Source organism: Streptomyces johnsoniae (genome assembly GCF_031845565.1).
Lineage (GTDB): Bacteria > Actinomycetota > Actinomycetes > Streptomycetales > Streptomycetaceae > Streptomyces > Streptomyces johnsoniae.
The window spans coordinates 1-53440 of sequence record NZ_JAVREV010000029.1; the positions used below are offsets into that span (position 1 = coordinate 1).

General features: G+C 73.2%; 47 protein-coding genes, 1 pseudogene and 1 riboswitch. Of the genes and pseudogenes, 17 read left to right on the forward strand and 31 right to left on the reverse strand.

Translation table 11 applies throughout. The annotated features are described in order from the left end of the window. Window positions 1–46 precede the first annotated feature (46 nt). On the forward strand, window positions 47–1546 hold the full coding sequence (locus RM779_RS32280) for a serine/threonine-protein kinase (protein WP_311621355.1): 1500 nt from the start codon (window positions 47–49) through the stop codon (window positions 1544–1546). 13 nt (window positions 1547–1559) lie between these two features. Here the strand turns inward: RM779_RS32280 and RM779_RS32285 are convergent, their stop codons facing one another. Then, complete coding sequence (locus RM779_RS32285; protein ID WP_311621356.1) at window positions 1560–2129, reverse strand: dienelactone hydrolase family protein; 570 nt, start codon at window positions 2127–2129, stop codon at window positions 1560–1562. A 141-nt stretch (window positions 2130–2270) separates the two neighbouring features. Between RM779_RS32285 and RM779_RS32290 the strand changes: the two genes are divergently transcribed. Next, window positions 2271–3332 (forward strand): mechanosensitive ion channel family protein, encoded by a 1062-nt coding sequence (locus RM779_RS32290; RefSeq protein WP_311621357.1) that lies wholly within the window; start codon window positions 2271–2273, stop codon window positions 3330–3332. 10 nt (window positions 3333–3342) lie between these two features. On the opposite strand, the gene RM779_RS32295 is transcribed toward RM779_RS32290, so the two are convergent. From RM779_RS32295 to RM779_RS32305, 3 genes are read right to left on the reverse strand one after another with little or no spacing between them, the layout of a single operon-like run. Beyond that, window positions 3343–4284 (reverse strand): RluA family pseudouridine synthase, encoded by a 942-nt coding sequence (locus RM779_RS32295; protein WP_311621358.1) that lies wholly within the window; start codon window positions 4282–4284, stop codon window positions 3343–3345. 24 nt (window positions 4285–4308) lie between these two features. After that, window positions 4309–4908, reverse strand: coding sequence for a signal peptidase II (lspA, locus tag RM779_RS32300; RefSeq protein WP_311621359.1), 600 nt, complete (start codon window positions 4906–4908; stop codon window positions 4309–4311). A gap of 42 nt (window positions 4909–4950) precedes the next feature. Beyond that, entirely contained in the window at window positions 4951–5649 is a 699-nt protein-coding gene (locus RM779_RS32305; RefSeq protein WP_311621360.1) for a TraR/DksA family transcriptional regulator, read from the reverse strand. A gap of 280 nt (window positions 5650–5929) precedes the next feature. On the opposite strand from RM779_RS32305, the gene ileS reads away from it, so the two are divergent. Then, complete coding sequence (ileS, locus tag RM779_RS32310) at window positions 5930–9070, forward strand: isoleucine--tRNA ligase (protein WP_311621361.1); 3141 nt, start codon at window positions 5930–5932, stop codon at window positions 9068–9070. Window positions 9071–9185: 115 nt separating this feature from the next. On the opposite strand, the gene RM779_RS32315 is transcribed toward ileS, so the two are convergent. The 16 genes from RM779_RS32315 to rsmH all read right to left on the reverse strand — a co-directional run bounded on the left by RM779_RS32315 (window position 9186) and on the right by rsmH (window position 27176). Continuing rightward, window positions 9186–10460 carry a DivIVA domain-containing protein gene (locus tag RM779_RS32315; protein ID WP_311621362.1) on the reverse strand — a complete coding sequence of 425 codons (1275 nt, stop codon included), beginning with the start codon at window positions 10458–10460 and terminating at the stop codon, window positions 9186–9188. 49 nt (window positions 10461–10509) lie between these two features. Continuing rightward, complete coding sequence (locus RM779_RS32320; RefSeq protein ID WP_077061984.1) at window positions 10510–10794, reverse strand: YggT family protein; 285 nt, start codon at window positions 10792–10794, stop codon at window positions 10510–10512. Between the two features lie 74 nt (window positions 10795–10868). After that, complete coding sequence (locus tag RM779_RS32325; RefSeq protein WP_077061983.1) at window positions 10869–11492, reverse strand: cell division protein SepF; 624 nt, start codon at window positions 11490–11492, stop codon at window positions 10869–10871. Between the two features lie 124 nt (window positions 11493–11616). Further along, window positions 11617–12366 (reverse strand): YggS family pyridoxal phosphate-dependent enzyme, encoded by a 750-nt coding sequence (locus RM779_RS32330; protein WP_311621363.1) that lies wholly within the window; start codon window positions 12364–12366, stop codon window positions 11617–11619. Next, the gene (pgeF, locus tag RM779_RS32335) at window positions 12363–13097 is read right to left on the reverse strand and encodes a peptidoglycan editing factor PgeF (RefSeq protein WP_311621364.1); all 735 of its coding nucleotides are present in this window, start codon (window positions 13095–13097) and stop codon (window positions 12363–12365) included. The genes RM779_RS32330 and pgeF overlap by 4 nt, the downstream gene beginning before the upstream one ends. Then, window positions 13094–14344, reverse strand: a complete 1251-nt coding sequence (ftsZ, locus tag RM779_RS32340; RefSeq protein ID WP_311621365.1) for a cell division protein FtsZ — start codon at window positions 14342–14344, stop codon at window positions 13094–13096. Before ftsZ ends, pgeF begins: the two co-directional genes overlap by 4 nt. A 284-nt stretch (window positions 14345–14628) precedes the next feature. Then, complete coding sequence (locus RM779_RS32345) at window positions 14629–15450, reverse strand: cell division protein FtsQ/DivIB (protein ID WP_311621366.1); 822 nt, start codon at window positions 15448–15450, stop codon at window positions 14629–14631. A 25-nt stretch (window positions 15451–15475) separates the two neighbouring features. Next, a complete protein-coding gene (gene murG / locus RM779_RS32350) occupies window positions 15476–16567 on the reverse strand; it encodes an undecaprenyldiphospho-muramoylpentapeptide beta-N-acetylglucosaminyltransferase (protein WP_077061978.1) in 1092 nt (363 codons plus the stop codon). 6 nt (window positions 16568–16573) lie between these two features. Beyond that, window positions 16574–17944: a putative lipid II flippase FtsW gene (gene ftsW, locus RM779_RS32355; protein WP_311621367.1), complete on the reverse strand. Its 1371-nt coding sequence runs from the start codon at window positions 17942–17944 to the stop codon at window positions 16574–16576. A 38-nt stretch (window positions 17945–17982) separates the two neighbouring features. Beyond that, entirely contained in the window at window positions 17983–19407 is a 1425-nt protein-coding gene (gene murD, locus RM779_RS32360) for a UDP-N-acetylmuramoyl-L-alanine--D-glutamate ligase (protein ID WP_311621368.1), read from the reverse strand. Continuing rightward, window positions 19404–20468 (reverse strand): phospho-N-acetylmuramoyl-pentapeptide-transferase, encoded by a 1065-nt coding sequence (gene mraY / locus RM779_RS32365; protein ID WP_311621370.1) that lies wholly within the window; start codon window positions 20466–20468, stop codon window positions 19404–19406. Before mraY ends, murD begins: the two co-directional genes overlap by 4 nt. Further along, entirely contained in the window at window positions 20465–21901 is a 1437-nt protein-coding gene (locus tag RM779_RS32370; protein ID WP_311621371.1) for a UDP-N-acetylmuramoyl-tripeptide--D-alanyl-D-alanine ligase, read from the reverse strand. The genes mraY and RM779_RS32370 overlap by 4 nt, the downstream gene beginning before the upstream one ends. Beyond that, window positions 21898–23607, reverse strand: a complete 1710-nt coding sequence (locus tag RM779_RS32375) for a UDP-N-acetylmuramoyl-L-alanyl-D-glutamate--2,6-diaminopimelate ligase (protein WP_394813443.1) — start codon at window positions 23605–23607, stop codon at window positions 21898–21900. The genes RM779_RS32370 and RM779_RS32375 overlap by 4 nt, the downstream gene beginning before the upstream one ends. A gap of 46 nt (window positions 23608–23653) precedes the next feature. Then, window positions 23654–25525, reverse strand: a complete 1872-nt coding sequence (locus RM779_RS32380) for a peptidoglycan D,D-transpeptidase FtsI family protein (RefSeq protein ID WP_311621373.1) — start codon at window positions 25523–25525, stop codon at window positions 23654–23656. Next, window positions 25522–26199, reverse strand: a complete 678-nt coding sequence (locus tag RM779_RS32385; protein ID WP_311621374.1) for an FtsB family cell division protein — start codon at window positions 26197–26199, stop codon at window positions 25522–25524. Before RM779_RS32385 ends, RM779_RS32380 begins: the two co-directional genes overlap by 4 nt. Beyond that, complete coding sequence (gene rsmH, locus RM779_RS32390) at window positions 26196–27176, reverse strand: 16S rRNA (cytosine(1402)-N(4))-methyltransferase RsmH (RefSeq protein ID WP_311621375.1); 981 nt, start codon at window positions 27174–27176, stop codon at window positions 26196–26198. The genes RM779_RS32385 and rsmH overlap by 4 nt, the downstream gene beginning before the upstream one ends. 220 nt (window positions 27177–27396) lie before the next feature. Here rsmH and RM779_RS32395 point away from each other — a divergent pair, with 220 nt between their 5' ends. The 4 genes from RM779_RS32395 to RM779_RS32410 all read left to right on the forward strand — a co-directional run bounded on the left by RM779_RS32395 (window position 27397) and on the right by RM779_RS32410 (window position 32756). After that, entirely contained in the window at window positions 27397–27912 is a 516-nt protein-coding gene (locus tag RM779_RS32395) for a beta-class carbonic anhydrase (RefSeq protein ID WP_077061970.1), read from the forward strand. A gap of 130 nt (window positions 27913–28042) precedes the next feature. Next, on the forward strand, window positions 28043–29035 hold the full coding sequence (locus tag RM779_RS32400; protein WP_311621376.1) for an AAA family ATPase: 993 nt from the start codon (window positions 28043–28045) through the stop codon (window positions 29033–29035). Next, a complete protein-coding gene (locus tag RM779_RS32405; RefSeq protein ID WP_311621377.1) occupies window positions 29035–30333 on the forward strand; it encodes a DUF58 domain-containing protein in 1299 nt (432 codons plus the stop codon). The genes RM779_RS32400 and RM779_RS32405 overlap by 1 nt, the downstream gene beginning before the upstream one ends. A gap of 47 nt (window positions 30334–30380) precedes the next feature. Then, the gene (locus RM779_RS32410) at window positions 30381–32756 is read left to right on the forward strand and encodes a transglutaminaseTgpA domain-containing protein (RefSeq protein ID WP_311621378.1); all 2376 of its coding nucleotides are present in this window, start codon (window positions 30381–30383) and stop codon (window positions 32754–32756) included. Between the two features lie 138 nt (window positions 32757–32894). Here the strand turns inward: RM779_RS32410 and RM779_RS32415 are convergent, their stop codons facing one another. From RM779_RS32415 to RM779_RS32425, 3 genes are all read right to left on the reverse strand, one after another. Continuing rightward, window positions 32895–33299 (reverse strand): DUF3040 domain-containing protein, encoded by a 405-nt coding sequence (locus tag RM779_RS32415; protein ID WP_077061967.1) that lies wholly within the window; start codon window positions 33297–33299, stop codon window positions 32895–32897. A 204-nt stretch (window positions 33300–33503) separates the two neighbouring features. Further along, window positions 33504–34301, reverse strand: a complete 798-nt coding sequence (locus RM779_RS32420) for a class I SAM-dependent methyltransferase (protein ID WP_311621379.1) — start codon at window positions 34299–34301, stop codon at window positions 33504–33506. A 43-nt stretch (window positions 34302–34344) separates the two neighbouring features. Next, window positions 34345–34815 (reverse strand): SAV_6107 family HEPN domain-containing protein, encoded by a 471-nt coding sequence (locus RM779_RS32425; RefSeq protein WP_311621380.1) that lies wholly within the window; start codon window positions 34813–34815, stop codon window positions 34345–34347. Between the two features lie 250 nt (window positions 34816–35065). On the opposite strand from RM779_RS32425, the gene RM779_RS32430 reads away from it, so the two are divergent. Together RM779_RS32430 and RM779_RS32435 are read left to right on the forward strand one after the other, a co-directional pair. Then, complete coding sequence (locus RM779_RS32430; protein ID WP_311621381.1) at window positions 35066–35689, forward strand: TetR/AcrR family transcriptional regulator; 624 nt, start codon at window positions 35066–35068, stop codon at window positions 35687–35689. A 194-nt stretch (window positions 35690–35883) separates the two neighbouring features. Next, entirely contained in the window at window positions 35884–37290 is a 1407-nt protein-coding gene (locus RM779_RS32435) for a phytoene desaturase family protein (RefSeq protein ID WP_311621382.1), read from the forward strand. A 73-nt stretch (window positions 37291–37363) separates the two neighbouring features. Here RM779_RS32435 and RM779_RS32440 read toward each other — a convergent pair whose 3' ends face one another. From RM779_RS32440 to RM779_RS32460, 5 genes are read right to left on the reverse strand one after another with little or no spacing between them, the layout of a single operon-like run. Beyond that, a complete protein-coding gene (locus RM779_RS32440) occupies window positions 37364–38290 on the reverse strand; it encodes a hypothetical protein (RefSeq protein ID WP_311621383.1) in 927 nt (308 codons plus the stop codon). Between the two features lie 28 nt (window positions 38291–38318). Next, window positions 38319–39245, reverse strand: coding sequence for a methylenetetrahydrofolate reductase [NAD(P)H] (gene metF, locus RM779_RS32445; RefSeq protein ID WP_311621384.1), 927 nt, complete (start codon window positions 39243–39245; stop codon window positions 38319–38321). Window positions 39246–39275: 30 nt separating this feature from the next. Next, window positions 39276–39923 carry a thiamine phosphate synthase gene (gene thiE / locus RM779_RS32450; protein WP_311621385.1) on the reverse strand — a complete coding sequence of 216 codons (648 nt, stop codon included), beginning with the start codon at window positions 39921–39923 and terminating at the stop codon, window positions 39276–39278. 47 nt (window positions 39924–39970) lie between these two features. Then, window positions 39971–40336: an Rv2175c family DNA-binding protein gene (locus tag RM779_RS32455; RefSeq protein ID WP_077061959.1), complete on the reverse strand. Its 366-nt coding sequence runs from the start codon at window positions 40334–40336 to the stop codon at window positions 39971–39973. 32 nt (window positions 40337–40368) lie between these two features. Then, window positions 40369–41580: an NAD(P)/FAD-dependent oxidoreductase gene (locus RM779_RS32460; RefSeq protein ID WP_311621386.1), complete on the reverse strand. Its 1212-nt coding sequence runs from the start codon at window positions 41578–41580 to the stop codon at window positions 40369–40371. Between the two features lie 31 nt (window positions 41581–41611). On the opposite strand from RM779_RS32460, the gene RM779_RS32465 reads away from it, so the two are divergent. After that, window positions 41612–42664 carry a LacI family DNA-binding transcriptional regulator gene (locus tag RM779_RS32465; protein WP_311621387.1) on the forward strand — a complete coding sequence of 351 codons (1053 nt, stop codon included), beginning with the start codon at window positions 41612–41614 and terminating at the stop codon, window positions 42662–42664. A 70-nt stretch (window positions 42665–42734) separates the two neighbouring features. On the opposite strand, the pseudogene RM779_RS32470 reads toward RM779_RS32465, so the two are convergent. From RM779_RS32470 to RM779_RS32480, 3 genes and pseudogenes are all read right to left on the reverse strand, one after another. Continuing rightward, window positions 42735–43949, reverse strand: a pseudogene (locus tag RM779_RS32470) (family 16 glycosylhydrolase); the annotation flags it as partial. Between the two features lie 184 nt (window positions 43950–44133). After that, window positions 44134–44763, reverse strand: a complete 630-nt coding sequence (locus RM779_RS32475; protein ID WP_311621388.1) for a DUF305 domain-containing protein — start codon at window positions 44761–44763, stop codon at window positions 44134–44136. 65 nt (window positions 44764–44828) lie between these two features. Beyond that, entirely contained in the window at window positions 44829–45740 is a 912-nt protein-coding gene (locus RM779_RS32480; protein ID WP_394813444.1) for a DUF1996 domain-containing protein, read from the reverse strand. Window positions 45741–45945: 205 nt separating this feature from the next. Continuing rightward, a riboswitch (TPP riboswitch) is annotated at window positions 45946–46058 on the forward strand. Between the two features lie 118 nt (window positions 46059–46176). On the opposite strand from RM779_RS32480, the gene thiO reads away from it, so the two are divergent. From thiO to RM779_RS32515, 7 genes are all read left to right on the forward strand, one after another. Beyond that, a complete protein-coding gene (thiO, locus tag RM779_RS32485) occupies window positions 46177–47289 on the forward strand; it encodes a glycine oxidase ThiO (protein ID WP_394813445.1) in 1113 nt (370 codons plus the stop codon). Then, window positions 47286–47498: a sulfur carrier protein ThiS gene (gene thiS / locus RM779_RS32490; protein WP_311621390.1), complete on the forward strand. Its 213-nt coding sequence runs from the start codon at window positions 47286–47288 to the stop codon at window positions 47496–47498. The genes thiO and thiS overlap by 4 nt, the downstream gene beginning before the upstream one ends. A gap of 3 nt (window positions 47499–47501) precedes the next feature. After that, on the forward strand, window positions 47502–48335 hold the full coding sequence (locus RM779_RS32495) for a thiazole synthase (protein ID WP_311621391.1): 834 nt from the start codon (window positions 47502–47504) through the stop codon (window positions 48333–48335). A gap of 91 nt (window positions 48336–48426) precedes the next feature. Next, window positions 48427–49584 carry a DUF4190 domain-containing protein gene (locus RM779_RS32500; protein ID WP_311621392.1) on the forward strand — a complete coding sequence of 386 codons (1158 nt, stop codon included), beginning with the start codon at window positions 48427–48429 and terminating at the stop codon, window positions 49582–49584. Between the two features lie 90 nt (window positions 49585–49674). Further along, a complete protein-coding gene (pknB, locus tag RM779_RS32505) occupies window positions 49675–51642 on the forward strand; it encodes a Stk1 family PASTA domain-containing Ser/Thr kinase (RefSeq protein ID WP_311621393.1) in 1968 nt (655 codons plus the stop codon). 264 nt (window positions 51643–51906) lie between these two features. Continuing rightward, complete coding sequence (locus tag RM779_RS32510; RefSeq protein ID WP_311621394.1) at window positions 51907–52737, forward strand: transglycosylase SLT domain-containing protein; 831 nt, start codon at window positions 51907–51909, stop codon at window positions 52735–52737. A 116-nt stretch (window positions 52738–52853) separates the two neighbouring features. Continuing rightward, window positions 52854–53318 (forward strand): DUF4396 domain-containing protein, encoded by a 465-nt coding sequence (locus RM779_RS32515; protein ID WP_311621395.1) that lies wholly within the window; start codon window positions 52854–52856, stop codon window positions 53316–53318. The last annotated feature ends 122 nt before the right edge of the window (window positions 53319–53440 follow it).

A 53440-nucleotide genomic window follows, 5' to 3' on the forward strand; every position in this document is an offset into this window, starting at 1 on the left:
CCCCCCCCCCCGCCCCCCCCCGCCGCTCGTTCCGTAGGCTGTGGCCGTGGCAGGGGCGCAGCCGGGACAGATCATCGACGACCGCTTCGAGTTGCTCGCGCGGCTCGGGGCCGGCGGCATGGGCACCGTGTGGCGGGCCCGCGACCTCGCGCTGCACCGCGAGGTCGCCCTCAAGGAGGTGCGGCCCGCCGATCAGATGGCCCGTTCGGGCCCGGACGCGGAACGCACCCTGCGGGAGCGCGTGCTGCGCGAGGCGCGCGCCCTCGCGCGCATCGACCACCCGAACGTGGTGCGGATCTACCACATCGTCGATATCGAGCCGCATCCCTGGCTGGTCATGGAGCTGCTGCCGGGCAACAGCCTGGAAGCCCTGGCGCGCCGCGGGCCGCTGCCGCCCGCCGAGGCCATCCGCCTGGGCCGCGACGTGCTCGCCGGACTGCGCGCCGCGCACGCCGCCGGAATCCACCACCGCGACGTCAAACCGGCGAATGTGCTGCTGCGCGACGGCGGCTCCTCCGCGGTGCTGACCGACTTCGGGATCGCCGCGGTCGCCGGCTCGACCTCGCTGACCGTCACCGGCGGCATCGTCGGCTCCCCCGAGTACATCGCCCCGGAACGTATCCGCGGCGCCCCCGACCACCCCGCGGCCGACCTGTGGTCCCTGGGCGTCATGCTGTACGTCCTCACCGAGGGCTACAGCCCGCTGCGCCGCGGGACCACCCTGGCCACCCTGTCCGCGGTGCTGGAGGACCCGGTGCCACCGCCGGTCAGGTCAGGGCCGCTCGGGGACGTGCTCAGAATCCTGCTCGTCAAGGACCCCGCCGCCCGCCCGGACGCCGCCCGGCTCGACGCGATGCTGGCCCACGCCCAGGCCCCGTCGCAGACCCCGCAGACCCCGCAGGCGGCGTGGGCCTATGCGCCGACCGGGACGAACGCGGTCCCGCCGGCGCGCGGCCGCTCCCGTTCCGCGCTGGTCGCCGGCATCGCCGCGGGCGCGGTGCTGCTGGCCGGCGGCATCACCGCCGCGCTCGTGCTGCCGGGCGGCGGCACCGAGGCCAACGGCTCCGACGACCCCACCACCACGCCCTCGGACACCGCCGAGCCACCGCCGTCCGATGAGCCCACCGCGGACCCCACCGGGGACCCCACCGGGGACGCGAGCGAGGAGCCCACCGCGGAGCCGCCGCGCGAGACCGACCCCGCGCCGGGCGACATCGCCCCCGGCACGTGGATCGCCCAGCTGTTCTCCGAGCCGGTCGCCACCGGCACCGAGGTCCGTGACCAGCGGCTGACCGCGATCCGCGCCTCGGTGCCCGAGGCAGACGTCCTGCTCAGCGACGACTACGCCTCGCTGAACCCGGGCTACTGGGTGATCTACGTCTCCGACGACTTCGACGACGGCACCGATGCGGTGGAGTTCTGCGCCGAACACGGCCTGACCGACGGCAACGCCTGCGTGGGCCGCTACCTCAGCGACTCCGCCAACGACGCCGATCTGATCTGCCACCCCATGGACGGCGGCAGCGGGCGCTGCGAGGAGGACTGACGCGGCACCACACCTAGCCCGCGTCGAGCGAGGTGAGGAAGCCCAGCGCCGTCCGCCAGGTGCGTTCGGCGGCCTCCTCGTCCCAGTCCGCGAGCTCCGGGTCGGTGTACACGTGGCCGGCGCCCTGGTACCGGAACACCTCGACGTCCGTCCCGGCCCGCCGCATCCGCAGGTACCACGCGTTCAGCCAGTCGCTGGGCTCGAACGGGTCGGGGTCGGCCACGTGCAGCTGCACCGGCAGCCCGTCCGCCGAGGCGTCGTCCGCCACGTCCCCCGTGCCGTGGAACAGCAGCAGCCCGCCGGCCCTCGCGTCGCCGAGCGCGACGGTCTGGGCGAGGGAGGCGCCCAGCGAGAAGCCCGCGTACACCAGGCCGGCGTCCGAGTGCGGCGCGGCGGCGGCGATGGCCCGCCGCAGCAGCTCCTCGGTGCCGATCTCGTCCTTGACGGCCATTCCCTCTTCGACGGTCCCGGTGGTCCGCCCGTCGTAGAGGTCGGGGGTGAACACCTGGTGCCCGGCCGCCCGGAGCCGGTCCGCGGCGGCGAGCACGGCGGGACGCAGCCCGTACGCGGAGTGCAGAAGCATGACATGGCTCACGGTCTCGACCGGCCTTCCGGTGGTACGCAGGGGTTCGCGGGGTTCGCAAGGTCCTCGGCCGCCCATCCTGCCAGCCGGGCTGGCTAACCTTGCGGTCGGAAGCAGGCAACCGAGGAGCTGAGAGATCCCATGGACGACGTGCTGCGGCCACTCCTGGTCATCGGCGGCACCATCGCGCTCACGCTGGTCATAGGTTGGATGATCGACCGCGCGCTGCGCGCCGCGGACCGGCGCCACCCGGACACCAGGGTGTGGGGGCTCATGCGCCGGTGCCAGCTCCCGATGCAGGTGCTGCTCGCCTCGGCGGCCGTGCAGATCGCGTACAGCGCCTTCGACCTGCATCTGAAGCGGGACGACATCATCCAGAGCCTCCTCGCGACGGTCACCATCTTCTCCGCGGCCTGGCTGACGATACGGGCGGCGAACGCCGTCGCGGAGAACTCGCTGGCCAGTTACGCGGCCCGCACCACCGACCTGGCCCGGGTGCGGCAGTTCAGGACGCAGCTGGCGATGATCCGCCGCGTGGTGACCGGCATCCTGGCCGTCGTGGCCACCGCCGTGGCCATCCTGTTCCTGTTCCCCGGGCTGCGCGCCCTCGGCGCCTCGATGCTGGCCTCCGCCGGCGTCATCGGCATCATCGCCGGTGTCGCCGCCCAGTCGATGCTGAGCAACCTGTTCGCCGGCCTCCAGGTCGCGTTCGGCGACTCGGTGCGCATCGGTGACACCGTCGTCGTCGACGGTGAGTGGGGCACCGTCGAGGAGATGTCGCTGGCGTTCCTCACCGTGCGGATCTGGGACGACAGGCGGCTGACGATGCCGGTGTCCTACTTCAACAGCAAGCCGTACGAGAACTGGTCCCGCGGCGGGAACGAGATCACCGGCACCGTCTTCCTGCACCTCGACCACACGACCCCGATCGCCGACCTGCGCAAGCGCCTCCAGGAGTACCTGCTGGGCCGCAAGGACTGGGACGGCCGCACGTGGAGCCTGGTCGTCACCGACACCACCCCGACGACGATCGAGGTGCGCGCCGCGATGTCCGCGAGGAACGCGGACGACGTCTGGACGCTGCGCTGCGCGGTCCGCGAGGAGCTGGTCACGTGGCTGCGTGACCAGCATCCGTACGCGCTGCCCCGCGTCGCCACCTCACCCGCCGCACTCCCCCCGGCGGCGCCCGGCGCGGAGACCTGAGGGGCCGCCCCTACGCGCTCTCCGCGCGCAGCGTCTCCAGCGCGGAGTCCAGGTCGGCCGGGTAGCCGGAGGAGAATTCGGTCCACTGCCCGTCCGCCGGGTGTGCGAACCCCAGCCGCACCGCGTGCAGCCACTGCCTGGTCAGGCCCAGCCGCTTGGCCAGCGTCGGGTCGGCCCCGTAGGTGAGGTCGCCGACGCAGGGGTGCCGGTGCGCGGCCATGTGCACCCGGATCTGGTGGGTGCGGCCGGTCTCCAGCTTGACGTCCAGGAGGCTGCTGCCGCGGAACGCCTCGATCAGGTCGTAGTGGGTGACGGCGGGCTTGCCGTCGGCGGTGACCGCCCACTTGTAGTCGGCCTGCGGATGCCGCCCGACCGGGGCGTCGATGGTGCCGCTGAGCGGGTCGGGGTGGCCCTGCACGAGGGTGTGGTAGTGCTTGTCGACGGTCCGGTCGCGGAACTGCTGCTTCAGCCGCGAGTACGCCGTCTCGGACTTGGCCACGACCATCAGCCCCGAGGTGCCGACGTCGAGGCGGTGGACGATGCCCTGCCGCTCGGCGGCGCCTGAGGTGGCGACGCGGAAGCCGGCGGCGGCGAGGCCGCCGATGACGGTGCGCCCGCTCCAGCCGGGGCTCGGGTGCGCGGCGACGCCGACCGGCTTGTCGACGACGACGAGGTCCTGGTCGTCGTGGACGATCTCCATGCCCTCGACGGGCTCCGCCACGACCCGCACCGGAGCCGGGGGCGGCGGCATCTCCACCTCGATCCACGAACCACCGGTGACCCGCTCCGACTTGCCCACCTCCGCGCCGTCGAGCCTGACCTTGCCCGCGGCGGCCAGCTCCGCGGCCTTGGTGCGGGAAAAGCCGAGCATGCGGGCGAGGGCGGCGTCGACACGCTCCCCCTCAAGTCCCTCCGGTACGGGCAGTGCGCGGGTCTCGGGAAGGGTGTTCACCCGACGAGTATGCCGGACGGCCGGTCAGTCCCGGTGCACGGTGCCGTCGGGGTCGAGGCCACGGAAGGAGAGCAGAACGATCAGAATGCCGCCGCATACGATCGCGGAGTCCGCAAGGTTGAACACCGCGAAGTGCTTCGGCGCGATGAAGTCCACCACGTGGCCCTCCAGCGCGCCGGGCGCGCGCAGCAGCCGGTCGGTGAGGTTGCCGAGGGCGCCGCCGAGCAGCAGCCCGAGGGCGATGGCCCACGGCGTGCTGTACAGCTTTCTGGCCAGCCGGATGATCACGACGATGACGGCGGCGGCGATGCAGGTGAAGACGACGGTCAGCGCCTCGCCGATGCCGAACGCCGCCCCGCCGTTGCGCACGGCCCTGAACTGGAGCCATTCACCGAAAACCTCGACGGGCGGCTCGTTCTCCAGCCACTCCACCGTCATGATCTTGGTGATGAGGTCCAGCGCATAGGCGAACGCGGCGACCCCGGCCAGCACCATGACCCGCCGCGGCCCGCGGTCCGCGGTCCCGTCCTCGTCGGCCACCCGCGCCGGCTCGCCGGTCCCCGCCGCCCCGGCCGCCTTCTCGGGGTCGTCAGGTGTCTCGATGGTCCTCTCCGCCTCGCTCACGTGATGAGGGTACGCCACGCCAGTGCGATCACCGGAAATCCGTCAGAACCGCCGTTCCTGCTTCTGCTTGCAGTCCACACACAGCGTGGCCCGCGGGAAGACCTGCATCCGCGCCTTGCCGATCGGCTGCCCGCAGTTCTCGCACAGGCCGTAGGTGCCGGCTTCGAGCCGACGGAGCGCGCGCTCCGTCTGGTACAGCATCTCGCGCGCGTTGGAGGCCAGGGCCATCTCGTGCTCGCGGGTCACGTTCTTCGTGCCGGTGTCGGCCTGGTCGTCCCCGGCACCGTCGCCCGAGTCGCGCATGAGCCCGGTCAGGGCCTCCTCGGAGGCGGTGATCTCGGCGCGCAGCCGGTCGGCCTCGGCCGTCAGCGCGTCCCTGGCCTCCTCGGCCTCCTCCGCGGTCCACGGGTCCTCGCCGGTGCGGACGGCCAGGTCACCGGGGTCGGCCGGGGCCGCCGTGCGGGCGGTCGAAACAGGGGTGGACGGCTCGTCCGCGGTGCTCTTGTTCGCTGCCACCTTCTTGGCTCCTGTCTGCCCGTCCTGCGACGTCTTCCTGGCCGACTTCTTCGCTGCCACCATGGCGGCGGCCCCTTCACATAGTGTGATCTTGCTCGCGAATCGTGACCGGAACGATAAATCGACTGGGGAGGCGCGGCAACGGGGGCGCGCCGGTCTCCCTGCGTTGTGCCCCGCCCGGCGGCCGGATAACCGGTCACCACCGCTCCGCGGCGGCCCGTACACTGGTCGAAGCGGAAGGCAGCGATGGGGACGAGTAGCGTCGTCCGCAGCCGCGAGCGACCCGGGGGCGGTGTGAGCCCGGGGGCGAGCGCGACGTGAAGATCACCCCGGAGCCGCCGGCAGAAAGCTCACCGCGAGCGAGTAGACCCGGCACCGCGGCCCAATGAGGGGGCAGGGGCACGGCCGACGGCCGGCGCACCCGGCCAAGGAGGGTGGTACCGCGGGAGCGCGCTCTCGTCCCTCCGACGGAGAACGCCATGTGTGTCCGCCGGAGGACGATCCGATGACGCAATACCGCCCCGTACCAGCCCAGGTCGACCTGCCCGCCCTGGAGCACGGCGTGCTCGACCTGTGGCAGGAGAACAAGACGTTCACCCGCAGCCTCGCGCAGTCGGAGGGACGCCCGGAATGGGTGTTCTACGAGGGGCCGCCCACGGCGAACGGGATGCCCGGCGCGCACCACATCGAGGCGCGGGTGTTCAAGGACGTCTTCCCCCGCTACCGGACGATGCGCGGCTTCCACGTCACGCGCAAGGCCGGCTGGGACTGCCACGGCCTGCCCGTTGAGCTGGCGGTGGAGAAGGAGCTGGGCTTCACCGGCAAACAGGACATCGAGGCGTACGGCATCGCCGAGTTCAACGCCAGGTGCCGCGAGTCCGTGACCCGCCACACCGACGCGTTCGCCGAGCTGACCCGGCGCATGGGCTACTGGGTGGACCTGGACGCCGCGTACCGCACCATGGACCCGTCCTATGTCGAGTCGGTGTGGTGGTCGCTGAAGGAGATCTTCGGCAAGGGCCTGCTGGTCCAGGACCACCGCGTGGCGCCCTGGTGCCCGCGCTGCGAGACCGGTCTTTCCGACCACGAGCTGGCGCAGGGCTACGAGACGGTCGTCGACCCCTCGGTGTACGTCCGGCTGCCGCTGCTCTCCGGCCCGCTCGCGGGCGAGGCGGACCTGCTGGTGTGGACCACCACCCCCTGGACGCTGGTGTCCAACACCGCCGTCGCCGTGCACCCCGACGTCACCTACGCCGTCGCCACCGACGGCGCGCGCCGTCTCGTGGTGGCGCGGCCGCTGCTCGCCGCGGCGCTCGGCGAGGAGTGGCGCGAGACCGGGCAGACGTTCACCGGCGCCGAGATGGAACGGTGGGCCTACCGCCGCCCGTTCGATCTGGTCGACTTCGGCGGCGCCGAGGCGCACTTCGTGGTGACCGCCGACTACGTCACCACCGAGGACGGCACCGGCCTGGTGCACCAGGCGCCCGCGTTCGGCGAGGACGACCTGCTGACCTGCCGCAGGTACGGGCTGCCCGTGGTGCGCCCGGTACGCGCGGACGGCACCTTCGAGGAGGCCCTGCCGCTGGTGGGCGGCCAGTTCTTCAAGAAGGCCGACGAGGCGCTGGTCGCCGACCTGCGCGAACGGGGGCTGCTGTTCCGCCACCTCGCCTACGAGCACAGCTACCCGCACTGCTGGCGTTGCCACACCCCGCTGCTGTACTACGCACAGCCGGCCTGGTACATCCGCACCACCCAGGTCAAGGACGCCCTGCTCCGGGAGAACGAGAAGACCGCCTGGTACCCGGACTCGGTCAAGCACGGCCGGTTCGGCGACTGGCTGACCAACAATGTGGACTGGGCGCTGTCCCGCAACCGCTACTGGGGCACGCCGCTGCCCATCTGGCGCTGCGACGACGGCCACCTGACCTGCGTCGGTTCGCTGGCCGAGCTGAGCGAGCTGACCGGCGCAGACCAGTCCGGGCTCGACCCGCACCGGCCGTTCATCGACGAGGTCACGTTCGCGTGCACCGCGGACGGCTGCGCGCGGAGTGCCCGGCGGGTCCCCGAGGTCATCGACGCCTGGTACGACTCGGGCTCGATGCCGTTCGCGCAGTGGGGGTACCCGTACCGCAACCGCGAGGAGTTCGAGCGCCACTACCCGGCCCAGTACATCTGCGAGGCCATCGACCAGACCCGCGGCTGGTTCTACACGCTCATGGCGATCGGCACCCTCGTCTTCGACCGCTCCTCGTACGAGTCGGTGGTCTGCCTGGGCCACATCCTCGCCGAGGACGGCAGGAAGATGTCCAAGCACCTGGGCAACATCCTGGAGCCCATCCCGCTGATGGAGCGGCACGGCGCGGACGCCGTGCGCTGGTTCATGGCGGCCGGCGGCTCGCCCTGGGCGGCGCGCCGGGTGGGGCACGGCACCATCCAGGAGGTCGTCCGCAAGACGCTCCTCACCTACTGGAACACGGTCGCCTTCCAGGCGCTGTACGCGCGCACCACCGGCTGGTCCCCGGGCGAGGCCGATCCGCCGCCGGCCGACCGGCCGCTGCTCGACCGCTGGCTGCTCAGCGAGCTGAACGCGCTGGTCGACATGGTCACCAAGGCCATGGACGACTTCGACACCCAGCGCGCCGGCAAGCTGATCTCCACGTTCGTCGACGACCTGTCCAACTGGTACGTCCGCCGTTCCCGCCGCCGTTTCTGGCAGGGCGACCCGGCCGCGCTGCGCACGCTGCACGAGGTGCTGGAGACGGTCACCCGGCTGATGGCCCCGCTGGTCCCGTTCATCACAGAACGGGTCTGGCAGGACCTGATCGTGCCGGTGGCGCCGGGCGCGCCCGACTCGGTGCACCTGGCCTCCTGGCCCGAGGCCGATCTCGGCCTGGTCGACCCGGACCTCTCCAGGGACATGCTGCTGGCGCGGCGGCTCGTCGAGCTGGGCCGGGCCACGCGCGCCGAGTCCGGCGTGAAGACGCGCCAGCCGCTGTCCCGGGCGCTGGTGGCCGCGCAGGGCTTCGAGCTGCTGGGCGACGACCTGCGGGAGCAGATCGCCGACGAGCTGAACGTGGCCTCGCTCGCGGCGCTCTCCGAGATGGGCGGCTCGCTGGTCGACACCTCGGCCAAGGGCAACTTCCGGGCGCTGGGCCGCCGTTTCGGCAAGCAGACCCAGCCGGTCGCCCGCGCCATCGCGGAGGCGGACGCCGCCGAGTTGTCGGCCGCGCTGCGCGCGGGCACGGCCGCGGTCGAGGTGAACGGCGAGCTGGTGCCGCTGTCGGCCGAGGAGGTCATCATCACCGAAACGCCCCGCGAGGGCTGGTCGGTGGCCTCCGACCCGGGCGCGACGGTGGCGCTCGACCTGGAGATCACGCCGGAGTTGCGCCGCGCCGGGCTCGCCCGCGAGGTGATCCGGCTGATCCAGGACGCCAGGAAGAACAGCGGCCTCGAAGTGGCCGACCGCATCGTGGTGCGCTGGCAGGCCACCGACCCAGAGAGCGAACGCGCGCTCGTCGACCACCAGGCGCTGATCGCCGGGGAGGTGCTGGCGACCGACTTCGCCGAGGGAGCGGGCGACGACACACTCGGCGAGCCGTTCGGCGACACCCCCCTGGGCGCCACCTTCCGGCTACGCCGGGCTTAGGCCCTGTCCTGCCGAAGCAGGTCCACGCACGAACGGGCCGGCCTGGACCTTGAGGTCCCGGCCGGCCCGTTGCGATATGCCGGTGGTTTCGGACGTCAGACGACGCCCGGGCCCGTCAGTTGTCGTCCTCGTCGATGAGGAAGCCGCGCATCGGCGAAGGCGCCTGCTGCATCGGCTGCGGCCCCTGCGGCCGCACCGGCGCCATCGGCTGGGTCATCGCCGGCGACATCTGCTGCTGGCCGCCGTACGAGGGCGGGCCGCCGGGGCCGCCGTGGCCACCGCCATGGCCGCCGTGCGAGCCGTGCCCGCCCATCGACTGGTTGCCGCCGAGCGAGCCGTGCCCGCCCATGCCGGCCCCGGGGCCGGTCGGCGCGCCCGCCGAGGCGAGCGAGGGAGCCGGGGACGGCGGCAGGGAGGCGGCGGCGGGCGAACGCGGCGGCGCGAGCGAGTCGTCGGACTGGCTCTCCAACTGACGGAGCTGGCTCTCCAGGTACGACTTCAGACGCGTGCGGTACTCGCGCTCGAAGCCACGCAGATCCTCGACCTTGCGCTCAAGCGTGGCGCGCGCGGACTCCAGGGAGCCCATCGCCACGCGGTGCTTCTCCTGCGCGTCCCGCTCAAGCGCGTCGGCCTTGGCGCGGGCGTCCCGCTCCAGGCCCTCGGCGCGGCTGCGCGCCTCACCCACGATCTTGTTGGCCTCCGAACGGGCCTCCGCGATCGCCTGGTCCGCGGTCTGCTGCGCGAGCGAAAGCACGCGGGCCGCGCTCTCGTTGCCGCCCGCGGGCTGCGGCATCTGCTGCGGGCCGCCGGGGCCACCGAGACCGGGGCCGCCGAGGCCGGGCCCGAGGCCCTGACCGCCGTGGGTGCCGTGGGTACCCATCGGAACCGGAGCGCCGGGGTGACCCTGCGGGCCGCCGGGGCCACCGGGACCGCCAGGACCACCGGGGCCCATCGGTCCGCCGGGGCCGCCGTGGCCCATGGGGCCCGGGCCGCCGGGGTGACCCTGCGGGCCGCCGGGGCCACCGGGACCGCCGGGGCCGCCAGGCCCACCGGGACCGCCAGGACCACCGGGTCCGGCGGGAAGTTGCGGAGGGCCGCCCATCGGCTGCTGCTGCTGATGCTGCTGCTGGGGGCCCGGACCTGATATGGCCGGCATGGGGCCACCCGGCCGGTCCTGCGGCTCGGGCTTCCGCATGTTCTGCTGGTTCTGCGCGGCGGCCCTGGTGGCCGCGGCCAGCTTCGCGCGCAGGTCCTCGTTCTCCCTGAGCAGCCGGGTCAGCTCTGCCTCGACCTCGTCGAGGAAGGCATCGACCTCGTCCTCGTCATAGCCTTCTCGCAGACGGACGGTTGTGAACTGCTTGTTCCGCACGTCCTCGGGGGTCAGCGGCATCTCTTCACCTCAACGTAATTCGTCGGCATATCGGCAAGACCGTACTCGTTCACAGCCTGGCCACGACGTTGATCAGGATGTAGACGATGATCATGAGTACGAAGAAGGACAGATCAAGCGCCACACCCCCGAAGCGCAGCGGCGGGATGACCTTCCGCAGCGCCTTCAGTGGCGGATCGGTGACAGTGTAGGTGGCCTCCAGGGCAACAACCATCGCCTTGCCGGGGCTCCAGGAGCGGGCGAACATGAACACGTAGTCCATCACCAATCGGAAGAGCAGCAAGCCGAGCAGACAGTACAAGGCAACCAGGATCACCTGTTGAACGATGCCCATTCCTGCCTGTCCCTCTCCCCTTGTCCGAGTGTCCCGGCCCCTCGGCCGGAACGTGACCTTCCGGTGTCCTGTCGTCAGCTCTGGTTGAAGAACCCGCCCTCGGCGATCCGGGCCTTGTCCTCCGCCGTTACATCGACGTTAGCAGGCGACAGCAGGAACACCTTCTGCGTCACGCGCTCGATGCTGCCATGGAGACCGAAGACGAGACCAGCGGCAAAGTCGACAAGTCGCTTTGCATCTGTGTCATCCATCTCCGTCAGATTCATGATCACCGGGGTGCCCTCGCGGAAGTGTTCCCCGATGGTACGGGCCTCGTTGTACGTCCTCGGGTGGAGCGTGGTGATCCGGTACGGCTCCCGCTCTGACACGACCTTGGGCATGATCACCGGCGCGCTCTTCTCCACGTTCTGTCGTTCGGGTGTGATGGAAGACACGGGAGCGATCCTCCCGGGCCGTCTGCTTTCGGTCAGGAGTGGAGCGGGGGTTGGCTCCGTCTCCCGCTGCGCCGGCGGGTGCACGACCCGCACCGGCTCCTCGGTCCGCTCCCGCGCCGGCGGCTCGTGCGCCTGCTGACGCCGGCCCCGATCCGGCTCCGGCTCCGGCTCGAATTCGTCGTCGGGGCCATACCCCGGGCGGTCGTACCCGTCGTCCTCCACGAGGCCGAGGTAGACCGCCATCTTGCGCATCGCGCCAGCCATCGACTGCGTCCTCCGCTCTGTGGTGGATCGGCTCCGATCTGCCCGGGCCGCGCATCCACGTAACCTGCCCCCGACCGAATCGGGATTGACCATATTTTCGGCTGTAGCCCCTCGTTTGGCGACGTTACCCGAGGGCGGGGCGGACGCCGAGCACCGCGCTCCCGACGCGTACGTGTGTCGCTCCCGCGGCGATCGCCTCCTCCAAGTCCGCGCTCATGCCTGCCGAGACCATGTTCGCAGCCGGATGGACCGAGCGCAGTCGCCTTGAGATTTCCTGCAACCGCTCGAACGCCGCGGCGGGCGCCCCGGCGTACGCGCCCGTGAGCGGAGCAACCGTCATGAGCCCCGCCAATCGGAGCCCCGGCGCCTCGTCGAGTGCCGCCGCCAACTCCCCGACCGCGTCCGGCGCCACACCTCCGCGGTCACCGCCCTGCCCCGGCGCCTTTTCCAGTGCAACCTGCACGAGGCAATCCAGGGGCGCACGTTCCAGACTCACAACCGCCGCGGAGAGCGCACGAGCCAGTCGCACCCTGTCCACAGAATGCACACATTGCGCGTACTTGGCAACAGAACGCGTCTTGTTTGTTTGCAGCTGTCCCACGAAGTGCCAGTTCAGCGCGAGATCCGCGCACGCCGCCGCCTTGGCCGCGGCCTCCTGGTCCCGGTTCTCCGCAACGTCCCGCACACCGAGTACGGCGAGCCGCCTGACGTCCTCGGCCGGGTACGTCTTGGTGACGACGATCAGAGTCACGTCCGTCCGCGCGCGCCCCGCCGCGTCACATGCGCGGGTGATGCGCTCCTCCACCCGGGCGAGATTGGCGGCGAGTTCGGCCTCGCGGGAGCCCGGCGTACCAGGCTCGTCCCATGCGCTCACGATGTGGCCACCCAGACATAACTGGCCTGCCGGCCCGTGAGCCGGTCCCGCCGGTAGGAGAAATGGGCATCCGATTCGAGGGTGCAGACCGTGGAGAGCCGGATGTCGCGGACCCCGCAGCCGACCAGCTGCCGCCGCACCCCGGCGGGAATGTCGACGGCCGGGGTCCCCCACCGCGTCGTGCCCGCACTGCCGGGCACCAGGCGTTCCGCCTCCTGCCGCATGTCCTCCGGCACTTCATAACACTGCCCGCACACGGCGGGCCCGGTGCGGGCGGTGATCCTGGCCGGCTCCGCGCCGAGCGCGCACATCGCCTCGACCGTCGCGGGCACCACCCCGGCCAGCAGCCCGGGCCGTCCGGCGTGCGCGGCGCCGGCGACTCCCGCCACCGGGTCGGCGAGGAGCACGGGAGTGCAGTCGGCGGTGAGCACCGCGAGCGCGAGCCCCCTCCGCGCGGTGACCACGCCATCGGCCTCCGGCGGCTCGCCGCCCGGCCACGGACCGTCGGCCACCGCCACACTCCTGCCGTGCACCTGGTTCATCCAGCGGACGTCCGCCGGGTCGAGCCCGAGGGCCTTCGCGGCCAGCTCCCGGTTCTGCGCAACGGCCGACGGGTCGTCGCCGACCGCGCCGCCGAGATTGAGGGTTCCGTACGGAACGGCGCTCGCCCCGCCCCACCGATCGGTGAAGGCGAAGCGGGCGCCGTCGTCCGTGCTCTGCTGCGCTATCACTTCAAGAAGTCGGGCACATCGAGCTCCTCGACCTGACCACCGTCATACGGCCGGGCGGAAGGAACCTGGGGCGTGCCCTTGACCGGCTCGCGCGACTGATCGGCCGAAGGCTCCGGAACGGGCGGGGCGCTCTCGCGCTCCGGAACGGCACCGGTGTCGCGCGACGGCAGGGTGCCGAGGCCGCCGAACGAGGGGCGCTCCGGCTCGGGGTCCATCGACTGCCTGTCCTGGCCGACGGCGGACTGCTCCTCCTTGGTGCCGTACCCGCCGAGTGCCTTGTCCCTGCTGCGGGAAGGCGGCTGGCCGCCGTCGAACCCGGCGGCGATCACGGTGACCCGTACCTCGTCGCCGAGCGCGTCGTCGATGACGGCACCGAAGATGATGTTGGCCTCGGGGTGGGCGGCCTCGCTCACGAGCTGCGCGGCCTCGTTGATCTCGAACAGGCCGAGGTCGGAACCGCCGGAGATGGACAGCAGGACTCCGCGGGCGCCGTCGATGGACGCTTCGAGAAGAGGGGAGGAGATCGCCATTTCCGCGGCGGCGACCGCGCGGTCGTCCCCACGCGCGGAGCCGATGCCCATGAGGGCGGAACCGGCTTCCGACATCACGGACTTGACGTCGGCGAAGTCGAGGTTGATCAGCCCTGGGGTGGTGATGAGGTCGGTGATGCCCTGGACACCGGACAGCAGCACCTGGTCGGCGGACTTGAAGGCGTCCAGCACGCTGACCTGGCGGTCCGAGATGGACAGCAGCCGGTCGTTCGGGATGACGATGAGGGTGTCGACCTCGTCGCGGAGCTGCGCGATGCCGTCCTCCGCCTGGTTTGCCCTGCGGCGGCCCTCGAAGGTGAACGGCCGGGTCACCACGCCGATGGTCAGGGCCCCGAGGGAACGCGCGATGTTCGCCACGACCGGGGCGCCGCCCGTGCCGGTGCCGCCGCCCTCGCCCGCGGTGACGAAAACCATGTCGGCCCCCTTGAGGACCTCCTCGATCTCCTCGCGGTGGTCCTCGGCAGCCTTGCGACCCACGTCGGGGTTGGCGCCCGCGCCAAGCCCTCGGGTGAGCTCCCGGCCGACGTCCAACTTGACGTCGGCGTCGCTCATCAGCAGCGCCTGCGCATCGGTGTTGATCGCGATGAACTCGACGCCCTTGAGACCGACCTCGATCATCCGGTTGATGGCGTTGACGCCACCGCCGCCGATACCGACGACCTTGATGACTGCGAGGTAGTTCTGCGGTGCTGCCACGTCGAAGGCCTCTCGCCTCGATTTACGTGTCGCCGCTCCGCGTGAGCCGCAGTGCGCCGACTGATGCCGATGGGGCGGTTGGATAAGCCACCCCGAACCCTAACGCTCAAGTTTAGGGTTACCTGTGCTCGCCGTTCCTTGGATTCCTCGGAACGGACACTAAGTCGACAAGTGGTACGCGTTCAACGAACACGCCGAACCTCCTGTTTTTCTTTTCACCCTATGTGATCGCGCTCGGTCCCCGTCAACCTGGGTGCTCGTCCGGCACCGGGCCGACCGGGCCGTCAACCTCCGGAAGCGGCCGGGGCGCTGGGCGCGCTGACGTCGAAGTACGTGGCGTCTTCTGCCGCGTTCATCACCGCCTCCAGTGCGTCGGCCTTCGCCGCCGACTCCTCCGCGCTCCCCCACCGCACCACGCGGTCGCCCGACAACTCCAGGGTGATGGAGTCGAAGGAGGTGACGCGGATGACCCGCGTGCTCCCGCGCAGTGCGTCCGGCAGGGCGGCGGCCACGGAGACCGCCTCCTGGCGAATGCGGTCCTCGCCGAATCGGCGGAGGCTCGCGCTCTCTTCCAGTTCCAGTTCGAGCAACGGTACCCCCGCGTCCGCCTCCTCGGTCCTGCCGAACGGCACGCCGTCCCCGTCGACCTCCGTGAAACCACCGTCCTCGGGCATCAGGACCTCGGCCCTGCGCTCCGTCAGCTTCAGGGTGACGCCGTGCGGCCAGCCCCTGACGACCTCCGCCGAGGCCAGCCGCGGCAGCCGTTCCAGGAGCCGCGCGCGCACCGCGTCCTTGTCGAGCGAAGCCATCGGGGAGCCCTCCGGAACGGCGGCGGCCCGCAGAACCTGTTCCTCCGTCAGCCGGTGCTGTCCGCCCGACCAGTGGACGGACACGCGCTCGATGCGCAGCCAGTCCGAGCCGTACAGGGCCCAGGTGCCGAAGCCGCCGAGCAGGACGGCGAGCACCAGCACGACGATCGTGCGCGGCCGGGGGCGCCGCGGCCGGAGGCGCGCGAGCGGCGAGCGCCGCTCGGGCGGACGCGGGCGCGGGCCGGAGTCCGGCCGACGGCGGCCGCCGTCCCGTTCCGCGGTCGTCGCTCCGGCCACGCTCGTGTCAACTCCCCAGGTCGCGCTACGCCCTGCGCGCAGCGATCGCCTCGTGCACCATGCCGACCAGCAGCTCGTCGGCGTCCCTGCGGCCGAACTCGGCGGCGGCGCGGGACATCGCCAGCAGCCGGCCGGGGTCGGTCAGCACCGGCAGCACGGCGCTCCTGACCCACTCCGGCGTCAGCTCGGCGTCGTCGATCAGCAGTCCGCCGCCGGCCTTGACCAGCGGCTGGGCGTTCAGCCGCTGTTCGCCGTTGCCGATCGGCAGCGGAACGTAGGCGGCCGGCAGCCCGACGGCGGACAGTTCGGCGACGGTCATCGCGCCCGCGCGGCAGAGCATCATGTCCGCGGCCGCGTACGCGAGGTCCATGCGGTCCACATACGATAGCGGGATGTAAGGCGGCATACCGGGCATCGTGTCGACCTGCGGCAGTTCGTTCTTGGGGCCGACCGCGTGCAGCACCTGGACCCCGGAGCGCTGGAGCTGCGGAACGACGGCCGCGATGACCTCGTTCAGCCGCCGCGCGCCCTGCGAGCCGCCGGAGACCAGCAGCGTCGGCAGATTGGCGTCGAGCCCGAAGAACGCGCGGGCCTCCTGGCGCCGCGCGGCCCGGTCCAGGGTCGCGATGGCCCGGCGCAGCGGGATGCCCAGGTACCTCGCGTGGCGCAGCTTGCTGTCCGGCGTGGAGACGGCGACGAAGCGTGTGTAACGGGCGCCGATCCGATTGGCGAGCCCCGGGCGGGCGTTGGCCTCGTGTACCACGATCGGCACCCGCTGGCGCTTCGCGGCGAGGTAGCCGGGGAGCGCGACGTAGCCGCCGAAGCCGATCACGCAGTCCGCCTTGGTGCGCTCGATGATCTCCTCGGTGGCCTTGATGGTGCCGCGCAGCCGGCCCGGCACCGTGATCAGCTCGGGCGTCGGCTTGCGCGGCAGCGGCACCGCCGGAATCAGCCCGAGGTCGTAACCGCGCTCGGGCACCAGTCGGGTTTCCAGGCCACGTTCCGTGCCGAGGGCCGTGATGCCCACGGTCGGGTCCTGCCTGCGCAGCGCGTCCGCGAGGGCGAGCGCGGGCTCGATGTGGCCGGCGGTCCCCCCGCCGGCGAGGACAACATGCACCGAATTTCACCGCTCTCCGGACGGCGCCGACTTGCCGCGCCGTCTCATCGTCTTCCACTTGAGCCCAGGTCCCCGCATGGCCAGGGCAGCCCTGGCCGCCGGATCGCTGCGCGCGAAGGCGATCAGCAGCCCGATGGCGAACATGGTGGGCAGCAGGGCGGAGCCTCCGTAGGAGAACAGCGGCAGGGGCACCCCGGCGATGGGCAGCAGGCCCAGCACCGCACCGATGTTGATGACGGTCTGGACCATGAGCCAGGCCGTTACCCCTCCCGCGGCATACCTCACGAAGGGGTCCTCCGTGCGTCCGGCCACGCGGATACCCGCATAGCCTAGAGCCGCGAAGAGGGCGAGGACCGACAGCGTCCCCGCAAGACCCAGCTCCTCGCCCGTGATGGCGAAAATGAAGTCCGTGTGAGGCTCCGGGAGTTCACCCCATTTTTCGACGCTTGCCCCCAGTCCCGAGCCGAACCACCCACCCGAGGCAAGGGCGTAGATCCCGTGCACCGCCTGCCAGCAGCGGTCGCCCTCGCCCGGATCGGTGGCGCCCATGCAGGCCAGCCGGTCCATGCGGTGCGGGGCGGTCGCGATGAACAGCGCGCCGAGCGCCGCCGAGGCGACCAGCACCCCGGCGAACAGCCGGGTGGGCGCCCCGGCCAGCCACAGCAGCGCGAAGAGGATGGCCGCCAGGATCATCACGGTGCCCATGTCGCCGCCGACCATCACCAGGCCGCACACCAGGAGCGCGCCGGGGACCAGCGGGACCAGGAGGTGCCGCCACTGGGTCAGCAGCCGCTTGTCGCCCTTGCGCGCGAGCAGGTCGGCGCCCCACAGCACCAGTGCCAGCTTCGCGAACTCGCTCGGCTGGAGCTGAAACGATCCCCCGACCGCGATCCAGTTGGTGCTGCCGTTGACCTCGACGCCGATGCCCGGCACCTGGACGGCGACGAGCAGGACCGTGGAGCAGACGAGGAACGGGTACGTGAGCGCGCGCAGGAGGCGGACGGGGATTCGGGAGGCGAGGAACAGCAGCACGGTGCCGAGCACCGCCGCGAGCAGCTGCTTCCTGAAGTAGAACGTGGCGGGCAGATCGTAACGGAGCGCCTGGATCTGGGAGGCGGAGAAGACCATCACCAGCCCGAGAAGCGTGATCAGCAGACCGGTGCCCATGACGATGTAGTAGGCCGTCAGCGGCCGGTCCCACGCGCGGCGCAGACGGACGACGAACCGCGGCGCGCGCGGCCTGCGCGGGCGCGGAGCCGCGGCGCGCGGCGCCGGGCGCCCGCGGGGTACGCGCGGGCGCGCGGGCCGGGCACGCGGGGTTTCGCGCGCCCGGCCCGCGGGCGAAGGCTGTCGCGGCGCGCGGTGGTCAGCCCTCATCCTGGCCCCTCCTTCGTCCCGCGCCTGCGGTCCGCGGGCTACTGCTCGTTTCCTGCCCGGCCGTCGGCCAGGTCGCGAACGGCGGCGGCGAACGCGTCACCGCGCTCGTTGTAGTTGGTGAACATGTCCATCGAGGCGCACGCCGGCGCCATCAGGACGGTGTCCCCCGCCCGGGCCAGCCGGGCCGCCTCGCGGACGGCCTCCGCCATCGCCCCAGTGTCCGTCCGGGCGAGGTCGACCACCGGCACATCCGGGGCGTGTCGCGCCAGTGCCTCGGCGATGAGCTGCCGGTCGGCGCCGATGAGAACGGCCCCGCGCAGCCGCGGCGCGGCGCCGCGCACCAGGTCGTCGAACGTGGCGCCCTTCGCGAGGCCGCCCGCGATCCACACCACGGACGGGTAGGCGGCGAGGGACGCCTCGGCGGCGTGGGTGTTCGTCGCCTTGGAGTCGTCCACGTACCGCACGCCCGCCACGTCGCCCGCGTGCTGGATGCGGTGCGCGTCCGGACGGAAGTCCCGCAGCCCGTCGCGCACCGCGTGCGCCGGGACGCCGTAGGCGCGGGCCAGGGCGGCGGCGGCCAGCGCGTTGGCGATGTTGTGCGGGGCGGGCGGGTCGACGTCCGCGACCCCGGCCAGCTCCTGCGCCTGGGTCTGCCGGTCCTCGACGAAGGCCCGGTCGACCAGGATGCCGTCCACGACGCCGAGTTGGGAGACCGCGGGCGGGCCGAGCGTGAAGCCGACCGCCCGGCAGCCCTCCGTCACGTCGGCCTTGCGGACCAGCGTCTCGGTCGCGGGATCGGCCACGTTGTAGACGCAGGCGACCTCGTTGCCCTGGTAGATCCGGCCCTTGTCGGCTGCGTAGGACTCCATCGACCCGTGCCAGTCCAGGTGGTCGGGCGCCAGGTTCAGCACCGCCGCGGAATGCGGGCGCAGCGAGGGCGCCCAGTGCAGCTGGTAGCTGGACAGTTCGACGGCGAGCACGTCGTGGGGCGGCTCGGCCGTGACCTCGTCGATCAGCGGGGTACCGATATTGCCGACCGCCGCGGTGCGCAGGCCCGCCGCCGAGAGGATGGCGGCGAGCATGCGCACGGTGGTGGTCTTCCCGTTGGTGCCGGTGACGGCCAGCCAGGGCGGCCCGGCGGCACCGCGCAGCCGCCAGGCCACCTCGACGTCGCCCACGACCTCGACGCCCGCCGCGTCGGCGGCGGCGAACAGCGGGTGGTCCGGCCGCCAGCCGGGCGAGGTGACGACGAGTTCGGTGCGGGCGGGGAGGATCGTTCCGTCGCCGAGCCTGACGTCGACGCCGTCCCCGGCCAGCTCGGCGGCGTGCGCCTGCTGCCGCTCCCCCGAGCCGCCGTCGACGACGGTGACGTGGGCGCCGAGCCGGGCCAGGGCGCGCGCGGTACTGATGCCGCTCACGCCCAGGCCCGCCACGGTCACGTGCTGCCCCGCGAAGGTGCTCACCAGTCCGCCACCCAGGTGCCGTAGAAGATGCCGATACCGACGATCACGCACATGCCCTGGATGATCCAGAATCTGACCACGACCAGGACTTCGCTCCACCCCTTCAGCTCGAAGTGGTGCTGGAGCGGCGCCATTTTGAACACGCGCCGTCCGGTGAGCCGGAACGAGCCGACCTGGATGACCACGGACATGGTGATCAGGACGAACAGGCCGCCGAGGACCGCCATGAGCAGTTCGGTGCGCGAGACGATGGCCAGGCCGGCCAGCGCGCCGCCGAGGGCGAGCGAGCCGGTGTCGCCCATGAAGATCTTGGCCGGCGAGGTGTTCCACCACAGGAAGCCGAAGAGGGCGCCCATCAGCGCGGCGGCCACGACCGCCCCGTCGAGCGGATCTCGCACCTCGTAGCAGGACGCGCCCGCGGTGAGTTCGTCGGCGCAGGTCTGGCCGTACTGCCACACGCCGATGAAGACGTAGGCGCCGAAGACCATGACGGAGGCGCCGGTGGCCAGGCCGTCCAGACCGTCCGTCAGGTTCACGCCGTTGGACATCGCCAGGATCATGAACAGCGCCCACAGCACGAACAGCACGGGCCCGATGGACCAGCTGAAGTCCTGGGTGAACGACAGGTGCGTCGAGGCGGGCGTGAGTTCGCGGGCGTCCGCGAAGTTGAGCGAGAGGATCGCGAACGTGACGCCGACGATGAACTGGCCGAGCATCTTGGCGCCGGCGCGCAGACCGAGGCTGCGGCGCCGCACGATCTTGATGTAGTCGTCCAGGAAGCCGACCAGGCCCATACCGGCCATCAGGAAAAGCACCAGCAGGCCCGAGATGGACGGCTGCGAGCCGGTCACGATCTTGGTGACCGCATAGGCGATGAGCGTCGCCAGGATGAACGCGATGCCGCCCATCGTGGGCGTGCCCCGCTTGCTGGCGTGGTCGCGGGGACCGTCGTCGCGGATGTACTGGCCGTATCCCTTGCGGGCCAGCAGCTTGATCAGGAGGGGGGTGCCGATCAGGGTCAGGAAGAGTCCGATCGCACCGGAGAAGAGGATCTGCCTCATCGGGCGGCGACCTCGCCATCGGCGCCGTCGGCGTCGCCCGTCAGCCGGAGGGCCACGTCCTCCAGGCCGACCGACCTGGACGCCTTGACCAGCACGACGTCTCCCGGCCGCAGCTCATCGCGCAGCAGCCGCACCGCTGCCCCAGCGTCGGACACGTGCACCGACTCCTCACCCCACGAACCCTCGTTCTTGGCGCCCATGTCCAGCCAGGCGGCCTCCTGGCCGCCCACGGACACGAGCCTGCTGACGTTGAGCCGGACGGCGAGCCGCCCGACCGCGTCGTGTTCGGCGAACGCATCGTCACCCAGCTCCGCCATCTGGCCGAGCACCGCCCACGTGCGCCCCCCCTTCGCCCTGGTGGACTCGCCCATGGCGGCGAGTGCCCGCAGGGCGGCCTTCATGGAATCCGGGTTGGCGTTGTAGGCGTCGTTGACGATGGTCACGCCGTCCGCTCGCTCGGTGACCTCCATCCGCCACTTCGAGAGCGGGTCCGCGGTGGTCAGTGTTTCGGCGATGGCCTCCGCGGACATGCCTACCTCATGCGCAACAGCCGCAGCGGCAAGCGCGTTCGACACGTGGTGCTCACCGTACAGCCGCATGGTCACGTCGGCGCACCCGGTGGGGGTGCTCAGACTGAACGCGGGCCGTCCTTCGGGCGTCAGCCGAATCCGCTCCGCGCGGACCGCGGCCTCCTCGGACTCGCCGAAGAGGACGACGCGGGCGCGGGTGCGGGCAGCCATGGCGCGCACCAGCGGGTCGTCGGCGTTCAGCACCGCGACGCCGCCCTCGTCGGCCGGCGGCAGGGCCTCGACCAGCTCGCCCTTGGCCGCCGCGATGGCCTCCCTGTCGCCGAACTCACCGATGTGCGCGGTGCCGATGTTCAGCACGGCGCCGATGCGCGGCGGCGTCAGCGAGGTCAGGTAGCGGATGTGGCCGATGCCCCGCGCGCCCATTTCGAGGACCAGGTAGCGGGTGTCCTCCGCGGCGCGCAGCGCCGTCAGCGGCAGGCCGATCTCGTTGTTGAACGAGCCGGCGGGCCAGACGGTGGGTCCGGCCCGCTGGAGCAGCTGGGCGATGAGGTCCTTGGTGCTCGTCTTGCCGGCCGAGCCGGTGAGCGCCACGACCGTGGCGCCGAGACTGCGCACGGTGTGCCGCGCGAGCGCGCCGAGGGCGGCGGTCACGTCGTCGACGACGACCGCGGGGACGCCCACCGGGCGCGTCGCCAGCACGACGGCGGCGCCCGCGGCGACGGCCGTGGCGGCGTAGTCGTGTCCGTCGACGCGTGCACCGGGCAGTGCGGCGAAGAGGGAGCCGGGCTCTGCCAGCCTGGAGTCGATGACCACGGGCCCGGTGATGCGGGGTGGCGACTCCGGTATGTCGTGCGGCTCTCCCCGCACGACCGTGATGAGCTCAGCAACGGAAAGGGGGATCACTGCAACGGGCCTCGCCTGGCGTCGGGGTCTTGATCGGGTGGGGCAGTGGGGGACACAGCGCAGGTAGCGGTGGGGGCATGCGCTGCCGTCGGGGAGAACGGGCAGCGCCCGATGGCGGCGCGCAGCTCGTCCCTGTCGTCGAAGGGCCGGATGACTCCGGCGATGTCCTGACCCAGCTCGTGGCCCTTGCCGGCCACCAGGACGGTGTCGCCCGCCTCGGCGCGGGCCACCGCGGCGGCGATGGCGGCGGCCCTGTCCTCCTCGACGAGCACGGTGCCGCGTTCGTGCGCGGGCACCTCGGCCGCGCCGGCGAGCATGGCGGCCAGGATGGCGAGGGGGTCCTCCGAACGCGGGTTGTCGGAGGTGAGCACCGCGGTGTCCGCGAGCCGGGCCAGGGCGGCGCCCATGCGCGGGCGTTTGTGCGGGTCCCGGTCGCCGCCGCAGCCGAGCACGGCGTGCACGCGGCCCCTGGTGACCTTGCGCAGGGCGTACAGCACGGATTCGACGGCGTCGGGCTTGTGTGCGTAGTCGACGACGGCGAGGTAGGGCTGGCCCGCGTCGACGCGCTCCAGGCGGCCGGGGACGCCGGGTACGGCGGCGATGCCCTCCGCTGCGGTCCGCGGGTCGAGGCCCGCCACGGCCAGGGCGGTGATCGCGGCCAGCGCGTTGGACACGTTGAACGGCCCCGGCAGGGGGGCCGCGGCGCGGAAGCGGGTGCCGTCGGGGCCGAGCGCGGTGAAGGTGGAGCCGAGCGGCCCGATCTCGACGTCCGCGGCGCGCCAGTCGGCGTCCGGGTGGCCCTCCGCGGAGAAGGTGGTGACGGGGACGCCGGCCTCGGCGGCCAGCCGCCTGCCGTACTCGTCGTCGATGTTGACCACGCCCACCCCGGCCCGCGCCGGCGTGAACAGCTGCGCCTTCGTCCGGAAGTAGTCCTCCATGTCCGGGTGGAAGTCGAGGTGTTCCGGGCTCAGGTTGGTGAAGACCGCCACGTCGAACACGCAGCCGTCGACCCGGCCGAGGGCCAGGGCGTGGCTGGAGACCTCCATGGCGACGGACCGCACCCCGCGTTCGCGCATGACCGCGAAGAGGGCCTGGAGCTCGGTGGCCTCCGGGGTGGTGCGTTCGGACTTGATGCGCTCCCCGGCGATGCGGGTCTCGACCGTGCCGATCAGCCCGGTCTCCTCGCCGTCCTTTGCGGCATGGCGCAGACCGCCCTCGATGAGGTAGGCGGTGGTGGTCTTGCCCGAGGTGCCGGTGACGCCGATCTGGAGCAGGTCGCGGCCGGGGTCGCCGTGGATCGCGACGGCCGCCGCGCCCATGCGGGCGCGGACGTCTGGCACGGTCAGCACGGGCAGCCCCGTGGCGGCGGCGCGTTCGGTGCCCGAGGGGTCGGTGAGGACGGCGACGGCGCCGAGACCGGCCGCCTGGACGGCGAAGTCGGCGCCGTGGAACCTGGCTCCCGGCAGGGCCGCGTAGATGTCGCCCGGCTGGACGGCGCGCGAGTCGTGGGTGATGCCGGTGACCGGGTGTTCGCCCTCGGGGACCGCGGTGCCGAGCAGCTCGGCCAGCGTCGCCAGGGGCACGGGGCTCACGTGCCGCGGGCGGGGCGCCGGGCGGGAGTGATCAGCGTGTGGCACGGCGGTGAGCGTACCGGGCGCGGCGGGGGTGGAGCGAAACGAGGCCGACCCGTCGGTGATGGTTCTCACGTGCTGATGCTCCGCTTTCCTCGTGCGTCGGGGTGCGTCGGGACGGTCATGCGTCGGGGTCGAACGTGACCGGGAGCCCGGCGAACTCCTCGCCCGTCGGGGGGATCTCCAGGGCGGCCAGCGAGAAGCGCATGACCTCGTTGAACACCGGCCCGCAGACCTCGCTGCCGGTATAGGCGCCCTCGGTGGGGTTCTGGACGGCGCAGTACACGGTGAGGCGGGGCTCGTCGGCGGGGGCGAAGCCGGCGAAGGACGAGGTGTAGCCGTCGTAGACGCCGGTCTCCGGGTCCACCCGGTTGGAGGTCCCGGTCTTGCCCGCGACGCGGTAGCCGGGGATGCGGGCGGCGCTGCCGGTGCCCTCCTCGTCGACGACGACGGTCTCCAGCATGCGGGTGACGTCCTCGGCCGTCTCCTCGCTCACCACCCGTTCGCGCTCCGGCGCGGGCGCCGGCTCGTACTGGCCGTCGGCCCCGGTGGCGCCGCGGACCAGGCTGGGGGTGACGCGTTCGCCGCCGTTCGCGATGGTGGAGTAGACGGAGGCGGCCTGGACGGCGTTGACGGACAGGCCCTGGCCGAAGGGGATCGTGTACTGCTGGCTGGAGTTCCAGTCCTCCGGGTCGGCCAGGATGCCGGCGGTCTCGCCGGGGAAGCCGAGCCCGGTGGGCCGGCCGAAGCCGAAGGCGCCGAGGTAGGAGTGCAGGATCTCGTTGGCCTCGGCCTGGGTGTCGCCCAGCTCCTCGGCGGCGAGGATGGTGCCGATGTTGCTGGAGTGGGCCAGGACGCCCGCGAGGGTCAGGTACAGCGTCTCGTGGTTCACGTGGTCGGCGAAGCTGCGGTCGGCGCGCGGCAGCCGGTTGGGCACGGTCACGTGGGTGCCCGTGGTGGCGGCCTGTTCCTCCAGGACGGCGGCCATGGTGATGACCTTGCTGGTGGAGCCGAGCTCGTAGGCGTCTTCGAGCGCCGGGTTGCCGAGGCCGGAGGCGTCGGCGGAGGCGATGTCGTTGGGGTCGTAGCCGGGGGCGCTGGCCAGGGCCAGGATCTCGCCGGTGACGGTGTCCTGCACGACCACGTAGCCGCTGTCGGCCTCGGACGCCTCGACCTGCTCGGCGATGGCGTTCTGGGCGGCCCACTGCACGTCGCGGTCCAGGGTCAGCTCGATGTCGAGGCCGGGGACGGCCGGCTGCTCCTCCTCGCCCGCCGTCGGCACGCGCCGCCCGCCGGACTGGGCGTACCTGATCTCGCCGTCCTCGCCGCGCAGTTGCTCCTCAAGCTGCGCCTCAAGGCCGCCGCCGCCCTGCCCCTCGGCGTTGACGAAGCCGAGGACGGAGGCGGCCAGCTCGTCGTTGGGGTAGCTGCGCTTGGGGTTCTCCACGGCGAAGACACCGGAGAGCACCTGCTGCCCGGTGCCCTTGGCGGCCTGCTCGGCCAGGTTGGCGCGGACGTCCTGGATCTGCCGCCAGGTCTGCGGGGTCTGCTGGCGGGCGAGGAGGGCATAGCGGGACTCGGGGTCGTCCAGGAGGGCGGCCAGCTCCGCCTCGTCGCGGCCGAGGATAGGGGCGAGCAGCGCGGCGGCCCGCTCGGGGGCGTCGGGAATGCCGGACTCCTCCTCGCTGAAGAGGAGGGGATCGGCGGTGATGTCGTAGGCGTCGACGGTGGTGGCGAGCGCCTGGCCGTTGCGGTCGGTGATGTCGCCGCGCTCGGCGGACAGTTCGACGGTGACGTAACGGTTGATGGCCGCCTGCTCGGTGTACGAGTCGGCGCCGACGGCCTGGACCTGGAGCAGGCGGATACCGAAGGCCAGCATGACCAGGGTGAGGGCGAGGCCGACCAGGCGCAGGCGGGGCCGGGGGCTGCCGAGGCGCAGCGGGCCGCCGTCGGGCTTGGGGCGCCGGGGGCGCGGGGGCTTCTGGCTGCTCATGGGGTCTCCCCTGGGCCCGGCACGGGCGGCGCGGGCGGCGTCATGGGCTCGTCGGTGCTGTCCGCCGGAGCGGTGGGCGCGGGCGTGGGCTCCGGCGCGTGCCCCGGCTCGGGTGCGACGTTCGCGCCCGGCGCCTGGGGGGCGCCCGTGCCGGAGGGAGCGCCGGGCTCCTCCGGGGTGGGCGCGGGCTCCGGGGTGGGCGCGGGGCCGTCCGCGGGTCCCGACTGGGGGGCGACGGGCCCCTCGGGGATCTCGGTGCCCCCGTCCTCGGTCTCCTCGGCCTCGGGGCTGGGCGCGGGCGCCGGCTCGGCGTCGCCGAGCACCGAGCCGTCGGGGCCGATGAACGCGGGCGGGCCGCCGGGCACGAGGCCGAGTTCACGGGCACGTTCCGCGAGCGCGTCGGGGGCGGAGTAGCCGTCGACCTCGGCCTGGAGCTGCTGTTGCTGGTCGGTCAGCTCCTTCTGCTCGCGGCGCAGCTCACTCAGCTCGAAGGAGCCCTGGTTCAGGGAGGCGTTGAGGAACAGCAGGCCGAGCATCCCGGCGCCGAGGAGCACGACGACCAGCAGCACGAACGGGGTGCGGGCGGCCGAGGAGCCGCGGGCGGGGCCCAGGCCGGTCAGCCGGGCCAGGCGGCCGGGCGCGCCGGCCGCCGAAGGGCGCTGCGAGCGGCTCATGTGACGGCCTCCTCCCGGATGCGCTCCGCCGCGCGCAGCCGGGCGGGGGCGGCGCGCTTGTTGTCGGCGACCTCCTGCTCGTCCGGCACTTCCGCACCGCGGGTCAGCAGCCGCAGGCGCGGCTGGTACTCCTCGGGCACGACCGGCAGGCCGGGCGGCGCGGTGGTCGCCGCGCCCTCGGCCAGGGTGCGCTTGACGAGCCGGTCCTCCAGGGAGTGGTAGGAGAGGACGGCGATGCGCCCGCCGACCGCGAGGGCGGCGACGGCGGCGGGCAGGGCGCGCCCGAGGACGGCGAGTTCGCCGTTGACCTCGATGCGCAGGGCCTGGAACGTGCGCTTGGCGGGGTTGCCGCCGGTCCGCATGGCCGCCTGCGGCAGGGCTTCGCGGATCAGGGCGACCAGGCGGGCGCTGGAGGTGATGGGCTGCCGGGCGCGTTCGGCGACGACCGCTTCGACGATGCGACGGGCGAACCGTTCCTCTCCGTAGGTCCGCAGTACCCGGACCAGCTCGCCCGGCGCGTAGGTGTTGAGGACGTCGGCGGCGCTCGGCCCGGTGGTCTGGTCCATCCGCATGTCGAGGGGGGCGTCCCTGGCGTAGGCGAATCCACGGCCGGACTCGTCCAGCTGCATCGAGGAGACGCCCAGGTCGAACAGCACGGCGGCCACGCGGGTGAGGCCGAGGTCCGTGAGCACGGACGGGAGTTCGTCGTAGACGGCGTGCACCAGCGTGGCCCGGTCGCCGTGCGGTGCCAGGCGCTCCCCCGCCAGCCGCAGCGCCTCCGGGTCGCGGTCGAGCCCGATCAGGCGGGCCGAGGGGAAGGCGGCGAGCAGCGCCTCGCCGTGCCCGCCGAGGCCGAGGGTGCAGTCGACCACGACCGGCTCCGGCCCGCGCAGCGCCGGGCCCAGCACGTCCAGGCAGCGCTGGAGCATCACGGGGCGGTGCCGGACTTCCGGCGGCCGGTCGTTGCTGGTCGTCATGTGCCTTCCGGGGGGAGGTGAGACAGGTGACGGGCGAAGACGGCGGCCTGGTGCACGCCTCCCAGTGCGCGTCACACTAGCCCACCTGTTTCCGCGGTCAATCACTGAGGTTCGTCGGGTGCGGCGTTTCGGGCTAACGCGGCAGCCCGCCGCTTTACTGTGACCCGCATCACCCAACTCGGCGAGACGGGCGCACAGGGGCCGTATTAACGTCGCAGATATGACGGACGCGGTCACTGACCAGCTCATCGAGGCCAACAAGCGCTACGCCGGCGGATTCACCGACCCGGGAATGGACGCCAGGCCGGTACGCAAGGTTGCCGTAGTGGCGTGCATGGACGCGAGGCTCGACCTGCACGCGGCCCTCGGACTCTCCCTGGGCGACTGCCACACCATACGCAATGCGGGAGGTGTGGTCACCGACGACGTCATCCGGTCCCTGACGATCAGTCAGCGCCAGCTTGGCACGAGGACGGTCGTCCTGATACACCACACGGGCTGCGGGCTGCTCGGTCTCACCGAGAACTTCCGGCACGAGCTGGAGCTCGAAGTCGGCCAGAAACCGAACTGGGCGGTCGAGTCGTTCACGGATCTGGACCAGGATGTGCGGCAGTCCATGGCCCGCGTGCGCACCTCGCCTTTCCTCCCGCACACTGAGGACGTACGCGGCTTTGTGTTCGATGTAACGACCGGTCTGCTCCGTGAGATCCACCTGGCGGACTCCCCGGCCCCGTGACGCGCGTCCCCCGGGTGTGAAGAATGCTCGGGGGGAGCAACCGTCCGGGGCGGATTCGGTGTCCCGGTTATCTGTGCAGCCCGTGCCACACGTCGGACCGGGCATGGGATGAGGGGCCGAGGAGGGCCGGGTGACGACCTATGAGGAGCAGTCCAAGCTCACCGATCTGAGCGCCACCGCGGAGCAGGTGCGCCGCGCGGTGGAGAGCGTGATCGAGGGCAAGCCGGAGGTCGTGCGGCTCTCGCTGACAGTTCTGCTGGCCGGGGGGCACCTGCTGCTCGAGGATGTTCCCGGCGTGGGAAAGACGATGCTGGCGAAGGCGCTGGCGAGGTCCGTCGACTGCTCGGTGCAGCGCATCCAGTTCACGCCGGATCTGCTGCCTTCCGACATCACCGGGATCAGCATCTACGACCAGGAGCGCAAGGAGTTCGAGTTCAAGCCGGGCGCGGTGTTCGCCCAGATCGTCATCGGCGACGAGATCAACCGCGCCTCGCCCAAGACGCAGTCGGCGCTGCTTGAGGCCATGGAGGAGCGGCAGGTTTCGGCCGATGGCCGCACGTACGAGCTGCCCAACCCGTTCATGGTGATCGCCACGCAGAACCCGGTGGAGATGGAGGGGACCTACCCGTTGCCGGAGGCGCAGCGGGACCGGTTCATGGCGCGGGTGTCCGTCGGGTACCCGAGCCCCGACGCGGAGCTGCGGATGCTCCAGGCGCACGGCGGCTTCTCGCCGCTGGAGTCGCTCCAGCCCGCGGCCCACGCGCACGACATCGTCAAGCTGATCGAGGCGGTGCGCGAGATCCACGTGTCGGACTCGGTGCGGCGCTACGCCGTGGACGTGACCGCCGCCACGCGCACCCACCCGGAGCTGCGGCTCGGGGCCTCGCCGCGCGCCACGCTGCACCTGGTGCGCGCGGCGAAGGCCGCCGCGGCGCTGGCCGGGCGGGGCTTCGTGCTGCCGGACGACGTCCAGCAGCTCGCGGTGCCCGTCCTCGCCCACCGGCTGCTGCCCAGCGCGCAGGCCCAGCTGAACCGGCACACCACCGAGCAGTTCGTCGCCGAGATCCTGCGCCGCACGTCGGTGCCCGACCCGTACGCGGCACAGCGTCTGCGGGGCGCTTGATGGCGGCGGCCGGCCCCGCGCCGGGCGGCGAGGACGACCGCGGACCGCTGCGGGCGGCGTTCAGCGGGCTGACCACCCGGGGCCGGTCGTTCCTGGCCGCGGGCGCCGCCGCCGCGGTGTGCGCCTACGTGCTCGGACAGCCCGACCTGCTGCGGGTGGGCATACTGCTGGCCGCGCTGCCGGTGCTGTGCGTGCTGGTGCTGCACCGCACCCGCAGCCGGGTCGCCGCGGCGCGGCGGCTGACGCCGGCCCGGGTGCCGGCCGGGTCCGAGGCGCGGGTCCACCTGCGCGTGGAGAACGTGGCGCGCATCCCCAGCGGGCTGCTGCTCCTCCAGGACCGGGTGCCGTACGTGCTGGGCCCGCGGCCGCGGTTCGTGCTGGACCGCATCGAGCCGGGCGGGCGCCGGGAGGTCACCTACCGGGTGCGCTCCGACCAGCGCGGGAGCTATCCGCTGGGGCCGCTCCAGCTGCGGCTGGCGGACCCGTTCGGGATGGTGGAGCTGAGCCGGTCGTTCAACGCGTACGACGTGATGACGGTCCTGCCGCGGATCGAGGCGCTGCCGCCGATACGTCTGGGCGGTGACAGCAAGGGGCACGGCGAGGGTTCGCAGCGCACGATCGCGGTGGCGGGCGACGACGACATCATTCCCCGCGACTACCGGCACGGCGACGATCTGCGGCGCGTGCACTGGCGGTCGACCGCGCACCGCGGCGCGCTGATGGTGCGGCGCGAGGAGCAGCCGCTGCGGGCGCGCTGCACCGTGCTGCTGGACACCAGGCGCGGCGGGTACGTCGGCGGCGGCCCGGATTCCCCGTTCGAACGCGCGGTCTCGGGCGCGGCCTCGGTGGTGTCGCACCTGGCGGGGCGGGGCTACGAGGTGCGGCTGGTGACGGACGCCGGGCTGCTGCTGCCGGGGCCCGGCGGCCAGGGCGCCGACGCGGCGGAGACGACCGGGCTGATCATGGACGCGCTCGCGGTGGTCGACCACTCGCCCGGCCAGGACTTCACGGACGCCGCGGGCGCGGTGCGGGGCGGGGACGGCGGGCTGCTGATCGCGTTCACCGGCACGGTGGGCCGGCGGGAGGCGGCGGCGCTCGGCGCGCTGCGGCAGCGCGCGAACGCCGCGGTGGCCTTCGTCGCGGCCGGCCAGCTGGACCCGGCCTTCGAGGCGGACCGGCTGCGCGGCCTCCTGGGCGCGGGCTGGACCGCGCTGGCGCACCCCCCGGGGGTGCCGCTGGGCCGGCTGTGGCAGCAGGCCGCCCTGGAGCTGTCGGCCGCGGGCCGAGGGCCGTACTGAACGACCGGATTGAGCCGGATGAGGTGGACGGGCGGATGAACGGCCGGATGGACGGCACCATACGGATGGCGGTCGCCGCGTGGCTGGCGACGCTGGCCGCGGCCGGCGCGCTGCTGCCGCTGATCGACGGGTCGGACTGGCTGGTGCAGACGGCGGTCCTGCTGGCCGTGCAGACCGGCATCGGGGCCCTGCTGCGCGGCCGTGGCATGCCCGTCGCCGGGGTGTTCGCCGTTCAGGTGCTGGCCTCGCTGGTGATGCTGACGATCGTCAGCGCGCGGGACCACGCGGTCGGCGGGCTGCTGCCGGGGCCGACGGCGTTCGACGAGTTCGGGCGGCTGCTCACGGCCGGTGCCGACGACATCGGCCGTTACGTGGTACCGGCGCCCGCGACCGACGGAATCCGCCTGATGATCTTCGGCGGTGTCCTGCTCATCGGGCTGCTCGTGGACCTGCTGGCCGTGCCGATGCGCAGCGCCGCCGCGGCCGGACTCCCGCTGCTCGCCCTGTACTCGGTGGCCGCCGGGGTCGCCCAGGAGGACGGCGGCTGGCCGTACTTCCTCGCGGCCGCGGCCGGCTATCTGGTGCTGCTGCTCGCCGAGGGGCGCGAACGGCTGGGACGCTGGGGCCGCTTCCTGTCCGGCCCCGGGCACGGCCGGGTGATGACGCCGCACGACCGGGCGCTGGCCGCCGGGCCGCGGGCCCGGGCTGGGCGCCGCATCGGCGCGCTGACGCTGGGCATCGCGGTGCTGGCGCCCGCGCTGCTGCCCTCGCTCGGCGAGGGCTTCCTCGACCTGGACGGGAGCGGCGGCTCCGGCGGCGGCGGCCGCGGGCAGCTCACCGCGGTCAACCCGGTGGTCTCCCTTCAGGACCAGCTGAACAGGCCGCAGAACCAGGAGGTCCTCACCTACGTCACGAACAGCCCCGCCGCCTCGGACATGTACCTGCGGCTGGTCGCGCTGGACACGTTCGACGGCGAGGAGTGGACCTCCGCCGGCTGGATCGAGAACCGGCTGCCCGAGACGCCGTGGCCGGTGCCTGGGCTGGCGCCTGACGTGCCGAGGACGGAGGTGGTCACCACCATCGAGGCGTCGGACTCGTACGCGCAGTCCTCGCTGCCCGTTCCGTATCCGGCGGAGTGGATCGAGACCGGGCAGGGCTGGCTGTTCGACCGCGGCTCGCAGACGCTGGCCTCGGACGACAGCGACCTGACCACCAGGGGCGCGACGTACGACGTGGGGCACCTGCTGGTGGAGCCGACGGCGGAGCAGCTGGCGAACGCCCCGGCGCCCCCGCAGGACTGGGCCACGTACTTCACCCGGCTCCCGGAGGACCTCCCTCCCGCGGTGGGGTCCACGGCGGCCGAGGTGACACGGGAGGCGGGCAACGACTACGAGCGGGCCGTCGCGCTGCAGAACTGGTTCACCCAGGAAGGCGGCTTCCGCTACGACACCTCGGTCGACGCGGGCAGCGACGCCGACGCCATCGTCAACTTCCTGTCCCAGCGTGAAGGATTCTGCGTCCACTTCGCCTTCACCATGGCGACGATGGCCCGCACGCTGGACATCCCCGCGCAGGTCGTCGTCGGCTTCACGCCGGGCATCCGGCAGGCCGACGGCTCCTTCCAGGTCGGCACCCACAACGCCCACGCATGGCCCGAGCTGTACTTCGAGGGCGTGGGCTGGGTCCGCTTCGAGCCGACCCCGGGGCAGGGCAACGCGCCGGAGTACACCAGGCCGGAGCTTGAGCGCCCCGAGCCGGACCCGACCGAACGGCCGGAGGCGTCGGAGCCCACGCCGACGCAGCCGGAGCCGAACACGCCCTCGGAGGCGCCGGAGTCCTGCACGCCGGGCGAGGAGGGCTGCGGGGAGCCGCCGCGGCTGCCGGGAAGCGACGAGGACGAGGCCGGATTCCCCGTCTGGCCGCTGCTGTGGACCGGCGGCGGCCTGCTGGTGGCGCTGGCGCTCGCGGGGCCGCTGCTGTGGCGCTCGCGGGCCAGGTCCCGGCGGCTGACGGCGGAGGCCGGGACGCTCGCCGCCTGGCGCGAGCTGAACGACACGGCCTGGGACTTCGGAATAGAGCCGCAGCCCTGGGAGACGCCGCGGCAGGCGGCGGAACGGGTCGTGCGGGTGGCCGAGCTGGCGGACGAGTCGGCCGCGGCCGTGCGCCGGGTGGCCTCGGCCGTCGAGGAGGAGCTGTACGCGCCGCGCGCGTCGCTGCCGCGGCGGAGCCTGGCCCACGACGTGCAGGCGGCGGCCGGGGCGCTGCGCGCCGGGTCGGGACGCTGGGCGCGGCTGCGGGCGCTGCTGCTGCCGCGTTCCGCCATGCGGGTGATGCACCTGGCGGCCGAGCGCAGGGCCGCGGCCGGACAGCGGCTGCGGGCGCGACTGGCCCGGCTGGCCCGGCTGGCCACCCGCCGTACGTGACGGTAGGAGCACACGGCGGCCAGAGCCGGCCGCGGGAACGGCAAGGGAACGGCAAGGGCCCCCGGTGATTCCGGGGGCCCTCGTGGCGGTAAGCCGATTCTCTAATGTCTCGGAAAAACGTCCGAAGCCTTAGTCGCCTTAGTCGTCCCGCTCGTCGCGACGCCGCTGCCAGCGGTCCTCGATGCGGTTCATCATGGAGCGGCGCTGCTTCTGGGCGCGGGGCTGGCGGCCGCGGGAAGAACCCGCACTCCGCTGCTGCCCCTGGCCCTGTGCCGGTGCCCTGCGCCAGCCCGTCACCGCAACGACGGCGCAGCCGAGCATGACGAGGAAGCCCACCACGCTCAGCGCGATGAACTGGGTGACCATGCCCCCCATGAGCAGGCCGATACCGACCAGGAAGCCGGCAATGGCCTGGTAGACCCGCTTGCGCGTGAAGGTGCGCAGCTCGGTCCCCTCAAGCGCTGTCGCGAATTTGGGATCTTCGGCGTACAGCGCTCGCTCCATTTGCTCGAGCATGCGCTGCTCGTGGTCCGAGAGCGGCACGGGGTCCTCCTACTCGTCGGTCGCGGTGCGACCCGATCCGACTCTTCAAGGATAGGCAGGGAAGTCTCCCTGTGAAACCCACCCCTGTACGCCAATTTCGCCCACCACACCCGGGCGCCGGACCCTGCGGGGGTGGAAAACTCATTCCCTCGCCTGACCCGGATCATGCCGGAGGGCTTCCTCCCGATGATACGAGGAACGGGACTACTGGTCCCCCGGGAGTCCGGCGAGCAGGTGCAGCCGGCCCGCGATGGCCTGGAACGCGGGCAGCGCGGCGGCCTCCGCCTCCAGGCTGGTCAGGGCCTGCAACGCCGCCGGCTCGGCATCCATCAGGGAGCCCGGCACCAGATCCGCGAAGATACCGACGCCCTGCACCTCCCCCGGGACCAGGCCCGCGGCCCCCACCAACTCCGCCAGGCGCTCAACGGTGAACCGGTGCGGCACCGGATCACCCTCGCCCCAGCGCCCGGCCGGGTCCGCGAGCACCTGTCTGGCCTCCGTGAACCGCCCGGCCAGCGCCCGGGACAGCACCGCGCCACCCGCGCCCGCCACCAGCAGGCTCACCGTGCCGCCGGCCGGCCGCAGCGCCCCGGCCACGGCGCGCAGCGCCGCGGCGGGATCGTCCACGTGCTCCAGTACGCCGTGGCACAACACCAGGTCATACCGCTCGCGTCCGGCGACGTCGAGGAGGTCGTGCGTATCGCCCTGGACGCCGGTCACCCGGTCGGCCACCCCCTCCTCCGCGGCCCGGCGCTCCAGCGCGAACAGCGCGTCCGGGCTCGGGTCCACGACCGTCACCCGGTGGCCGAGGCCCGCGACCGGAACCGCGAAACTGCCGCTGCCGCCACCGGTGTCGAGAACGTCGAGCGCCTGCCGCCCGGCCGCCTCCGCCCGCCGCACCAGCGCGGCGCGCAGCACCTCCCACACCACCCCGGCCCGCAGCGCGGCGTGCGGTCCCGGCAACGGGGCCGCCGCGGCCCGGGCCCTCGACTCTGACGGCATGGCAGCTGGCTCCTCGGTGCGCTGTGGCGGGGGCGTCACCACCCTACTTCGCGGCGGGTCCGCCCCGGTCCCCCTCCGCCCGGAGCACCGGCTGCCGCAGCAGACGGTCCTCCACCAGGCGCAGGAAGAAACCGGCGGCACGGCGCAGGTCCGCCGCGTCCTCCGGGCCTGCGACATCCCTGATCCCCGCCTCTATCCGGGCCCGCCGGTCGGCGCTCGCGGCGAAGAGCAGGCTCCACTCGGCCAGCTCGGGGGCTATCTCCGGCAGCACCTCCCACACGCTGCGGATGCGGCGCCGGCCGCGCGAGGTGGTCTCGGGGCGGCCCCGGACCGCGAGCACGGCCGCCGCCGCGCGCAGGGCGGCGAGGTGGGCGGCGACATAGGACTCGCCGGGGTCCGCCAGCGCCGCCGCCTCGTCCAGGCCGCGCGATGCCTGCGCGAGCAGGCCGAGGGCGGCCGGCGGCGCGGGCGCCCGGCGCGGCACGGGGTGCACATCGGTCGGGAGTCCGGTCATGACGAGCCTCCAGTCAGTCGTCACTCACGTCGGTCGGCGGTGGGTCCGCCGGGGTCCGGTTGCGTCGTGCGGTGGTCCTCGGCCTCGTGGGCCGCGGCGGTGCGGCCCGTCGATCCATACGTTTTGCTCGGTGCGTGCCATGCGATCCGTGCGCTGCTTCTGCGCGGTATGCGTACCTGTGCACATGGTGACGCACGGCACTGACAATCCCTCCGGCAAGCCGTCGAGGGGGGAGGTAGAGAATCGCCCCATGACTAGGACGGGCACGGGCACCCGACGCGGCGCGACCCGGCAGCGGCTCCACGAGGCCGCGGTGGCGCTCATCGCGGAACAGGGCTTCTCCTCCACCACCGTGGACCAGATCGCCGAACGGGCCGGCGTGGCAAAAGGCACGGTGTACTACAACTTCGGCAGCAAGACGGAGCTCTTCGAGGAGTTACTGCGGCATGGCGTCCGCCCGTTGACCACGTCCCTGGAGCACGCGGCGCGGACGGCGTTCGCCCGGGGCGGCGGCGCGGCCGACGCGCTGGACGAGGTCGCCAGGGCGGGCCTGGTCTTCATCGCCGCGCACCCGGATCTGGCGCGGCTGCTCGTCGCGGAACTGTGGCGGCCCAACCGCGCCTGGCACGCCACGCTCGTCGAACTGCGCGGGCAGGTGGCGGAAGTGGTCGAGGAGGTGCTCGTACAGGGCATGAAGACCGGGGAGTTCGACGGCGGTCTGGACGTCGGGCTGGTCTCCGGGGCCCTCATCGGCACGGTCGTGGCCGGCGCCCTGGACTGGCAGACCTTCCACCCGGGCCGGCCGCTGGACGAGGTGCACGCCGCGCTGTCCCTGCTGCTGCGGGGCCGGCTCGCCGGAGGCGACAGGCCCTAGCCCGCGCACCCCCGGCGAGGCTCCCACCCCCGGGACGGCAGGGCCCCCGCCCGCTCCGCCGCCCCGTGCCGGCGGTGCGGTCCCCCCGGGGCCTGCCAGGAACAACCTTCCCGCGGCCGCCCCTCCCCTCCCATCGGCGCTCGTACTCAGGCGCCTACTCACCCGGGTACTCAGGCCGGGTAAGGTGCTGGCCCATGTCCCGGATCGTGGTGGTCGGCGCCGGCATGGGCGCCATGGCGGTTGCGGCCCGGCTGGCCAGGGCGGGCCACCGGGTGACGGTGGTGGAGCGCTCCGGCACCCACGGCGGTGCGGTCGGCCGCGCGGAACGTGACGGGTTCGCCTTCGACACCGGGCCCGGGCTGCTGTACTTCCCCGCTGTCTGGCGGGACTTGTTCATCAAGACCGGCCGGGTGGAGCTCGCCGGGTGCGTGGACCTCGCCCGGGTCGACCCGGCCGTGGAGCACCGGTTCACGGACGGCACCGCGGTACGGCTCCCGGCGGCCCTCGGCGGGGTCAGGCAGGCCCTGGACGCGGCGTTCGGCGGCGGCGCCGGGGCACGCTGGGCCGAGCTGCTCGGGCGGGCGCGGGAGACCTGGGAGGCGACGCGCCGCCCCCTGATGGAGGAGCCGCTGACGACGCCCGTGTCCGCGCGGCTGACCGGGGAGGGCGACCCGTATCCGGCGAGGCGCGGCGTGCTGCGCCGCCGCCCGGCCACGCTCGCGGCTCTGGCCGCACAGGAGTTGCGCGATCCGCGGCTCGCCGCGCTGCTGACGGGCCTGGTGCAGGACTACGGCTGCGATCCGGAGCGCGTGCCGCCGAGCGCGGCCGTCCTGGCCTACATCGAGCAGACCTTCGGCACCTGGTATCCGGCGGGCGGGATGCGGGCCCTCGCGGACGCCGTCCACCGGCGGTGCCTGGACTGCGGCGTGGAGTTCACGTTCGGCACGGCCGCGGCCCGGCTGCTGTCCCGCGACGGGCGCGCGGCGGGCGTGGAACTGGCCGACGGCCGCAGGCTCCCGGCCGACTCGGTCGTCTGGAGCGCCGCGGGCGTCGGGGAACCGCCCTCGGGCAGCAGCCGGTTCACGCTGCTGCTGGCGCTGCGCGGCGCTCGGCCCGCGGGCACCCCGCACCGCACGCTGGTCCACGCGGACGGCCTGACCGTCTCGGTGCTGCGCCCGGACGACCCCGCGCTGCGCCCCGACGCGGAGCACGAGACGGCCGTGCTGTCGGCGCGGGTGCCCACGGGCGCCGGCGGTCCCGACTGGTCCGCGCCCGCCGTGGCCGCGCGGTGGGCGGAACGGCTGATGTCCGCCGCCGACGCGGCGGGCCTCGCGCTGCGGGAGCGCGCGTTGTGGCACGAGGCGCGCACCCCGCTCGACGTCGAACGGCAGACCGGTGTACCGGGCGGGGTGGTGCCGCCCCCGGCGTTCGCGGGCGGCGGCGGCGCCCACCTGGCGGCGGCCAGCACGGGCCGCCTGCCCGGCGCCTACCGGGCCGGGGCGCTGGCCCACCCGGGCGGCGGCCTGGCCAACGCCGGAATGTCGGGGGCACTGGCCGCGGGCCTGATCACCGAGGGCCCCGACTGGCGCGGCTCGTCCTGAATCCCGGGCCACCGCCCAGGTCCTGGGGCCGCGGCTCGGCCGCTCCGCGGCCGTCGTGCGCCGGGTGGCGGGGTCAGTAGCGCTGGTCGTCGGTGAAGTAGTAGCCCTGGCCCGAGGAGTCGTAGCCGTTCCGCCCGGGGAACGGGTCCTGCTGCGGCTCCTGCGGATAGCCGTAGCCGGGCTCGGGCGCGGCCACGGACGGCTCGCGCTGCTGCGGCACCCACAGCCCGCCGGGCGGCGTCTCCTGGTAGTACGGGTCGCCGCCGCCGGCCGCCGGCCAGGCGGCCGTGCCCTGCTCGTCGCCGTAACCGGTCTGCTGGGCCGGGTAGTCCTGGGCATAGGCCGGGGCGTACGGCTGCGCCTCCTGCTGGTCGGCGCCGGGGTAGGACGGGCCGCCGCGCCAGCTCTCCTCCGGTGCCCCCCAGCCGGCGGGCTCGGCGGCGTACTGCCCGGCGTAGGTGTAGCTCTCGCCGGTGTCCTGCGCCCCGGGGTACGGCTCCTGGTACCCGCCCGGCGCGTAGGAGTCCGCGTAGTCGGCGGCGGGCTGCGGCTGCCCCGCGGGCTCGGGGGGTATGCCGTCCCCGTAGTCCGGCGCGTCCGGATAGTCCTCGGCGCCGGGCCGGGCCGCGGCGAACTCCGCGGTGGCGGGCCCCTCGTCGGGCGGGGCGGCCGAGGCGTCCGGTACCGGCGGCATCGGCTGCACCGAGCCGCCGCCGCCCGCCCGGCGCCGCTTGCTGGTGCCTGGCTTGCCGCCGAGCGCCCAGCCGGTGGAGAAGCCGCGGCGGAAGGAGAGCGTGACGAACGTCTGCCCCGTCGCGAAGGCCACCGCGCCGAGCGCGATGACGGGCACCGAGGGCAGCAGGACCCCGATCACGACGCCGAGGAAGCCGCAGAAGGCCACCAGCCGCCAGCGCAGCCGGGCCTTGTACTGGAGCAGAACCTCACCTAGCAGCCACAGGGCCACGACGCCAAAGGCGAGGTAGAGGACCGTCCAGCCCATGTACGCCCCTCTCTGCGCAGATCCGGCCCTAAGTCCGCTGGTCCAGACCCAGGTTCCGGTAGACATCCAGCGTCGCCGTGGAGTGGGTCGACGTGTTCAGCGTGATGAAGTGGAGTCCGGGAATGTCCTCGTCCATCAGCCTCGCACAAAGCTCCGTGGCGAAGTCAATCCCGACCGAGCGTACAGCCATCGGGTTGTCTTTGACCGCGTGGATGCGCCTTTCCAACTCCGGTGGGAACGCCGCGTTGCTGAGCTGCGTGAACCGCTCGATCTGCCGTACGTTCGTGATCGGCATGATCTCCGGGATGATCGGGGTCTCGCAGCCCGCGGCGGCGACCCGGTCGCGCAGCCGCAGGTAGTCCTCGGGGTAGAAGAACATCTGCGTGATGGCGAAGTCGGCTCCGGCGCGGCACTTGTTGACGAAGTGCCTGATGTCGGTCTCCCAGTCCACCGACCGCGGGTGCATTTCGGGGAACGCGGCGACCCCGACGCAGAAGTCGCCCGCCTCCTTGATGAGCGCGACCAGCTCGGCGGCGTAGCCGACGCCTTCCGGATGTCTGGTCCACTCCCCCATCGGATCGCCCGGCGGATCGCCGCGCAGCGCCAGCATGTTGCGGATGCCGGCGCCCGCGTACTGACCCACGATGTTGCGCAGCTCGGCGACGGAGTGGTTGACGGCGGTGAGGTGCGCGACCGGGGTCAGCGTGGTGTCGGTGGCGATCCGCTCGGTGGCCCGCACGGTGCGCTCCCTGGAGGAGCCGCCCGCACCGTAGGTGACCGAGACGAACGTGGGCGCCACCGCCTCGACCCTGCGGATCGCGTTCCACAGGGTGCGCTCGCCCTTCTCGGTCTTCGGCGGGCTGAACTCGAAGGAGAACGAGCGCTCACCGGCGGCGAGCAGCTCGCGCACGGTCTGCGCCCGTCCGGTCATCCTGCTGGCGATCCCAAGAGCCATGAGTGCAGGTTACCCACGGCGCGGAACGGATCACCCGTCCGTCCGGCCCGCGGACGCCCGCAGCCGGGCGGCCAGCTCCGCCGCCGCCGCGCCCGGATCGGCCGCCTTTGTGAGGGCCCTGACGACCACCACCCGGCGCGCGCCCGCGGCCATGACCTCCGCCAGATTGCCCGCGTCGATGCCGCCGATGGCGAACCACGGACGGTCACCTGCCACCGACGCGGCGTACCGCACGAGCGGCAGGCCGGGGGCGGCCCGGCCCGGCTTGGTCGGGGTGGGCCAGCACGGGCCGGTGCAGAAGTAGTCCACCGCGGGGTCGGCCAGGGCCGCGTCCACCTGGCTCTCGCGGTGGGTGGAGCGGCCGACGGCGACGCCGCCGCCCAGGATGGCCCGGGCGGCGGCGACGGGCAGGTCGCCCTGGCCGAGGTGGAGCACGTGGGAACCGGCGGCGTGCGCGACGTCGGCCCGGTCGTTGACGGCGAGGAGCTTGCCGTGCCGCCGGCAGGCGTCGGCGAAGACGGCCAGGTGCTCCAGCTCCTCGGCCGCCTCCATGCCCTTGTCCCGCAGCTGCACGATGTCGACGCCGCCGGCCAGCACGGCGTCGAGGAAGGCCGGCAGGTCGCCCTCCCGCCTCCTGGCGTCGGTGCACAGATAGAGCCGGGCATCGGCGATCCGCATGGGTCCCCCTCGGGTCGTGACGGTGGTCAGCTCACACGGTGGTCAGCTCACACGGCGAGCGCCTGGGCGCGGCGCTTCACCTCCGTGCCCCGATTCTCGCGCAGGGCCTGGGCGGGCGTGCCGGGGAGGCTGTCGTCCGGTGTGAACAGCCACTCCAGCATCTCCTCGTCGGTGAAGCCGTCGTCCCGCAGCAGGGTCAGGGTCCCGACCAGGCCGCGGACGATCTTTCCCTCGCCGATGAAGGCGGCGGGCACCTGGAGGATGCGGCCCTCCCCCCTGCGCACCGCGATCAGCTGGCCTTCCTTGACCAGCTGGCGGACACGCGTCACCTCCACCTCCAGCTCGTCCGCGATGTCGGGGAGGGTGAGCCAGGCGGGGACGAGAGCGTCGGTCTTCGCATCAATCTCGGTCACCCCTCCAGCCTGCCATCTCGCACCGACAGTCGTCAGCGGGCGGTGGCCTTGAGTGGTACGGACGGGTCGGCGACGAGCGCGGGGTCGAGGGGCACGGCCCGCTGGAGCAGGCGGCGCCCCTGCATGAGGTCGCGCGGCTTGTCGACGGTCAGCAGCGCGGTGGGCGTGCCGTCCGCCCGCAGCCAGCACACCGACCAGGCGGCGTCCCCCGCGGCCGGGTCGCCGCGCCGCACCGGCAGGTCGCCCTCGGCGTGCCGGCCCGCGAACTGCACGCGGCGGCCGAACTGCTCGGACCAGAAGTAGGGCACCGGGTCGTGGACCTCGGCCCGGCCGAGGATGCCGGCGGCGACGGTGGCGGGGCCGGTCAGCGCGTTGTCCCAGTGGTGGACCAGCAGGCGCCTGCCGTACCTGGCGGAGGGGTAGGACGCGCAGTCCCCCACCGCGTACACGCCCGGCGCGTCGGTGCGCAGCCGTTCGTCCGCGCGGACGGAGCCGTCGGGCGCCAGGCCGATCCCTGACCCGGCCAGCCAGCCGGTGGCGGGCCGTGAGCCGATGCCGACGAGAACGGCGTCCGCGCCGATGACGGTGCCGTCGGCCAGCTCCACCTCGCCGTCGCGGACCGCGGTGACCGCGTGCCCGGTGCGCAGCTCGGCGCCCGCCTCGGCGTACCACTGCCGCATGGGCTCCGCGAACGCGGCGGGCAGCGCGCCTGGCAGCGGCTGGTGCGCCGCCTCGACGACGGTGACGCGGCAGCCGGCGGCGCGGGCCGCGGTGGCGGTCTCGGCGCCGATCCAGCCGGCGCCGACCGCCACCACGCTGCCGCGGGCGTCGAGGACCCGCTTCAGGCGGCGGGCGTCGTCCAGGGTGCGCAGCACGGAGACGTTCGGCTGTCCGGCGGTGCCGGGCAGCGTGACCGGCTCGGCGCCGGTGGCCAGCACGAGGTGGTCGTACGGCAGCGGCCCGGCGTCGGTGTCGAGCAGCCGCGCGGCGGGCCGCAGCCCGGTCGCGGCGCGGCCCGGCAGCAGGTCGACGCCGAGGGCGGCGAAGTCGATGTCCAGTGCGGTGTCCGCGGCGTCGCCCGTGCCCAGGAGTACCTCCTTGGACAGCGGCGGTCTGTCGTAGGGCGGGTGGGGCTCGGCGCCGAGCAGGGTGACCCGTCCTTCGAAGCCCTGCTCCCTCAGCCGGGCGGCCGTCCACGCGCCGGCCAGCCCCGCACCGACGATCACGGCACGCTCATCAGTCACGGGCTCCAGCCTACGAGGGTATAAATGCGGGGTGACCACGGAGCCGCCCTCGCCGCCCAGGCCCGTCACGCTGGAGCACGTGGCGCGCGCCGCCGGGGTGTCGCGCGCCACCGTCTCCCGGGTGATCAACGGCGAGTCGACCGTCGACCCACGCCTGCGCAAGCTGGTCGAGGAGGCCATCGCCCGCACCCGTTACGTGCCGAACCGGGCGGCGCGTTCCCTGGTGACCCGGCGCACCGACTCGGTGGCGCTCGTGGTGTCGGAGCGCGAGCAGCGGGACGTGTCGGGGCCGTTCGTCGGGCGGATGTTCTCCGACCCCTACTTCGGGCGCGTGGTCACCGGGCTGCTCGAAGTGGCGCGCCCGCGCGGCGTGCAGGTGATGCTGATGCTGGCGGACGACGAGGCGTCGCGCACGCAGCTGCTCGGCTATCTCCGGCAGGGGCACGTGGACGGGGTGGTGCTGATCTCCTCGCACGCCGCCGATCCGCTGCCGCGGCTGCTGGCCTCGACCGCGCTGCCCGCGGTGCTCGCGGGCCGGCCGGCGGCGCCGACGGCCATCACCTACGTCGACGCGGACCAGCGGGCCGGGGCGCTGCTGGCCGCGGAGCACCTGGCGGCGACGGGGCGACGGCGGGTGGGCGCGATCGCCGGGCCGCAGGACATGACGGTCGCCCAGGAGCGGCTCGCCGGCTTCCGCGCGGCGATGGCCGAGCACGGACTGCCCGAAGTGCTGTGGGCGGAGGGCGATTTCACCCAGGTGAGCGGCGCGCTGGGGATGAAGCGGCTGCTCGACCGGTGCCCGGATCTGGACGCCGTGTTCGTCGCCTCCGACCTGATGGCGCTGGGCGCGGTGGCGGCGCTGCACCGGCACGGCAGGCGGGTGCCCGACGATGTGGCGGTGGTCGGCTTCGACGACAGCAGCTCCGCGCTGGCCTGCGATCCGCCGCTGACGACGGTGCGGCAGCCGGTGGAGGAGATGGCGGCGGAGATGGCGCGGCTGCTGCTGCGGCAGATCGACACGGGGGAACGGCCGCTGCCCTCCGTGGTGTTCCCCTCCGCGCTGGTGGTGCGGCAGAGCGCGTGAGCGCGCCTGCTGAGGGGACGTGGCGAGCCGCCGGCGCCCGGGGAAGGTCGGGCGCCGACGGCCGGCCGGCTCACTGATAGACGCGGACGTAGTCCACGCGCATCTGCTGCGGGAAGACGGTGGAGCCGTCGGGCGGCCCCGGCCAGTCGCCGCCCACCGCGGTGTTCAGGATGATGAAGAAGTCGTGGTCGAAGACCCAGGGCCCGACCGTCCGCTCCAGCTCCGCGCGGTCGACGGTGTGGACGACCTGGTCGTCCACGGTGAACACCATGCCCTGGCTGTCCCACTCCACGGCGTAGACGTGGAAGTCGGCGGCGGCCGGCTCGGGCAGCTCGTAGGAGTTGCCGTAGCCGCCCGCACCGTTGTAGGCCGGGGCGTGCAGCGTGGAGTGCACGGTGTTGGGCTCGTGGCCCACGTGCTCCATGATGTCGATCTCACCGGTGTAGGGCCACGGCCTGCCCTCGGAGTAGAAGTCGGAGCCGAGCATCCAGAACGCCGGCCACATTCCGCGGGTACTGGCCACCTGGATGCGGGCCTCGACCCGCCCGTAGGTGAAGTCGAACTTGCCGTAGGTGTTGATGCGGCCCGAGGTGTACTGGCAGGTGGTGCTGCCGCTCAGCGGGTCGGGCGGGCACGCGGACCCGGGCGTCTCCTCGCGGCGCGATTCGATCACCAGGCTGCCGTTGCCGTCCATCGTGGTGTTCTCGTTGTCGGTGTACATCTGGAGTTCGTTGTTGCGGCCGTTGCCCGGGTCGGCGCTCCACTTGGCCGGGTCCGGGGTGGCGCCCGCCGGGCCGTCGAACTCGTCGCTCCACACCAGCTCCGGCGGGTCGGACGGGTCGGGCGGCAGCGGCGGCGGGGTCTCGGGGGAGCCGCCGGTGCCGTACACCTGGAACTCCCACAGCGAGTACCCGTAGCCGTTCGACCGCTCGGTGCCGTACATCCGCACGTAGCGGCCGGTCCCGGTGACGGCGATGTCCTCGCGGTAACCGGGGCCGTCGGTGGTCTCGTGGACGGTCTCCCAGTTCTGGGCGTCGTCGGAGACCTGGATCTGGTAGTGCACGGCGTAGGCCGGGTCCCACTGGAGGACGACGCGGCTGATGTCGGCGGTGGCACCCAGGTCGACGTAGATCCAGCCAGGGTCCACCCAGCCGCCCTCGGGGGAGGTGGCCCAGCGGCTCGCCGGGTCGTTGTCGAGCGCCTTGTCCGGGGTGCACTCCCAGCAGCTGCCGTCGTTCTGCGATGTCGACGCCTGCGCCGGCTTGTTGTAGGACAGCAGCACCTCGTCGGCCGCGGCCGATGAGGGTCCGGCCGTGGCGATGAGGCCGAGGAGCGTCGCCGTCGCGGCAACCGCCGCGGCCGCGACGCGGGGCAGGCGCCTCCCCGGTTTCTTGGCATGCATGATCTCGTCCTGGTCCTTTCCTTGGTGGGGGGTGCGGCGGCGGGGCCGCCGGGCGGGGTGCGCGGGGTCAGCCGCCGAGCCGTTCCAGCTCGGCCAACTGGCCGGTGCGCGCCTCGTCGAGGTCCGCGGCGAGTGCCGTCGCGGCTTCGGCCGAGCCGGCGTCCCGTTCGGAACGGGACACGCGTGCCGACTGCTCCAGGTGTTCCGCGATGAGGGCCATGGCCTCCCGGTCGAAGTCCTCGTCCCGGGTGTCTTCGAGGGCCGCCAGTTCCTCGTCGGTGACCATGCCGGGCATGCTGTGGCCCTCGTGCACGTTGGTGTAGGTCACGCCGGCGTCGCGGAGCAGGGCGTGCAGGCCGGTCAGTTCGGTCTCGTGGCCCGCGGCGAGTTCCTCGGCGAACTCCCTGAGCCCAGGGGCGGAGCCGCGCCGCGTCACCTCGTCGAGCAGGGGCAGCAGCTGGTCGTTCATCGGGATCATCAGCTGCGCCCAGGCGAGGTCCGTGGGGCTGAGGTCACCGGCCGCGGCCGGCTCGCCGGCCGCCTCGGTCGCCCCAGCCGTGCCGCCGGTGTCCGTCGCCGCTGCCGGTCCGGTGCCGGCGTCCTCCTCGTCGGTGCCGCCGTCAGAACCGCCGCAGCCGGCCAGGAGGAGGCCCGCGAGCAGCGCCGCGGCGGCCCGCGCGGCCGGGGTGGCTGTCATCGGAATCCCGTTCCTCTCGTCCGGTGCCGGCCCGCGGTCGCGGGCCGGCACGTGGGTGCGGCCGGCTACGAAGGAACGCCGTCCGTGCCGCACTTGATGACGGGATTGATGCAGTCCCGCACCCGCCTTTCGAGTTCGTCCTCGGGCCAGGCGTTGAAGAAGTCGCCGTGCATGGTGTATCCGGGCCCGGATGCCAGCTCGAATCCGGACGGATCGCCGCTGACCGGGTAGCGCAGCACCTGCCTGAGCTTGGGCACCGCGACCGGGTGGGTGGCGGGGCACTCGCCCGCGACCGGGTACGCCATGTGGCTGGTGAAGTCGGAGGACTCCAGGTCGCGGCCGTTCCAGCACTGCGGGAAGTCGAGGTACGACTCCAGCGCCGTGCCGGACGGGCAGTTGACGAAGTCCTTGGAGGGGTTGACGTGTCCCGCGTGCAGGCAGGACCAGCGGGCCGAGGATTCCTCGGGCCCGGACGCCAGCGCGTTGCCCGCCACGAGCTTGAGCCCCTGCGGGAACGGCTGGATCTGGCCGACGACGTCCTGGTTCACGCCCTCGCCGAGGTAGTAGAACGTGGCGCTCTGCGGCTCGACCGGCTCGCCGTCGACGAACAGGGTCGGCACCCAGTACGAGGACAGGTCGACGGATGGCTCGCAGGTGCTGTCCCCGGCGAGCAGGTCGCCGAGGTTGGTGTAGGCGTCCGTGACCGTGCTGCCGAAGAAGCTGTGCGAGTGCGAGGCACCGGGCAGTCCGGGGAAGACGATCGGATCGTCCGGGGCCCGGTGGCTGAACTCGCACTCGGCGACGAACTCGGCGACCCGGACCGCCCGGGTTCCCGCGTCGGCCTCCTCCGCGGCCGTGGCGGCCGTGGAGGTGATCAGGGAGGCGACCAGGGACACGGCGGCCAGGGCGCTGAAGAGGGCGCGGCGCGGCCAGCCGCGGCGGCCCGGCGGAGCATCGTGCGCAGGTGGACGTTTCACATGCTCTCCTTCACGAGTGGGGGGCTTCCAGAGAGCGCTCTCTGGACCGGGAACTTAGAAGTGGCCGCGGGGGGCGTCAAGGAGTCCCGCACGTTCCCGGAACTGATTTCCGCCGCGCGGCGCCGCTCGGGCGCACAAGTCGAGAGAGCGCTCTCTCAGGCCCGCGCCGCCCGCCGTCCCGGTGCCGTACTAGGCTGGCCGGTGGAAAGGCACCCGCGGGAGCCCGGCGCACCGGGCTGAGAGGGAGGCTCGATCGGCCTCCGACCGTATGCACCTGATCCGGGTCATGCCGGCGAAGGGAGGAGGCGCGTTGGATTCGCGCACATCGCACGCACACACATCGCACGCACACACGCACCGGCCGGGGGTACGGTCCGCGGCCGGTTCGGCAGGCCCCCCGGCCGCCTTCGACGCGGTCGTCGTCGGCGGCGGCGTCATCGGCCTGGTGACCGCCTGGCGGGCCGCCGGGCGCGGGCTGCGGACCGCGGTCGTGGACCCGTCGCCCGGCGGCGGCGCCGCACAGGTCGCGGCGGGCATGCTCGCGGCGGTCACCGAGCTGCACCACGGCGAGGAGGCGCTGCTCGACCTCAACCTGACCTCCGCGGCGCGCTATCCGCGGTTCGCCGACGAGCTGGCCGAGGCCGCGGGAACGGGGATCGGCTACCGCGCCTGCGGCACCCTCTCGGTGGCGCTCGACGCCGACGACCGCGCGCAGCTGCGGGAGTTGCACCTGCTCCAGGAGCGCTGCGGCCTGGACGTGCAGTGGCTGACGGGGCGTGAGTGCAGGAAGCTGGAGCCGATGCTCGCGCCGGGCGTGCGCGGGGGCCTGCGCGTGGACGGCGACCACCAGACCGATCCGCGGCTGCTGACGGCCGCGCTGCTGACCGCCTGTGAACGGGCCGGGGTGGTCTTCCACCGCGGCTGGGCGCGGGAGGTGACCGTTCGCGCGGGGCGCGCCACCGGGGTGGTGCTCACGGACGGCACGGCGCTGGCGGCCGGGCAGTCGGTGCTGGCCGGCGGCTGCCGCAGCGGCGAGCCGGCCGGGCTGCCGCCCGAGGTGGCGGTGCCGGTGCGGCCGGTGAAGGGGCAGGTCCTGCGGCTGCGCATGCCGGACGCGCGGCCGCCGTTCCTCTCGCGCACGGTGCGCGCGGTGGTGCGCGGCGGCCACGTCTACCTGGTGCCGCGGCTCAGCGGGGAGCTGGTGATCGGCGCGACCTCCGAGGAGCGCGGCCTGGACACCACGGTGACCGCGGGCGGCGTGTACGAGCTGCTGCGGGACGCGCACGAGCTGGTGCCCGGGCTGACGGAGCTGCCACTGACGGAGACCAGGGCCGGGCTGCGGCCCGCCACGCCGGACAACGCGCCGCTGCTCGGGCCGACCGCGCTGCCGGGGCTGCACCTGGCGACCGGCCACCACCGGAACGGGGTACTGCTGGCGCCGGTCACCGGCGAGGCGCTGGCCCAAGCGCTGGTCACCGGGGAACTGCCGGATTACGCACGCCCGTTCAGCGCACAGCGGTTCGCGGGCGGCCGGGGGGTGGCGGCATGAGCGACCTGCTGGCCGTCCGGATCAACGGCGAGCGCCGCGAGGTGGCCGCGGGCACGTCGCTTGCCGATCTCGTGGCCGGGCTGTCCTCGGCCCCCTCGGGCATCGCCGCCGCGGTGAACGAAACGGTGATTCCGCGCGGCCGGTGGTCCGGCACCACGCTGGCCGAGGGCGACCGCGTCGAGGTACTGACCGCCGTTCAGGGAGGCTGACCCATGTCCGGAACAACCGACGGGTCCCCCGGGACCCTTGACGACGACGCGCTGGTGCTCGGCGGGCTGCGGCTGACGTCGCGGCTGATCATGGGCACCGGCGGGGCGCCGAGCCTGACGGTGCTGAACGACGCGCTGGCCGCCTCGGGCACGGAGCTGACGACGGTCGCGATGCGCCGGCTCGACCCGGCGGTGCAGGGCTCGGTGCTCTCGGTGCTCAACGAGCTGGGCATCCGGCCGCTGCCGAACACGGCGGGCTGTTACACCGCGGGCGAGGCGGTGCTGACGGCGCGGCTGGCGCGGGAGGCGCTGGGGACCGACCTGGTCAAGCTGGAGGTGATCGCGGACGAGCGGACGCTGCTGCCCGACCCGGTGGCCACGCTGGACGCGGCCGAGATCCTGGTCGACGACGGCTTCACGGTCCTGCCGTACACGAACGACGATCCGGTGCTGGCCCGGCGTCTTGAGGACGCGGGCTGCGCCGCGGTGATGCCGCTCGGCTCCCCCATCGGCTCCGGCCTCGGCATCCGCAACCCGCACAACTTCGAGCTGATCACCGAGCGGGCCGGGGTGCCGGTCATCCTGGACGCGGGGGCGGGCACGGCGTCCGACGCCGCGCTGGCGATGGAGCTGGGCTGCGCCGGGGTGATGCTCGCCTCGGCGGTGACCAGGGCGCGCCGGCCGGTGCGGATGGCGCACGCGATGCGGCACGCGGTGGCGGCGGGCCGGCTGGCGCGGCTCGCGGGCCGGATTCCACGGCGGCACTTCGCGGAGGCGTCCTCGCCGGTGGCGGGGCTCGCGGCGTTCGATCCCGAACGGCCCGCGTTCTCGCACTGATATACGATCCCGCTGTCGCTCGGGGGACGGCGCCGCGACGGGGGATGACGGGAACGACGCAGCCGACCGGCACCAGCTCCTGGGGGGGACCGTGACCACACCGCAGCCGCCGCACGGCGGGGCCCTGCCGCCCGTGCCGCGGCTGGCACCGGTGCCCCCGGCGCCGGCCCCGCCGCCGGAGCTGCGCTACAGCGGGCTCGCGGTCGGCTCGCTGATCGCCGCGGTGGTGTTCTTCCCGGCCGGGCTCGTGCTCGGCATCCTCGCGCTGGCCGGTCTTGACCGCAGGACCGAGCGCGGCAAGGGACTCGCCGTGGCGGCGGTGGCCATCGCCTCGACGGCGATCCTCACACTCGCCGTCGTCATCCCGGCCGTGGCGACCCGCGAGGACCACGACGCGGGGCGCGGCGGCGACGCGTCCGCCCACGCGCAGCCCGGCGACATCCGGGCGCCGGGCGGCGAGCAGGAGGACGGCCGGCAGGAGGACGGCCAGGGCCGCGAGGGCACGGACCTCAGCGTCTTCGACATCGCGGTGGGCGACTGCTTCGACTCAGGCAGCGGGCTCGGCACGTTCGATGAGGGCGCCGAGGAGCTGACCGTCACCCGGCTGCCGTGCGAAGGGCCGCACGAGGCCGAGGCGTTCGCCGCCGTCCAGGTCGAGGGCCACGATGCCTTCCCCGGCGACGACGAACTGTTCGCGCTGGCCTACCGCGAGTGCGGCGCGCGCGTCCAGGGCTACGTGCTGGACTCCTGGGCACTGCCGCTCGACGTGCAGCTGTACTACTACTATCCGGGCGCCGCGACCTGGCGGCTGGGCGACCGCGAGATCATCTGCTTCTTCGGGCAGTCGGGCGGCGGTGCGCTGACCGGGACGCTGCGCGGCGACGCGGCCGCGATGGACGCCGACCAGCTCAGGTACCTGGAGGTCACGACGCCGCTCGAAGTGGCGATCTGGGGCGAGCCGCTGCCCGAGGAAGGCCTCGACGCCCGCCGGGAGTGGGCCGGCCGGATGGCGGACTCGGTCGGCCAGGAGGCAGGCGAGCTGACCGCCGAGAGCTGGCCGCGGGAGATCGAGCCGCTGGTCGCCGAGCTGGCCGAGGCCAGGCTGACCAGCCTGGCGCACTGGAACGACGCGGCGGGGGCCGGGGACGAGGGCGCGTTCGTCCGGCACGTCGAGGCCGGCTACGACGCCATGGGAATCGACAGCGAAATCGAGATCCGCGGAATCCTGGGCCTGCCGGTCGGCGGCTGACAGGCCTTCCGTCACCGTTCGGCTTCAGTCCTGCTGCGGGACGGCCGTCGGCGGACGGGCGCTCCGTTTCAGCTCGTAGACTCGATCGCCGTGGACAGCACCCTTCATGATCCGCTGCTCGGTTCCGTTCTCGACGGTCGTTACCGCGTCGAGGAGCGAATCGCCGTGGGCGGCATGGCCACGGTCTACCGCGGCGTGGACACCCGCCTCGACCGAGTGCTCGCGCTCAAGGTGATGCATCCCTCGCTCGCCGAGGACGCGGCGTTCGTCGAGCGGTTCATCCGCGAGGCCAAGTCGGTGGCGCGGCTGGACCATCCGAACGTCGTGGGGGTCCTCGACCAGGGCACGGACCGGTCGTACGTCTATCTCGCGATGGAGTACGTCGCGGGCTGCACGCTGCGCGACGTACTGCGCGACCGGGGGGCGCTGCGCCCGCGCGCGGTGCTGGACATCCTGGAACCGATGCTCGCCGGTCTCGCCGCCGCCCACCGCGGCGGCCTGGTGCACCGGGACATCAAGCCGGAGAACGTGCTCATAGGTGACGACGGCCGGGTGAAGATCGCCGACTTCGGCCTGGTGCGGGGCGTGGACAACCAGACCTCCGCCACGACGGGCTCGCTGCTGGGAACGGTCTCCTACCTGGCCCCCGAGCAGATCGAGGGCGGCACGGTCGACGCCCGCACCGACGTCTTCGCCTGCGGCGTGCTGCTGTACGAGATGCTGACCGGCGCGCGGCCCCACGCCGGGGACTCCCCGGCGCGGCTGCTGTACGCGCGCGTGAACGAGGACGTTCCCCCGCCGTCGAAGGCGGTGCCGGGGCTGCCCGCGGAGCTGGACCGGCTGGTGGCCGGAGTGGCGGCCCGCGAACCGGGCGAGCGGCCCGCGGACGCCGCCGGGGTGCTGTCGCTGGTGCGGGCGGCGCGCGCCGCGCTGACCGACGAGCAGTTGGACGCCGAGCCGCCCGCGGCCGTCGAGGCCCGGGCGGCCGGGGCCGCGCGGGCAGCCGCGCAGGCCGCGGCGGAGGAGAGCGGGGCGGTCGGACCCGACGACAGGACCCGGGTGGTGCCGCGGCCGGCCGGGGTGCCGGCGGCCGGTCCTGACGGGGCCGACGCCACCTCCCGTATCGACGTGCCGCTGCCGCCGCCGCCCCACCCGCCGGGTGCCGCGCCCGGCGGGCGGCGGCTGCCGAGCCGGCGGGTGCTCGCGCTGATCGCCGCGGTGCTCGTGGTGCTGGCCGGCGGCCTGGGCGTCTGGTACATCAACTCGGGCCAGTTCATGCGCACCCCGGGGGTGTATGGCCTGGAGCAGGCGGAGGCCACCGAGGTGCTGCGGGACGCGGGTCTGAAGGTGGACGTCGAGGAGGACACCTCGGAGTCGGTGGAACGCGGCCTCGTGCTGCGGACCGACCCGGAACGCGGCGAGCGCGTGCGGAAAAACTCGACGGTCACCATCACCGTCTCGACGGGCCCCGCGGTCGCCGAGGTGCCCAACGTGCGCGGGCTGCCCCTTGAGGAGGCCCAGGCGGACCTGCGGGACGCGGGGCTCACGCCCGGCGAGGAGACGTGGCGCTACTCCGAGGAGGTCCCGCGCGGCTCCGTGATCGAGACGGACCCGGCGGCGGGCGAGCAGCGCAGGCCCGATTCGGCGGTCGGCCTCGCGGTCAGCAAGGGCCGGGAGGTCTTCGTGCCGGACGTGACCGGCCTGCCGGAGGGCTCGGCCATCGAGGAGCTGACCTCCCAGGGCTTCGAGGTGGACGTCGAGGAGGAACGCGTTTTCTCCGAGGAGGAGTCCGGCACGGTCGCCGAGCAGTCGCCCACGGCCGGGGAGAGCACCGGGGAGGGCGACACGGTACAGCTGACCATCTCCAAGGGTCCTGAGATGATCGAGGTGCCGGACGTGCGGGGCATGAGCGAGGGCGAGGCCCGCGAGACGCTGGAGGACGAGGGCTTCGAAGTGGACGTGAACCGCGTCTTCTTCACCGGCACGGTGTTCAACCAGTCCGTGCACAGCGGGGACAGTGCACCGCGCGGCTCGACCATCACGATCTGGGTCCGCTGAGCCCGCATCTTTGCCCGAGCGAAACATCTCGACAGCACAGGAAAAGTGTGAGCCCGGTCATAGGGCGTGGGTCACATACGAAAGTACGTAGTGCTTTCGTAGTGAGCCGCTGACCGGGCTCATTTCTTTTTCCCGGCTTGATACGGGCCTGTTCCGGGCCTTCCCGCACACTATCCAGCTTAGTACTCGTGGTGATTGCGCCGACTTTTTGGGTGCTGCTACGAAGGGCCATCGCAATCCGCGAGGAACACGAGGTCCCCTGAAATGCCCGCTCATCGCCGCATCCCCACGCTCCGCACGACCCGATTGCGGAAGACCGCCACCGCCGCGCTCGCGACCGCCGGGGCGGCCGCGCTCGCCCTCACCGTCGCCCCCACCGCCGACTCCGAGCCGGTGTCCGCCGCCGGCGCCGCCGGCTGGGACGTGAAGTCCGCCGACGTTCCGGGGCAGGGCAGGCCCGCCGGGCCCGCCCCTGCGGAAGAGGCGCGGGAGACGCCGCGCGCCGATCTCGACCCGGTCGCCGACTCCGTACTCGCCGAAGCCGTGGCCGGGCAGCACGCCGTGGCCGAAGGCGCCGCCGAGGTGGCGGAGCAGCAGGCCGCCGAGCGCGCGGAGCGCGCCGAGGCCGAACGCCTGGCCGCGGAGGAACGCGCCGCGGAGGAGGCCGCGAGCCGCGCCGCCGAGCGGCAGGAGGCCGCGGTCCCGGCCGCCGAGCCCGCCGCCGAGGCCCCGGCGCCCGAGCCCGAACCCGCCCCCGAGCCCGAGCCCGTCTACACCGACGACCTCGACGGCTGGATTCGCGAGGCGCTCGACATCATGGCGGCGAACGGAATTCCCGGCACTTACGAGGGACTGCACCGCAACATCATGCGCGAATCGAGCGGTGACCCCAATGCCATCAATCTCTGGGACATCAATGCCATCAACGGCACGCCTTCCATAGGGCTGTTGCAGGTGATCAAGCCGACGTTCGACGCCTATCACGTCGAGGGTACGCCGCATGACCAGTACGACCCGGTGGCCAATTTGACCGCGGCGGCCAACTACGCGGCCGACCGTTATGGCTCGATCGACAACGTCAACGGCCCCTACTGACGTACCATCGCTTCCGCAATCCTCGAAGACGGCCATGCCCGGCGGCCGCGTCCCGCGGCCACGGGGCGTGGCCGCCTCGGCGTTCGCCGACCGCCCGCACCTGAAGGGGCATCACCATGCGGGAGCACAGCCGGCACCCGGCCGGGGCCGCCTCCTGGGGCACCGCCGCACGTGCCACCCTGCATTGCCTGACCGGCTGCGCGGTGGGCGAGGTGCTCGGCATGGTCATCGGCACCGCCCTGGCCTGGCATACCGCTCCGACCATGCTGCTCGCGATCGTGCTGGCGTTCCTCTTCGGCTACAGCTTCACCCTGTACGCCGTGCTGCACGCGGGGCTGCCGCTGCGCACCGCGGTCAGGACGGCCCTGGCCGCGGACACGGTCTCCATCACCGTGATGGAGCTGGTCGACAACGGCGTGATCGCGCTCACCCCGGGCGCGATGGAGGCGCATCTGTCCGAGGGGCTGTTCTGGTGGACGCTGGCGGCGGCGTTCGCGGTGGCGTTCCTCGTCACCACGCCGGTCAACCGCGTCCTCATCGCACGCGGCCGGGGCCACGCCGTGGTCCACAGGCTGCACTAGACGAGTTATGCCGAAGTCCTGCGGGAATGAGGTGAGGGTGTCCAAGATCCGGTTGTGCTGACCGACCTGGACACCCTCATCACCGCACTCTACGTGGAGATCGACGACCACCTGCCGCGAAC

What these genes read in the sequence shown, in the direction of transcription:
- RM779_RS32405 (WP_311621377.1), top strand. Translation starts at nt 29,035, where the DNA reads ATGGCGGCGGCCGGCCCCGCGCCGGGCGGCGAGGACGACCGCGGACCG.
- RM779_RS32320 (WP_077061984.1), bottom strand. Translation starts at nt 10,794, where the DNA reads ATGGGCATCGTTCAACAGGTGATCCTGGTTGCCTTGTACTGTCTGCTC.
- RM779_RS32285 (WP_311621356.1), bottom strand. Translation starts at nt 2,129, where the DNA reads ATGCTTCTGCACTCCGCGTACGGGCTGCGTCCCGCCGTGCTCGCCGCC.
- metF (WP_311621384.1), bottom strand. Translation starts at nt 39,245, where the DNA reads ATGGCTCTTGGGATCGCCAGCAGGATGACCGGACGGGCGCAGACCGTG.
- RM779_RS32380 (WP_311621373.1), bottom strand. Translation starts at nt 25,525, where the DNA reads ATGAGCAGCCAGAAGCCCCCGCGCCCCCGGCGCCCCAAGCCCGACGGC.
- RM779_RS32315 (WP_311621362.1), bottom strand. Translation starts at nt 10,460, where the DNA reads ATGCCGCTGACCCCCGAGGACGTGCGGAACAAGCAGTTCACAACCGTC.
- RM779_RS32515 (WP_311621395.1), top strand. Translation starts at nt 52,854, where the DNA reads ATGCGGGAGCACAGCCGGCACCCGGCCGGGGCCGCCTCCTGGGGCACC.
- ileS (WP_311621361.1), top strand. Translation starts at nt 5,930, where the DNA reads ATGACGCAATACCGCCCCGTACCAGCCCAGGTCGACCTGCCCGCCCTG.
- RM779_RS32325 (WP_077061983.1), bottom strand. Translation starts at nt 11,492, where the DNA reads ATGGCTGGCGCGATGCGCAAGATGGCGGTCTACCTCGGCCTCGTGGAG.
- thiE (WP_311621385.1), bottom strand. Translation starts at nt 39,923, where the DNA reads ATGCGGATCGCCGATGCCCGGCTCTATCTGTGCACCGACGCCAGGAGG.
- RM779_RS32410 (WP_311621378.1), top strand. Translation starts at nt 30,381, where the DNA reads ATGGACGGCACCATACGGATGGCGGTCGCCGCGTGGCTGGCGACGCTG.
- RM779_RS32420 (WP_311621379.1), bottom strand. Translation starts at nt 34,301, where the DNA reads ATGCCGTCAGAGTCGAGGGCCCGGGCCGCGGCGGCCCCGTTGCCGGGA.
- mraY (WP_311621370.1), bottom strand. Translation starts at nt 20,468, where the DNA reads ATGAGGCAGATCCTCTTCTCCGGTGCGATCGGACTCTTCCTGACCCTG.
- RM779_RS32495 (WP_311621391.1), top strand. Translation starts at nt 47,502, where the DNA reads ATGTCCGGAACAACCGACGGGTCCCCCGGGACCCTTGACGACGACGCG.
- RM779_RS32435 (WP_311621382.1), top strand. Translation starts at nt 35,884, where the DNA reads ATGTCCCGGATCGTGGTGGTCGGCGCCGGCATGGGCGCCATGGCGGTT.
- RM779_RS32385 (WP_311621374.1), bottom strand. Translation starts at nt 26,199, where the DNA reads ATGAGCCGCTCGCAGCGCCCTTCGGCGGCCGGCGCGCCCGGCCGCCTG.
- RM779_RS32510 (WP_311621394.1), top strand. Translation starts at nt 51,907, where the DNA reads ATGCCCGCTCATCGCCGCATCCCCACGCTCCGCACGACCCGATTGCGG.
- RM779_RS32440 (WP_311621383.1), bottom strand. Translation starts at nt 38,290, where the DNA reads ATGGGCTGGACGGTCCTCTACCTCGCCTTTGGCGTCGTGGCCCTGTGG.
- rsmH (WP_311621375.1), bottom strand. Translation starts at nt 27,176, where the DNA reads ATGACGACCAGCAACGACCGGCCGCCGGAAGTCCGGCACCGCCCCGTG.
- RM779_RS32395 (WP_077061970.1), top strand. Translation starts at nt 27,397, where the DNA reads ATGACGGACGCGGTCACTGACCAGCTCATCGAGGCCAACAAGCGCTAC.
- RM779_RS32430 (WP_311621381.1), top strand. Translation starts at nt 35,066, where the DNA reads ATGACTAGGACGGGCACGGGCACCCGACGCGGCGCGACCCGGCAGCGG.
- ftsW (WP_311621367.1), bottom strand. Translation starts at nt 17,944, where the DNA reads ATGAGGGCTGACCACCGCGCGCCGCGACAGCCTTCGCCCGCGGGCCGG.
- thiS (WP_311621390.1), top strand. Translation starts at nt 47,286, where the DNA reads ATGAGCGACCTGCTGGCCGTCCGGATCAACGGCGAGCGCCGCGAGGTG.
- RM779_RS32290 (WP_311621357.1), top strand. Translation starts at nt 2,271, where the DNA reads ATGGACGACGTGCTGCGGCCACTCCTGGTCATCGGCGGCACCATCGCG.
- RM779_RS32475 (WP_311621388.1), bottom strand. Translation starts at nt 44,763, where the DNA reads ATGACAGCCACCCCGGCCGCGCGGGCCGCCGCGGCGCTGCTCGCGGGC.
- RM779_RS32425 (WP_311621380.1), bottom strand. Translation starts at nt 34,815, where the DNA reads ATGACCGGACTCCCGACCGATGTGCACCCCGTGCCGCGCCGGGCGCCC.